This is a genomic window from Amycolatopsis thailandensis, from assembly GCF_042723255.1.
Classification (GTDB): Bacteria; Actinomycetota; Actinomycetes; order Mycobacteriales; family Pseudonocardiaceae; genus Amycolatopsis; species Amycolatopsis thailandensis.
This window is the reverse complement of record NZ_JBHXJK010000055.1, coordinates 1-56,001: the sequence shown is the minus strand read 5'-3', so window position 1 is coordinate 56,001 and position 56,001 is coordinate 1. Positions and strand designations below refer to the sequence as shown.

General features: G+C 68.5%; 47 protein-coding genes, 1 tRNA gene and 1 pseudogene. 24 read left to right on the top strand and 25 right to left on the bottom strand.

Going from position 1 to position 56,001, the window contains the following annotated elements; all coding sequences use genetic code 11:
* Positions 1-167: 167 nt before the first annotated feature.
* The 5 genes from ACFWMR_RS22605 to ACFWMR_RS22585 are packed head-to-tail and all read right to left on the bottom strand — an operon-like array spanning position 168 to position 4,564.
* Positions 168-812, bottom strand: coding sequence for a response regulator transcription factor (locus ACFWMR_RS22605; RefSeq protein ID WP_378379761.1), 645 nt, complete (start codon positions 810-812; stop codon positions 168-170).
* 8 nt (positions 813-820) lie between these two features.
* Positions 821-2,086 (bottom strand): sensor histidine kinase, encoded by a 1,266-nt coding sequence (locus ACFWMR_RS22600; protein WP_378379760.1) that lies wholly within the window; start codon positions 2,084-2,086, stop codon positions 821-823.
* A gap of 47 nt (positions 2,087-2,133) precedes the next feature.
* Positions 2,134-2,334: a hypothetical protein gene (locus ACFWMR_RS22595; protein ID WP_093934750.1), complete on the bottom strand. Its 201-nt coding sequence runs from the start codon at positions 2,332-2,334 to the stop codon at positions 2,134-2,136.
* A gap of 10 nt (positions 2,335-2,344) precedes the next feature.
* The gene (locus tag ACFWMR_RS22590) at positions 2,345-3,460 is read right to left on the bottom strand and encodes a fatty acid desaturase family protein (protein ID WP_093934749.1); all 1,116 of its coding nucleotides are present in this window, start codon (positions 3,458-3,460) and stop codon (positions 2,345-2,347) included.
* Positions 3,461-3,472: 12 nt separating this feature from the next.
* The gene (locus ACFWMR_RS22585) at positions 3,473-4,564 is read right to left on the bottom strand and encodes a ferredoxin reductase (RefSeq protein WP_093934748.1); all 1,092 of its coding nucleotides are present in this window, start codon (positions 4,562-4,564) and stop codon (positions 3,473-3,475) included.
* Positions 4,565-4,654: 90 nt separating this feature from the next.
* Here ACFWMR_RS22585 and ACFWMR_RS22580 point away from each other — a divergent pair, with 90 nt between their 5' ends.
* From ACFWMR_RS22580 to ACFWMR_RS22560, 5 genes are all read left to right on the top strand, one after another.
* Positions 4,655-5,311, top strand: coding sequence for a TetR family transcriptional regulator (locus ACFWMR_RS22580; RefSeq protein ID WP_378379759.1), 657 nt, complete (start codon positions 4,655-4,657; stop codon positions 5,309-5,311).
* 471 nt (positions 5,312-5,782) lie between these two features.
* Positions 5,783-6,901: a Re/Si-specific NAD(P)(+) transhydrogenase subunit alpha gene (locus ACFWMR_RS22575; protein ID WP_378379758.1), complete on the top strand. Its 1,119-nt coding sequence runs from the start codon at positions 5,783-5,785 to the stop codon at positions 6,899-6,901.
* Positions 6,901-7,200 (top strand): NAD(P) transhydrogenase subunit alpha, encoded by a 300-nt coding sequence (locus ACFWMR_RS22570; protein ID WP_007032801.1) that lies wholly within the window; start codon positions 6,901-6,903, stop codon positions 7,198-7,200. The genes ACFWMR_RS22575 and ACFWMR_RS22570 overlap by 1 nt, the downstream gene beginning before the upstream one ends.
* Entirely contained in the window at positions 7,197-8,582 is a 1,386-nt protein-coding gene (locus ACFWMR_RS22565; protein WP_093934745.1) for an NAD(P)(+) transhydrogenase (Re/Si-specific) subunit beta, read from the top strand. Before ACFWMR_RS22570 ends, ACFWMR_RS22565 begins: the two co-directional genes overlap by 4 nt.
* Positions 8,579-9,322 carry a lipoate--protein ligase family protein gene (locus ACFWMR_RS22560; RefSeq protein WP_378278139.1) on the top strand — a complete coding sequence of 248 codons (744 nt, stop codon included), beginning with the start codon at positions 8,579-8,581 and terminating at the stop codon, positions 9,320-9,322. Before ACFWMR_RS22565 ends, ACFWMR_RS22560 begins: the two co-directional genes overlap by 4 nt.
* A 55-nt stretch (positions 9,323-9,377) precedes the next feature.
* Here the strand turns inward: ACFWMR_RS22560 and ACFWMR_RS22555 are convergent, their stop codons facing one another.
* Complete coding sequence (locus ACFWMR_RS22555; RefSeq protein WP_378379757.1) at positions 9,378-10,082, bottom strand: Lsr2 dimerization domain-containing protein; 705 nt, start codon at positions 10,080-10,082, stop codon at positions 9,378-9,380.
* Between the two features lie 157 nt (positions 10,083-10,239).
* On the opposite strand from ACFWMR_RS22555, the gene ACFWMR_RS22550 reads away from it, so the two are divergent.
* Positions 10,240-11,613 (top strand): dihydrolipoyl dehydrogenase family protein, encoded by a 1,374-nt coding sequence (locus tag ACFWMR_RS22550; RefSeq protein ID WP_378379756.1) that lies wholly within the window; start codon positions 10,240-10,242, stop codon positions 11,611-11,613.
* Here ACFWMR_RS22550 and ACFWMR_RS22545 read toward each other — a convergent pair.
* On the bottom strand, positions 11,610-13,094 hold the full coding sequence (locus ACFWMR_RS22545; RefSeq protein ID WP_449224335.1) for a hypothetical protein: 1,485 nt from the start codon (positions 13,092-13,094) through the stop codon (positions 11,610-11,612). The two genes, ACFWMR_RS22550 and ACFWMR_RS22545, sit on opposite strands and share 4 nt — an antisense overlap.
* Positions 13,095-13,273: 179 nt before the next feature.
* Between ACFWMR_RS22545 and ACFWMR_RS22540 the strand changes: the two are divergent.
* From ACFWMR_RS22540 to ACFWMR_RS22525, 4 genes and pseudogenes are all read left to right on the top strand, one after another.
* Positions 13,274-14,745, top strand: a pseudogene (locus ACFWMR_RS22540) (S8 family peptidase).
* Between the two features lie 472 nt (positions 14,746-15,217).
* Complete coding sequence (locus tag ACFWMR_RS22535) at positions 15,218-15,721, top strand: DUF3145 domain-containing protein (protein WP_091599164.1); 504 nt, start codon at positions 15,218-15,220, stop codon at positions 15,719-15,721.
* Between the two features lie 42 nt (positions 15,722-15,763).
* Positions 15,764-16,357, top strand: coding sequence for a hypothetical protein (locus ACFWMR_RS22530; RefSeq protein ID WP_378379754.1), 594 nt, complete (start codon positions 15,764-15,766; stop codon positions 16,355-16,357).
* A gap of 66 nt (positions 16,358-16,423) precedes the next feature.
* On the top strand, positions 16,424-18,784 hold the full coding sequence (locus ACFWMR_RS22525) for a cation-translocating P-type ATPase (RefSeq protein WP_378379753.1): 2,361 nt from the start codon (positions 16,424-16,426) through the stop codon (positions 18,782-18,784).
* A 108-nt stretch (positions 18,785-18,892) separates the two neighbouring features.
* Here ACFWMR_RS22525 and ACFWMR_RS22520 read toward each other — a convergent pair whose 3' ends face one another.
* The 5 genes from ACFWMR_RS22520 to ACFWMR_RS22500 all read right to left on the bottom strand — a co-directional run bounded on the left by ACFWMR_RS22520 (position 18,893) and on the right by ACFWMR_RS22500 (position 24,102).
* Positions 18,893-20,143 (bottom strand): beta-ketoacyl-[acyl-carrier-protein] synthase family protein, encoded by a 1,251-nt coding sequence (locus ACFWMR_RS22520; protein ID WP_093934738.1) that lies wholly within the window; start codon positions 20,141-20,143, stop codon positions 18,893-18,895.
* Between the two features lie 40 nt (positions 20,144-20,183).
* A complete protein-coding gene (locus tag ACFWMR_RS22515) occupies positions 20,184-20,429 on the bottom strand; it encodes an acyl carrier protein (RefSeq protein WP_004559006.1) in 246 nt (81 codons plus the stop codon).
* A gap of 68 nt (positions 20,430-20,497) precedes the next feature.
* Positions 20,498-21,481, bottom strand: a complete 984-nt coding sequence (locus ACFWMR_RS22510; protein WP_093934737.1) for a beta-ketoacyl-ACP synthase III — start codon at positions 21,479-21,481, stop codon at positions 20,498-20,500.
* The gene (locus ACFWMR_RS22505; RefSeq protein ID WP_378379752.1) at positions 21,478-22,404 is read right to left on the bottom strand and encodes an ACP S-malonyltransferase; all 927 of its coding nucleotides are present in this window, start codon (positions 22,402-22,404) and stop codon (positions 21,478-21,480) included. Before ACFWMR_RS22505 ends, ACFWMR_RS22510 begins: the two co-directional genes overlap by 4 nt.
* A gap of 483 nt (positions 22,405-22,887) precedes the next feature.
* Entirely contained in the window at positions 22,888-24,102 is a 1,215-nt protein-coding gene (locus ACFWMR_RS22500) for a PucR family transcriptional regulator (protein WP_005164946.1), read from the bottom strand.
* A gap of 330 nt (positions 24,103-24,432) precedes the next feature.
* On the opposite strand from ACFWMR_RS22500, the gene ACFWMR_RS22495 reads away from it, so the two are divergent.
* Positions 24,433-25,170 carry a mechanosensitive ion channel family protein gene (locus tag ACFWMR_RS22495; protein WP_378379751.1) on the top strand — a complete coding sequence of 246 codons (738 nt, stop codon included), beginning with the start codon at positions 24,433-24,435 and terminating at the stop codon, positions 25,168-25,170.
* A gap of 213 nt (positions 25,171-25,383) precedes the next feature.
* Positions 25,384-26,025: a nicotinamide mononucleotide transporter family protein gene (locus tag ACFWMR_RS22490; protein WP_093934734.1), complete on the top strand. Its 642-nt coding sequence runs from the start codon at positions 25,384-25,386 to the stop codon at positions 26,023-26,025.
* 72 nt (positions 26,026-26,097) lie between these two features.
* Here ACFWMR_RS22490 and ACFWMR_RS22485 read toward each other — a convergent pair whose 3' ends face one another.
* Together ACFWMR_RS22485 and aceE are read right to left on the bottom strand one after the other, a co-directional pair.
* The gene (locus tag ACFWMR_RS22485; protein ID WP_378379750.1) at positions 26,098-27,309 is read right to left on the bottom strand and encodes an alpha-hydroxy acid oxidase; all 1,212 of its coding nucleotides are present in this window, start codon (positions 27,307-27,309) and stop codon (positions 26,098-26,100) included.
* 116 nt (positions 27,310-27,425) lie between these two features.
* The gene (gene aceE, locus ACFWMR_RS22480; RefSeq protein ID WP_378379749.1) at positions 27,426-30,221 is read right to left on the bottom strand and encodes a pyruvate dehydrogenase (acetyl-transferring), homodimeric type; all 2,796 of its coding nucleotides are present in this window, start codon (positions 30,219-30,221) and stop codon (positions 27,426-27,428) included.
* Positions 30,222-30,623: 402 nt separating this feature from the next.
* Between aceE and ACFWMR_RS22475 the strand changes: the two genes are divergently transcribed.
* The 4 genes from ACFWMR_RS22475 to ACFWMR_RS22460 all read left to right on the top strand — a co-directional run bounded on the left by ACFWMR_RS22475 (position 30,624) and on the right by ACFWMR_RS22460 (position 32,709).
* Positions 30,624-31,052: a DUF3052 domain-containing protein gene (locus ACFWMR_RS22475; RefSeq protein WP_005164955.1), complete on the top strand. Its 429-nt coding sequence runs from the start codon at positions 30,624-30,626 to the stop codon at positions 31,050-31,052.
* A gap of 76 nt (positions 31,053-31,128) precedes the next feature.
* A complete protein-coding gene (locus tag ACFWMR_RS22470; protein WP_093934731.1) occupies positions 31,129-31,590 on the top strand; it encodes a peroxiredoxin in 462 nt (153 codons plus the stop codon).
* A gap of 39 nt (positions 31,591-31,629) precedes the next feature.
* Positions 31,630-31,701, top strand: a tRNA-Val gene (locus ACFWMR_RS22465).
* A 48-nt stretch (positions 31,702-31,749) separates the two neighbouring features.
* Positions 31,750-32,709 (top strand): GNAT family N-acetyltransferase, encoded by a 960-nt coding sequence (locus tag ACFWMR_RS22460; RefSeq protein WP_378379748.1) that lies wholly within the window; start codon positions 31,750-31,752, stop codon positions 32,707-32,709.
* A gap of 585 nt (positions 32,710-33,294) precedes the next feature.
* Here the strand turns inward: ACFWMR_RS22460 and ACFWMR_RS22455 are convergent.
* Positions 33,295-33,798, bottom strand: coding sequence for a carboxymuconolactone decarboxylase family protein (locus tag ACFWMR_RS22455; protein ID WP_378379747.1), 504 nt, complete (start codon positions 33,796-33,798; stop codon positions 33,295-33,297).
* A gap of 15 nt (positions 33,799-33,813) precedes the next feature.
* Between ACFWMR_RS22455 and ACFWMR_RS22450 the strand changes: the two genes are divergently transcribed.
* On the top strand, positions 33,814-34,332 hold the full coding sequence (locus ACFWMR_RS22450) for a MarR family winged helix-turn-helix transcriptional regulator (RefSeq protein WP_378379746.1): 519 nt from the start codon (positions 33,814-33,816) through the stop codon (positions 34,330-34,332).
* On the opposite strand, the gene ACFWMR_RS22445 is transcribed toward ACFWMR_RS22450, so the two are convergent.
* From ACFWMR_RS22445 to ACFWMR_RS22435, 3 genes are read right to left on the bottom strand one after another with little or no spacing between them, the layout of a single operon-like run.
* The gene (locus ACFWMR_RS22445; RefSeq protein ID WP_378379745.1) at positions 34,329-34,748 is read right to left on the bottom strand and encodes a cupin domain-containing protein; all 420 of its coding nucleotides are present in this window, start codon (positions 34,746-34,748) and stop codon (positions 34,329-34,331) included. The genes ACFWMR_RS22450 and ACFWMR_RS22445 overlap by 4 nt on opposite strands.
* Before the next feature lie 19 nt (positions 34,749-34,767).
* Positions 34,768-36,264 (bottom strand): AMP-binding protein, encoded by a 1,497-nt coding sequence (locus ACFWMR_RS22440; RefSeq protein ID WP_378379744.1) that lies wholly within the window; start codon positions 36,262-36,264, stop codon positions 34,768-34,770.
* Positions 36,261-36,881: a TetR/AcrR family transcriptional regulator gene (locus ACFWMR_RS22435; protein ID WP_378379743.1), complete on the bottom strand. Its 621-nt coding sequence runs from the start codon at positions 36,879-36,881 to the stop codon at positions 36,261-36,263. The genes ACFWMR_RS22440 and ACFWMR_RS22435 overlap by 4 nt, the downstream gene beginning before the upstream one ends.
* A gap of 63 nt (positions 36,882-36,944) precedes the next feature.
* Here ACFWMR_RS22435 and ACFWMR_RS22430 point away from each other — a divergent pair, with 63 nt between their 5' ends.
* Positions 36,945-37,436: a DUF1453 domain-containing protein gene (locus tag ACFWMR_RS22430; protein ID WP_093934724.1), complete on the top strand. Its 492-nt coding sequence runs from the start codon at positions 36,945-36,947 to the stop codon at positions 37,434-37,436.
* Here the strand turns inward: ACFWMR_RS22430 and ACFWMR_RS22425 are convergent.
* Complete coding sequence (locus ACFWMR_RS22425; RefSeq protein ID WP_378379742.1) at positions 37,433-38,611, bottom strand: aminotransferase class V-fold PLP-dependent enzyme; 1,179 nt, start codon at positions 38,609-38,611, stop codon at positions 37,433-37,435. The genes ACFWMR_RS22430 and ACFWMR_RS22425 overlap by 4 nt on opposite strands.
* Positions 38,612-38,657: 46 nt before the next feature.
* On the opposite strand from ACFWMR_RS22425, the gene ACFWMR_RS22420 reads away from it, so the two are divergent.
* On the top strand, positions 38,658-39,287 hold the full coding sequence (locus ACFWMR_RS22420; protein ID WP_093934722.1) for a GntR family transcriptional regulator: 630 nt from the start codon (positions 38,658-38,660) through the stop codon (positions 39,285-39,287).
* A gap of 4 nt (positions 39,288-39,291) precedes the next feature.
* Entirely contained in the window at positions 39,292-40,053 is a 762-nt protein-coding gene (locus tag ACFWMR_RS22415; protein ID WP_378379741.1) for a metallophosphoesterase, read from the top strand.
* On the opposite strand, the gene ACFWMR_RS22410 is transcribed toward ACFWMR_RS22415, so the two are convergent.
* From ACFWMR_RS22410 to ACFWMR_RS22385, 6 genes are all read right to left on the bottom strand, one after another.
* On the bottom strand, positions 40,050-41,672 hold the full coding sequence (locus ACFWMR_RS22410) for a CocE/NonD family hydrolase (protein ID WP_378379740.1): 1,623 nt from the start codon (positions 41,670-41,672) through the stop codon (positions 40,050-40,052). The two genes, ACFWMR_RS22415 and ACFWMR_RS22410, sit on opposite strands and share 4 nt — an antisense overlap.
* 175 nt (positions 41,673-41,847) lie before the next feature.
* Positions 41,848-43,236 (bottom strand): aspartate ammonia-lyase, encoded by a 1,389-nt coding sequence (gene aspA, locus ACFWMR_RS22405; RefSeq protein ID WP_378379739.1) that lies wholly within the window; start codon positions 43,234-43,236, stop codon positions 41,848-41,850.
* A gap of 10 nt (positions 43,237-43,246) precedes the next feature.
* Positions 43,247-44,200: an asparaginase gene (locus ACFWMR_RS22400; protein ID WP_378379738.1), complete on the bottom strand. Its 954-nt coding sequence runs from the start codon at positions 44,198-44,200 to the stop codon at positions 43,247-43,249.
* Entirely contained in the window at positions 44,197-45,636 is a 1,440-nt protein-coding gene (locus tag ACFWMR_RS22395; protein ID WP_378379737.1) for an amino acid permease, read from the bottom strand. The genes ACFWMR_RS22400 and ACFWMR_RS22395 overlap by 4 nt, the downstream gene beginning before the upstream one ends.
* Before the next feature lie 4 nt (positions 45,637-45,640).
* Complete coding sequence (locus ACFWMR_RS22390; RefSeq protein ID WP_093934717.1) at positions 45,641-46,312, bottom strand: FadR/GntR family transcriptional regulator; 672 nt, start codon at positions 46,310-46,312, stop codon at positions 45,641-45,643.
* 783 nt (positions 46,313-47,095) lie between these two features.
* Positions 47,096-47,497: a nitroreductase/quinone reductase family protein gene (locus tag ACFWMR_RS22385; RefSeq protein WP_093934715.1), complete on the bottom strand. Its 402-nt coding sequence runs from the start codon at positions 47,495-47,497 to the stop codon at positions 47,096-47,098.
* Between the two features lie 131 nt (positions 47,498-47,628).
* Between ACFWMR_RS22385 and ACFWMR_RS22380 the strand changes: the two genes are divergently transcribed.
* The 4 genes from ACFWMR_RS22380 (at position 47,629) to ACFWMR_RS22365 (ending at position 55,640) form a co-directional block, all read left to right on the top strand.
* Positions 47,629-48,714, top strand: a complete 1,086-nt coding sequence (locus tag ACFWMR_RS22380) for a plasmid pRiA4b ORF-3 family protein (protein ID WP_378379736.1) — start codon at positions 47,629-47,631, stop codon at positions 48,712-48,714.
* A 207-nt stretch (positions 48,715-48,921) separates the two neighbouring features.
* Positions 48,922-52,506 (top strand): DNA polymerase III subunit alpha, encoded by a 3,585-nt coding sequence (gene dnaE / locus ACFWMR_RS22375; protein ID WP_378379735.1) that lies wholly within the window; start codon positions 48,922-48,924, stop codon positions 52,504-52,506.
* Entirely contained in the window at positions 52,506-53,978 is a 1,473-nt protein-coding gene (locus ACFWMR_RS22370) for an MFS transporter (RefSeq protein WP_378379734.1), read from the top strand. The genes dnaE and ACFWMR_RS22370 overlap by 1 nt, the downstream gene beginning before the upstream one ends.
* A 456-nt stretch (positions 53,979-54,434) precedes the next feature.
* Entirely contained in the window at positions 54,435-55,640 is a 1,206-nt protein-coding gene (locus tag ACFWMR_RS22365) for a low temperature requirement protein A (RefSeq protein WP_378379733.1), read from the top strand.
* The last annotated feature ends 361 nt before the right edge of the window (positions 55,641-56,001 follow it).

The following is a 56,001-nucleotide window of genomic DNA, read 5'->3' as shown; positions in this document are numbered from 1 at the left end:
CCGCGACACCAACCGACCCCCGTTGAGGCGTTGCGGACCCCCCCCGAGAACAGGACGCCCCCCATCCTTGCGCCTGGCGCAAGGAAGGGGGCCTTCATGTACTTGGGTCGGGTGAGGAGCGACCGGACTCGGTGGGCACAACACCCGCGCCACCACGACGAACAGTCCTAGGACTCCAAGTACCGAAGCACCGCGAGAACCCGCCGGTTGTCCCCCTCGGACTGAGGCAGCGCCAGCTTCCCGAAGATGCTCGACACGTACTTCTCCACCGAGCCTGCCGAGAGGAACAGCGCCGCCGCGATGGCCGAGTTCGACCGGCCCTCGGCCATCAGGCCCAGCACCTCCCGCTCCCGCGGCGTGAGCCCGGCGAGCGCGTCCGTCTTCCGGGTGGCGGTGAACAGCTGGCTCACCACTTCCGGGTCGAGCACGGTCTCACCTTCGGCGACCCGCCGGAGCGCGTCGAGGAAGTCCGAAACCTCCGCGACGCGGTCCTTCAGCAGGTAGCCGACGCCGCCCGCGCGGTCGGCCAGCAGTTCCGTCGCGTACTGCGTCTCGACGTACTGCGAGAACAGCAGGATCGCGCACCCCGGCACTTCGGCGCGCAGCGCGATCGACGCGCGCAGTCCTTCGTCGGTGTGCGTCGGCGGCATCCGAATGTCCACAATGGACACATCCGGCCGATGCTCGCGCACCGCCGCGCACAGGCTTTCGCCGTCGGCGACGGCCGCGACGACCTTGTGCCCCCGAAGGTTCAGCAGCTCGACGAGCCCCGCCCGGAGGATGGCCGAATCCTCCGCGATCACGACGCGCACGCCGCCCCCTATTTCCGTAAAGGTATTTCCGCGCTGATCACCGTAGGTCCTCCCGGAGGACTGTCGATGTCGAGCCTGCCGTCCACCGTCGCGAGCCGTTCGGCGATCCCGGCGAGCCCGCCACCGCGTTCCGGCCTGGCCCCGCCTTCGCCACCGTCGCGCACCACGAGCCGCAAGGCGTCACCGACGATACCGACGTCGACCTCGATCGCGGCGGAAGTGTGTTTCGCGGCATTGGTCAGCAGCTCGGCGACGGTGAAGTAGGCGATGGTCTCCAGCGACGGCGACGGCCTGCTCGGCAGGCCCACGCTGATCCGCGCGTCGATGCCCGAGCCCGCGGCCAAAGTGGACAGCGCGACGTCGAGGCCGGCGTCGAGCGCGGCGGGGTGGATGCCGCGGGCGAGGTCACGCAGTTCGACCAGCGCCTGTTTCGCGTTGGCGTGCGCGGCGGTGACCAGGGCGGTGACCTGCTCGATGTCGCCGTCGCCGCCGGACAGCTCGTCCTTCGCGATGCCGAGCTTCATCGCCAGCGCGACCAGCTGGGCCTGCGCGCCGTCGTGCAGGTCGCGTTCGATCCGGCGTAACCGCCACGTCGCGTCGTCGACCGCGCTCGCCCGGCTGCGTTCGAGGTCACGCACGCGTTTGGAGAGGTCTTCGGCGCCGAGGATCCCGCGCACCAGCAGCCGGTCGAACTCGGTCAGCCCGTGGACCACCCACGGCATCGCCAGCAGCACGGCCAGCCCGGTGAGGGCGAGCGGCAGGGTGAGGGGCCAGGCACCGACGTGAAGGTCGAACGTCGGCATGGCTTCACCGTTCAGGGTGAACCAGAAGAACGGGTACGTCAGCGTGCTCACGGCGTACACGAACAGGACCGCGACCAGGAAGAACTCGATCAAGGCCACCGGGAGCCGGATCAGCAGGTAGGCGATCGACCGCCAGCCGCTCGGGTCCGCGATCTTGCTCTTGATCCCGTTCCACAGGCCCGGCCGCAACTCGGGCCGGTCGGGCGCGGTGACCGTCGTCCCGAGCAGCATCCGTGACAGGCCGATGTGCGCGGAGCCGATCAGCCGCGCGCCCGCTACGACGCCGATGAGCACCGGCAGCCCGACGGTGAGCAGGCTCAGGGCCGTCCCGAAGAGGAGCCCGAAGACGACGAGAACGGCGAGCACCAGCGTCAAGGGCGCGCCGACGATCACCCACGCCAGCTCTCCCCAGTACGCGCGGTTCAGCTGCGAGCCGAGGACGCGCCCGGGAAGGGCGAAACGGGTGATCACGGCTTCAGCTTGCCGTGACCACCCGCCCCACGCCCATCCAGGTTTCCCTAGTCTTCGCGGGTTTCGTCCGCCTGCGCGCGCTGGGACGCCTCGCGCATCTCGATGACGTCCGTGAGCCAATCGCCGGTCTCGCGGGCGATGTCCCGGATCGCGCCGGTGATGATCGTCGCGATGTTGCCGATATGGGTGGCCGCGGACTCGGTGACCTCTTGGACCACGTCCTTGGTGCTTTCGAACTGACCGACCATGTCAGACACCTTAAGCCGCTCGGAGGGTCTTGTCGCTCTCCACGGTAGCCGGAGTGCGGGGCTCGCCGTTCCACGGAAGGGCCAGTTTCACGATCTTCTTGGCCACCGAGAACAGCTGCTTGTGCAGGGGACCGGTGTTGTACGGGAGGCCGTACTTCTCGCAGATCGCCCGCACCTCGCCCGCGATCTCCGGGTAGCGGCGCGCCGGGATGTCCGGGAACAGGTGGTGCTCGATCTGGTGCGAGAGGTTCCCGGTCATGACGTGGAAGAGCTTGCCGCCGGTGATGTTCGCCGACCCGAGGATCTGCCGCAGGTACCACTGGCCTCGCGACTCGTTCTCGGTCTCCTCTTCGGTGAAGCTCTCGACGTCGGCGGGGAAGTGCCCGCAGAAGATGATCGAGAACGCCCACAGGTTGCGGGTCAGGTTCGCGGTCGCGTTGCCGAGGAAGGTCAGCGGCGCGAGCGGACCGGTCAGCAGCGGGAAGAGCACGTAGTCCTTGCCGACCTGGCGGCCCGCCTTGCGCACGATCTTCTTCAGCACCGGAACGTTCTCGGCCCAGGTCCGCTCGCCCTTCGCGACCCTGTCGACCTCCAGATCGTGCAGCATGACGCCCCACTGGAAGAACAGCGCGAGCAGCGTCGCGTACACCGGGTTGCCCAGGTAGTAGGGGTTCCACTTCTGCGCCGGATCCATCCGCAGGATGCCGTAACCGATGTCCCGGTCCTTGTCGAGGATGTTCGTGTACGTGTGGTGGATGTAGTTGTGGGAATGGCGCCAGTTCTCCGACGGCGCGACGGTGTCCCATTCGAACTTCTGCGAGCTCAGCGCCGGGTCACGCGTCCAGTCGTACTGACCGTGCATGACGTTGTGGCCGATCTCCATGTTGTCGAGGATCTTCGCCACCGAAAGCGCGGCGACGCCGGCGACCCACGCGGGCGGGAAGAACCCGGCGAACAGCAGTCCGCGGCCGGCGACCTCGAGCGCGCGCTGCGTCTTGATGACGTTGTGGATGTAGTCGACGTCGACCTGGCCGAGGTCGGCGACGATCCGCTGCCGGATCTCGTCCAGTTCGCGGCCGAAGTCCTCGACCTGTTGCGGGGTCAGTTTGTCCTGCAAGCCCGTCATGACCGGTCCTTTCTAAGCGTTGATCTCGACGTCCCCGACCGGGACGGAGATGCAGAGCTGGATCTCTTCGTTCTCTTCGCTGGAGGTCTCGCCCGTCTTGGCGTTGCGCACGCAGCCGGAGGTCTTGATCTGGGTGCAGGAGAAGCAGATGCCCATCCGGCAGCCGTGTTCCGGGCTGAGTCCCGCGTCTTCGGCCTGCTCCAGCAGCGGTTTCCCGGAGTTTTCGAACTCGCGGCCGCTGCGCGCGAACCGGACCTGCCCTTCGGCGTTCTCGGTGTCGAAGGTGAGCGCCGGTGGCGTGAACTCCTCGGTGTGCAGTTGTGCACCGAGGCCGTCGGCCTCGAACGCCTCACGGACCGAATCCATCAGCGGCTTCGGGCCGCACAGGAAGGTCTCGGCGTCGGGGTACCACGGCGCGGCCTCCGCGAGGTGCTCCTTCGAGAAGAAGCCGTGCAGGTCGCCGCCGGTTTTCGCGTGAGTGAACGCGTGTACCACGCGCAGGCCGGGCAGGCGGCGGGCGAGGTCGGCGAGCTCGGCGCGGTAGAGCGCGTCGTCGGCGCCGTTGGAGTAGTGCAGGAAGGCGACGTCGCCCTCGTGCTTCTCGTCCGCCAGCGTGCGCAGCATCGACAGGACGGGCGTGATCCCGCTCCCGCCGCTGAGCAACAGGATCCGCCGGGGCCTCGGCGACGGCAGGGTGAACTCACCGTCCGCAGTGGACAGTCCGAGGACGGAGCCCGTGGTGATCGTGCGGTTCAGATGCCGCGAAACAAGCCCCTGCGGGTCGGCCTTGATGGTCAGTTCCAGTGAGCCGTCGTGCTCCGAACCAGCGGGTGAGTAGCAACGGGTCCGGCGGACGCCGTCGATCTCGACGGTCACCCGCACGTACTGGCCCGCGACGTGACCCCGCCAGGCCCGGCTCGGCCGGATGGTCAGCGTGACCGTGTCGGGTGTCTGCCTCCGGACGCCGGTGACCAGGCCGCGGATCTCGCGGCGGACCAGCATCGGATCGACGAGTTCGAGGTAGCGGTCCATTCCGTGGGGCGTGAGCAGGGCCTCGGCCAGCGAGGCCAGCCGCCTGGCCCTGCGCGGTACCAGTGCCGTCATCACTTTCTCCCAATTTCAGTGAACGCTTGTACACTCAACAGTGAAGTGGCGAAGATCCCGCTTGTCAACGTGAGAGGACGGCGATGTGACGTGGGTGATACCGCGGAGGCGATTACGCTGTCGGTCGTGACAACTGAGCCCGTTTCCCGGCAGGAGCGCAAACAGCGCACGCGTCAAGCGCTGCTGGACGCGGCGCTCGACCTGGTCGCGGAACGCGGGTTCTCCGGACTCAGCCTGCGCGAGGTCGCGAAACAGGCCGGGATCGTGCCGACGGCGTTCTACCGCCATTTCGCGTCGATGGACGAACTCGGTGTGGCGCTCGTCGAGGAGTCCATGCGCACCCTGCGCACGATGATCCGCTCCGCGCGCACGAGGCCGTCGGCGTACAACGACATGATCCGCTCGTCCGTACGCGTGCTGCGCGAGCACGTGCGGGCGCACGAGGACCATTTCCACTTCCTGACCAGGGAGCGGTACGGCGGCACCGGCCCGGTCCGGCAGGCGATCGGCTTCGAGCTCAAGCTCTTCGTCAGCGAGCTCGCCGTCGACCTCGCGCGGTTCGACTTCCTCCGTGACTGGAGCACCGAGGATCTGCACCTGCTCGCCGACCTGATCGTGACGACCATGCTCACGACGGTGCTGGAGCTGCTCGAAACACCTTCACGTGACGACGAGATCGTGCGCACGGCCGAACGGCGGCTGCGGTTGATCTTTCTGGGCGTGCCGAGCTGGCGGAGTGTTCCGTAACCGGCGAAACCCTTGCTCCGTAAGTGGGGCTGAAAGCGTCCTTCACCGCATGACACGGGGTGAAGGACGCTTTCGTCACATCGGACGAGGGGAAAGCCCCCTTCGCCACGCCGTGCTTGAGCCCGGATCTCGCGTGCTTGAGCCCGGATCTCGCGTGACTGGAGGCCGCACTCGGTGTTCCGCCCCCCGATCACGCGAGTTCCGCTCCCGATCACGCGAGTTCCGCCCCCGATCACGCGAGATCCGTCTTCGATCACGCGAGATACGGCTCTGATCACGCGAGTGCGGCGCAGCGTCACGGCCGCTCCGACCCGCCTTATGACGTCGCCCACCTGGATCGATGGCTGGATCGATCGTGATGAGCGATGTCACGGAAAGATGCCGTCCGGATACGTTCAGCCAGGAAAGTTGTCGGTCGGACGTGGTAAACAGTGCGGGTTCGTGTGGTCCTCTCCAGCGAGGAGGTCGCCTGTGGCGGCAGAAAACGAGCAGCTCACGGTCGGTGTTGTCCGGGAAACCGGACAAGGTGAACGCCGCATCGCGCTGGTACCGAAACTCATCGAGCGCGTCTCCGGACGCGGACTGCGGGTGGTGGTCGAGCCCGGCGCGGGCGCCGGCGCGCTGCTCGCCGACGAGACCTTCGAGCAGGCGGGTGCGGTGATCGGCGACCCGTGGGATGCCGACATCGTGGTGAAGGTGGCGCCTCCGAGCGCGGCCGAAGTCGCGAAGCTCAAGCAGGGCACCATTCTCATCGGCTTCCTGAATCCACGGGGTGATCCCGAGGGGATCGCGGCGCTGGAATCGGCGGGCGTCCGCGCTTTCGCCGTCGAGGCGATCCCGCGGATCTCCCGTGCGCAGGCGATGGACGCGTTGTCGTCGCAGAGCAGTGTCGCGGGTTATCGCGCCGTATTGCTGGCCGCGGAGAAACTCACGCGCTTCTTCCCGATGCTCACCACCGCGGCGGGAACCGTGCCGCCGGCGAAGGTGCTCGTGCTCGGCGCGGGCGTCGCCGGGCTCCAGGCGCTGGCGACGGCGAAACGGCTCGGCGCGCAGACCACCGGGTACGACGTCCGGCCCGAGGTCGGCGAGCAGGTGAAGTCACTCGGCGCGAAATTCCTCGAACTCGGCATCGAGGCGGTCGGCGAAGGCGGGTACGCCCGCGAGCTGACCGAGGAGGAAAAGGCCGAGCAGCAACGCAGGCTCACCGAGGCGATCACGAAATTCGACGTCGTGATCACCACCGCGCTCGTCCCCGGCCGCAAGGCGCCGACCCTCGTCACCGCCGACGCGGTGAAGGGGATGCCCGCCGGTGGTGTCGTGGTCGACCTCGCCGGCGAGTCCGGCGGCAACTGCGAACTGACGAAACCGGGCGAGGAGGTCGTCGAGTACGACGTCACCATCTGCTCGCCGCTCAACCTCGCCGCGGAGATGCCCGCGCATTCCAGCGAGCTCTACGCGCGCAACGTCACCGAGTTGCTGGAACTGCTCGTCGACTCCGAAGGCAAGCTCGCGCTCGACTTCTCCGACGAGATCGTCGCCGGGGCCTGCGTGGCCGGCGCCGTCGCAGCCGAAGAAGAAGGAGGCGAGTGATGCTCGTAGGCAGCTTGGCGATCCTCGTACTCGCCGGATTCGTGGGATTCACCGTCATCTCGAAGGTGCCCAACACCCTCCACACCCCGCTCATGTCGGGGACCAACGCCATCCACGGCATCGTCCTGCTCGGCGGGCTGATCGTGCTCGGCCTCGGGGTCGACGGCGTACTGAACAAGATCCTGCTGGTGATCGCGATCGCCTTCGGCACGATCAACGTCGTCGGCGGTTTCCTCGTCACCGACAGGATGCTCTCGATGTTCAAGGCGAAGAAGCCGGAAGACGGTGGTGACAAGTGACGACCTTCATCGCCGTCCTCTACATCATTTCCTTCGCACTGTTCATCTACGGCCTGATGGGCCTGACCGGTCCGCGCACCGCGGTCCGCGGCAACTGGATCGCGGCGGTCGGCATGGGCATCGCGGTGATCGCGACGCTGCTGACTCCGGGCATGAGCAACTGGCTGCTGATCGCGCTCGGCGTCGCGATCGGTGTCGTCGTCGGCGTGCCGTCCGCGCGCAAGGTCAAGATGACCGCGATGCCGCAGATGGTGGCGCTGTTCAACGGCGTCGGCGGCGGGGCGGTGGCCTTGATCGCCTGGGTCGAGTTCCGCACCACCGAGGGCTACGCGCACGAGCCGGCGTATGTCGCGATCGCGTCGTTGTTCGCCGCGATCGTCGGTTCGGTCTCCTTCTGGGGCTCGAACATCGCGTTCGGGAAACTGCAGGAACTCATCTCCGGCCGCCCGATCACCCTCGGCAAATTGCAGCAGCCGGTGAACGCGCTGGTCCTGATCGCCGCGATCGTCTTCGCGGTCGTCATCGCCACCGGTGGCAGCGCCGAACTGCTGATGATCGGCCTGCTCGTCGCGGCGGGCATCCTCGGTGTGGTGGTCGTGCTGCCGATCGGCGGCGCGGACATGCCGGTCGTGATCTCGTTGCTGAACGCGCTCACCGGTTTGTCGGCCGCGGCCATGGGGCTCGCGCTCGACAACACCGCGCTGATCGTGGCGGGCATGATCGTCGGCGCCTCGGGTTCGATCCTGACGAACCTGATGGCGAAGGCGATGAACCGGTCGATCCCGGCCATCGTCGCCGGCGGGTTCGGCGGCGGCACGACGGTCGCGAGCGGCGGGTCCGGCGAGGTCCGGCCGGTCCGCAGCACCAGCGCGTCCGACACCGCGATCCAGATGGCGTACGCCAACAAGGTCGTGGTCGTGCCCGGTTACGGCATGGCCGTCGCGCAGGCGCAGCACGTGGTCCGCGAGATGGCGAAGCTGCTGGAGGCCAAGGGGATCACGGTCGCGTACGCCATCCATCCGGTCGCGGGCCGGATGCCGGGGCACATGAACGTGCTCCTCGCCGAGGCCGACGTCCCGTACGAACAGCTCAAAGAGATGGACGAGATCAACTCCGAGTTCGCCCAGACCGACGTCGCGCTGGTGATCGGCGCGAACGACGTCACGAACCCGGCCGCGGAGACCGATCCGGGCTCGCCCATCTACGGGATGCCGATCCTCAAGGTGAACCACAGCCGGTCGGTGATCGTGCTCAAACGCTCGATGAGCTCGGGCTTCGCCGGCATCGACAACGAGCTCTTCTACGATGCGAAGACAAGCATGCTCTTCGGCGACGCCAAATCGTCGGTGGGCGAGATCGTGGAGGAACTCAAAGCACTGTGACCGGCCCCTCGGAAGTCGTCGCCGCGTTCGACGACCCGGCCGACAACCTCGCGTTCGACGAAGCCCTCCTGCGCGCCGCACCGGAGGCGCCGGTCCTGTGGATCTGGCGCAACACCGACAGTGTGGTCGTGGGGCGGGGGCAGAAGATCGAACGCGAGGTCAAGGCCGACGTCTGTGCGAGCGACGGGGTCCCGGTGCTGCGCCGGGCCAGCGGCGGTGGCACGGTTTTCCATGATCCCGGCAACCTCAACATCACCCTCGTCCTGCCAGGACTCGGGCTGTCCGGGGAAGCCGTCAAACCGCTCGAAGCGCTCGGGGAACTGATGACCGCGACGGTGGCCGAACTCGGGCTGCCGTCGCGGCTCGGTGATCGGGGACTGTTCGTCGGTGACTCGAAGCTGTGCGGTTTCGCCGTGTTCCGGACGAGAACGGGCTTGCTCGCGCATTCCACCCTGCTCGTTTCGACCGCGGCCGAACGAGTCGGCCGGTACCTCACTTCGGCGCCTTCCGACCCCCGGCCACTCGACTCCCACCGGAGCCCGGTCGCGTCGCTCGCCGAACACGGCCTGCGCAAGGGTGTTGCCGAAGTCACGGACGCGGTCCGGGTGGCGGCGGCCGCGCAACTGGGTGAACTCACCACCCGGAAGCCCTCGCCCGGGGAGCTGGAGTGGCACAGCTCGCTCCAGCGCACGAGGTACCACTACCCGGAATGGCATTCCGAGGGCGCTCAGCGCAAATGACCGAAAACGAAAAAGGCCCTTTCGCGGAAATCGCGAAAGGGCCTTTTTCGGTGAGCTATTTTTCGGTGGCCGAGAAAGTGACGGCGGGCACCTTGCGGGCGGCGCGCGTGGTCTTCTTCGGCTCGGCGGCCTTCTTCACCGGCGTCTTGGCGGCGGCTTTCGGCGCAGCCTTGGCGGCGGTCGTCTTCGCGGCCGCGGCCTTCGGGGCGGCCTTCGTGGACGCGGTCCTCGCGGTGGTCTTCGGCGCTGCCTTGGCCGGGGTCTTCGCCGCGGCGGCGGCCTTGGCGCGACCGGCCGGAGCCTTCGCGGTGGTGGCCTTCGCCGCCGTGCCACGGGTCGATTTCGCCTTGGCCGCGGTGGCCTTCGCCGTGGTCTTGGCGGGAGTCTTGGCCTCCGCCTTGGGAGCGGCGGGCTTCTTGGCGGCGGCGGGCTTGCGGCCGGCGACACCCTTCGCGGCGGGCTTGCGACCCGGCTTCGCGGCCGTCTTCGCCTCGGCCTTCGCGGCGGTGGCGGCGGTCTTCGGGGTCGACTTCGACACCCGCGCGCCCTTGGGGCGCTGCACGACCCGGGGCCGCAGTTTGCGCCCACCGATCCGGCGGCCGTTCTCCACATAGGCACTCAGGATCTCCCGGAGTGCGGTGGCGTTGTCGGCCGAAAGGTCGATGTCGTAAGCGATTCCGTCCAAACCGAAAGCGACCGTTTCTTCGGCCGCCTCGCCGGTCAGATCGTCCAGCAAATGAACAGCAGTGTTCCTGGCCATGAAAAAACCTCCCGCGCTCGATCGTTCCACTGCGTAACCGGCACGGTGAACCCTGAACCCGCGGCTGATGACTCACGCAGCGACACGAGGATAGCGGCAGGTTGCGCGAAGCTGCGCGGTGGTGTGCGCTGAATGCATGTCAGCACAGACTTTTGACGTGATCGTGATCGGAGGCGGCCCGGTCGGCGAGGTCGCCGCCGAACGGGCCGCGCGTGGCGGGCTTCGGGTCGCCCTCGTCGAACACGAACGTTTCGGCGGCGAATGTTCTTACTGGGCCTGCATTCCGAGCAAGGCGCTGCTTCGGCCGGGGAACCTCCTCGCCGCCGCGAAGCGCGTCCCGGGTGTCCCGGTGGGTGACGCGGTCGACCCCGCGAAGGTGTTCGCGCGCCGTGACTGGTTCACCGGCAAGGGAGACGACACCGGACAGGTCGAGTGGGCCGAAGGCGTCGGGATCGCCCCGATCCGCGGGCACGGCCGGATCACCGGTGAGCGGGAGGTCACGGTCGACGGCGGTGACGTGCTGACCGCACGGCACGCCGTGATCGTCGCCACCGGCAGTGTGCCGCGGACGCCGTCGATCCCCGGACTGGACACGATTTCCGTGTGGGGCTCCCGGGAGGCGACGTCGGCGGAAGCCGTCCCGCGCCGTCTCGGTGTGCTCGGTGGCGGAGTCGTCGGCGTCGAAATGGCGCAGGCTTTCGCGACACTCGGCGCCGAAGTCCACCTGATCATCTCGGGCGAACGCCCTTTGCCGCGGCTGCCGGACTTCGCGGGCGACGCCGTCATCGCGGGACTTCGCGAAGCCGGGGTGACAGTGCACACCGGATCGGGTCTCGACTCGGTGTCCGCTGTGGACGGTGGTAAGGAATTGTCCTTGAAGGGTGGTGACCGGTTGCTTGTCGACGAACTGCTCGTCGCCACCGGCCGCCGTCCCGCGACCGACGGGCTCGGCGTGGACACGCTCGGGCTCGAAGCGGGCGCGCCGCTCACGACGGACGACAACGGTCGAGTGTCCGCTGTGGACGGTGACTGGCTGTTCGCCGTCGGGGACGTCACCGGCCGGGCGCCGCTGACCCATCAGGGCAAGTACGCCGCCCGCGCCACCGGCGACGCGGTGGCCGCACAGGCGGCGGGCGAGCCGGTCGACTCCGCCGCGTGGAGCGCGCACAGCGCCACGGCCGACCATCACGCCATCCCGCAGGTCGTCTTCACCGACCCGGAGGTCGCTTCGGTCGGGCTCGCCGGACCCGAGGAGGGCAAACCGCACCGCGTCGTCGACATCGACATCGCGGTCGCCGGTTCGTCACTGCACGCGGACGGCTACGCGGGCAAGGCGCGGATCGTCGTCGACACCGAACGCGGCGTGCTCCTCGGCGCGACCTTCGTCGGGCAGGACGTCTCCGAACTGCTGCACTCGGCGACGATCGCGATCGTGGGGGAGGTCCCGCTGTCGAGGCTGTGGCACGCGGTCCCGTCGTTCCCCACGATCAGCGAGGTGTGGCTGCGCCTCCTGGAGGCGTACGGTCTTTAGCCGTTGACGGGAAGTTCGAGGGCGGCCTTCGCGCCCCGGACGAGGCCGGGATCGTCCGGAGTGGACGGTCCCGGCACCCAGACGACCTGGATCAGCCGGACCGATTTCCCGTCCAGGCTGCTCTGGTAGGCGGCGCCTTCGAACACCGGGACGTCGCCCTGCCACTGGTTGGTCTCGGTGGCGAGGTCGAGGATGCCGCCACCGCCGGGATTGTCGGCGGCGGCCTTGAACGCGGTCGCCTGTTCGGCGTCCGGGAACTCCACGACGGCGATCGTGACCGCGGCGGCCCGGCCGTCGATCGAACTGGCGAAGCTGGCCCGTTTCACTCCCGCGCAGCTCGTCCGCTGAAGACTTGCCTGGACGTCGCCGTACGCGTGCGACGCGCATTTCTGGTCCGCGGCCGACGCCCGCGAGGTGAACTGGATGTTCTCCACCGCGCTGCTGCTCGGCGGCGGCGAACTGGTCGCCGGGGTCGGCGGCGGGGGAGTCTGGGTGGACGCGGTGTCGTCACCGCCGGAGGCCACGCTGATGGCCGCGACCAGCAGCACGATGAGCAGGCCGATCGCGGCGAGCGGGAGCCACTTCACCGTCTTGGACTGATGGGGCGGCTTCGGGGCGGGCTCAGTGGGAGCGGAAGCGGCGGCCGCGGGCGGAACGGGCTTCGCGGCGACGGCCTGCCGAGCGGGCTGGACCGGCGGAGCGGGCCGGACGGGCGGCGGCGCGGCGGGCAGGGGTTTGGCGGCTTTGACCGGAGGAGCGGCCGGTTTCGCCGGTCTTTTCACCTTCCCCGGATGCTGCACCGGAACCGTCGGGGCGATCGCGACGAGCGGGTTCTCGCGGATCACGGTCGGCTCGTCGTCGGAGTAGGCGCTGAACCCTTCCCCGAGCAACATCTCTTCGGGCATCGGCGGCGCGTCCGGGGCGAGCGCTGCGATCAGGTCCCGCGCCTGCTGGACCGACCGGGGGCGGGCGGCGGTGGCCAGCGAGACCGTCGCGGCCAGCATCGTCGTCGCCGTCGGGTAGAGGACGCGGACGGAGCCGGCGAGGTCCGCGGCCGGCTGGTCGACCGTCTCCACGTACGGACCGACGGCGATGATCGTGCCGATCGGCCCGGCGCCGGGGGCGACGTCCGCGATCTTGTGCGTGCACGCCGCCGACAGCGAGAGCGCGTCGGTGGCCGGGTTGATCGAGGTGTCGCCGTGGACCAGCGGCCAGCCGTCGGCCTTCCACGGCCCGCCGAGCGGGGCTTCGAGTTTCAGCGCCGGGTCCGGCAGGTCGACACCGATGATGATGAGGACGCCCTTCGGCATGACGACGACGGCTTCGACGGGGCGCCCGTCGACCGGGCTGGCGCCGACCAGGGCGACCCCGCCCACGACGTTGCTGCCCCGGCCGAGTGAAGCCAGCGCGGCGCGGACGTCCTCGGCCACCCGGGACGGCTGTTGAGCGAGGCGAACGAGTCGCACCGAACCCCTCCCCATCTCGTCGGTCTCGATGCACAAAGTAGCGCCTCCATCCGGACCAACGGGCCGACACGTCGCAGGTAGGCGCGGTGACCTTGCTCCGAGAAGTTGTCATCCACGTGAGCGCCGTCACTCACCCGGGTGTTACTCGTTGGTAGGTGGCAGCTCCTTTGTCCCCTGTCACCAGGAGAAACGTCATGGCCGTATCTCGCCCCTGGCGTCGACGCGCCGCGCTCGTCGCCGCCCTGCTCGCCGTCCCGGTCGCGGGGATGGTCCCCGCGCAGGCCGCGGGACCGCTCGCACCCGTCGCCCCCGAGCTCTCCCGCCTGCTCTCGGCCGTCACCGGAGCGACGGGGGTGACCGCGCTCGTGCACGCCGACGACATCGCCACCGCCGAACGCGCCGCCCGCGGAGCCGGGCTGACGAAGATCACTTCGTTCGGCAAGATCGGCGTCGTCGCCGTCCGGGGAACCGCCGACCAGGTGCGCGCCGTCCGCGAGGCCGACGGCGTCAGCTACGTCGAAGGCAACGAGAAGCTGAAGGCGCACGGCAGCGCGGGCACCACGGCGACCAGGAGCCTGCAGACGCAGGCACAGCTCAAGGACGCCGGTGGCGCTCCGGTGGACGGCAGGGGCGTCTCCGTCGCGATCATCGACACCGGCGTCGACCCGACGCATCCGGCGTTCAAAGGCGCCGACGGCAAGACGCGGGTGGTGCGCAGCCTCAAGAGCCTCTGCCTCGACGGGACCGCCACCAACTGCATCGTCGACGTCCCGACCGTCGTCGACACCGACACCCTTCCCTCGGCGGCCACGGCACGCACGTCACCGGTATCGCCGCCGGGAACCAGCTGACGCTGACCGACGGCACCAAGGTCGGCGGCTCGGCGCCCGGCTCGAAGATCGTCTCGGTCTCGACCGGGGCGGCGCTGCTCGTGCTCGGCACGGACGCGGCGCTGAACTGGGTGCTGGAGAACCACAAGGCGCCCTGCGGCGCGGGTGTCGCGGCGTCGGTGTGCCCGCCGATCAAGGTGACCAACAACTCCTACGGCCCCAGCGGTGGTGGCACCTTCGACCCGAACTCGGCGACGGTGAAGCTCCAGCGCGCGCTCGCCGCGGAAGGCGTCGTCACGGTGTGGGCGAACGGGAACGACGGCGGCGACGGTTCGGCGAACCTCTCCAACCCGCCGGGACAGGACCAGACGCCGGGCGTGCTCTCGGTGGCCTCGTCCAACGACCAGGGGACCGGCACCCGCGACGGCACGGTTTCCGACTTCTCCTCGCGCGGCCTCGCGACCAGCCAGTCGAGCTGGCCCGACGTCTCCGCGCCGGGGGAGAACATCCTCTCGTCCTGCCGCCCCACGCAGCCGATCTGCACACAGGGCCTCCAGCCCAAGAATGGCCCCGGACTGCTGGACCTCGCCACCTACAACGTGATCAGCGGGACCTCGATGGCGGCACCGCAGATCACCGGGATCGTCGCGCAGCTGTTCCAGGTCGCGCCGAACGCGAGCCCGGGCGACATCGAGGCCGCGATCAAGGGGACGGCGTACAAGTTCACCAACGGCTCGCCGTACGTGGCCGCCGGGCCGTACACGTCGAGCTTCGACAAGGGCACGGGCCTGGTGGACACCTTCGCCGCGGCGAAGTCCCTCGGCGCCCAAGGCTGACCGGCTCGCCTTCCGTCCCGGCTCGATCGCCGGGACGGGAGGCGGGACTCGGGTGATCAGAGACGTGACTCGCATGCTTGGGCGCGTGACTCGCGTGATCAGAGCCGGAACTCGCGTGTGCGGTGTCCAGTCACGCGAGTTCCGGCCCTGATCACGTGAGTTCCGCTTCTGAGCACGCGAGTGCGGTGCGCGGTCACCCAGCCCACCCGTTTCCTCGGCAGGGCGGCACAATTGCCGTCCCCGGGGTAACCCGGGTGAAGGGATCTTTTCCCCGGCCCCACCGAAAGAAGGGGGCTTTCGCAGGAGTTCCGCGTCCCAATCAGGTGCGACTTGTGGTGTTCATGTGGCCAAACAGCACAGTTGGGGTGCACAATGTGCTCACGCGTACCGGGAGGCGGCACGAGCCACCTGACCAGCACAACTCGCGAGGTCGTAGGGGAAGACGCCCCTCGTCGAGTAGCGGAGGTCAGCAGTGAGCACCCGTGGCAACACCCGTGGCGTGGTGTACGTCCACTCGTCGCCGTCTGCGGTCTGTCCGCACGTCGAGTGGGCTATTTCGGGCACCCTCGGTGCCCGAGTCGAGTTGAAGTGGACGGCGCAGCCCGCCAGTCCAGGACAGCTCCGCGCCGAATGTGGATGGCGTGCGCCTTCGGGCACCGGCGGAAAGCTGGCGTCCGCGCTCAAGGCGTGGCCGATGATCCGGTTCGAAGTCACCGAAGAGCCCAGTGCGGGGGTCGACGGTGAGAGGTTCTGCTTCGCCCCCGGCCTCGGCCTGTGGCACGGCAGGACCAGCGCCAACGGCGACATCGTCGTGGGCGAAGACCAGTTGCGGGCACTCGTGAGCAAGGTGCGCACCGGGGAGTCCCTGGCGCACAAGCTCGACGAGCTCTTGGCCGCCAACTGGGACGAAGCGCTCGAACCGTACCGGCACGCCGGTGACGGCGCACCGGTCACCTGGCTGCACCAAGTCGGGTAGACGCCGGTGAGGACGGAAGAGGCGGGCGGCTAACCTTTCAGGGTGACCGCCCAGCCTCGCCCCCTCTCCCGCCAGCGGTGGCTGATCCCCGTCCTCGTGGTCGTGATCTCGCTGACCGTCGGCGTCGGGTTGCTGGCACGCGACCTCTATCTCCGCCCCGAGGCGGCACCCACCGAGCCACTCGTCAGTGATTCGCCGACGTCGGTTCCCCCGGGGGCGCAACCCGGCTCGCGCGCCGTGGAGGTGACTCCGGACGTCTTCGCGCATCCGCACTACCAGAGTGTCCGGCAAGTGCTGCAAGGGTATTTCGACTCCATCAACGATCGCGACTATCTGAAGTGGACTTCGGTGGTCAGCCGCGAGCGTGCCAAGACCAAGACCTCGTCCGAGTGGAAGAAGGACTATCAGTCCACTCAGGACGGCAGCATCCTCGTTTACCGCATCGAGCCGGGCGCGCCGAGCACGCTCCGGGTGCTCGTCGCCTTCACCAGCACCCAGGACGTCGACGACGCGCCGGTATATCTGCCGGAAGGCTGCATCCGCTGGCGGCTGGTGCTGCCGCTGCGGCTGGAGAGCGGCTCCTGGCGCGTCGACACCACCGACGGCGGGACGAACCCCGAACACGAAAGATGCTGAAGTAAGGGGCGACATGGTCCCCCAGGCTGACGCGGGCGCGAACCGGGGCCGAATAGAGTCGCGGGCATGGCAATTGACCAGCCGGCCGTGCTGACCGGCGCCTCGAGGGGGCTCACCAGCGAAGAGGTCGCCCAACGGGTGGCCGCGGGACAGACCAACACTGTCTCGACGAAGACCAGCCGGACCACCGGCGAGATCATCCGCGCGAACGTCTTCACCCGGATCAACGCGATCTACGGGGTGCTGTTCGTCCTCATCCTGTCGACGGGGTACTTCATCGACGGGTTGTTCGGCGGGCTGATCATCGTCAACAGCGCGGTCGGCATCATCCAGGAACTCCGGGCGAAACGGACCTTGGAACGGCTCGCCATCGTCGGACAGGCGAAGCCGACCGTCCGCCGCGACGGGCAGAGCGCCGAGATCGCCCCGGAAGACGTCGTGCTCGGGGATCTCGTCGAACTGGGGCCCGGCGACAAGATCGTCGTCGACGGCCCGGCGCTGACGGCCGACGCGCTGGAGGTCGACGAGTCGCTGCTGACCGGGGAATCCGATCCCGTGGTCAAGCAGCCCGGCGACAAGGTACTGTCCGGCAGCTTCGTCGTCGCGGGCAGCGGCACCTACCGCGCGGACGTCATCGGTGACGAGTCCTACGCGGCGAAACTGGCCGCGGAGGCCAGCAAGTTCACCCTGGTGAAGTCGGAACTGCGCCAGGGCATCGACAAGATCCTCAAGTTCATCACCTACCTGCTCGTCCCGGCCGGCGCGCTGACCATCTACAACCAGCTCGCGGGCGACCAGGCGTGGCCGGACGCGCTGCGCGGCATGGTCGCGGCGCTCGTGCCGATGGTGCCCGAAGGCCTGGTGCTGATGACCAGTGTCGCGCTCGCGGTCGGCGTCATCCGGCTGGGCAAGCGTCAGTGCCTGGTGCAGGAACTCCCGGCGATCGAAGGACTCGCCCGGGTCGACGTGGTGTGCGCGGACAAGACCGGCACGCTCACCGAGAACGCGATGCGGCTTTCCGAGGTCCGCGAGATCACGCGGGGCCACCCGGTGGACGACGTGCTGGCCGCGCTCGCCGCCGCGGATCCCCGCCCGAACGCGAGCCTGCAGGCGATCGCCGAGGCGTATCCGGCCGATCCCGGCTGGCGGGTCTCCACGACCATGCCGTTCTCCTCGGCGCGCAAGTGGAGCGGCGCGTCGTTCGGCACCGACGGCGACTGGGTCCTCGGCGCGGCCGACGTCCTGCTGCCGGAAGGGGAACACCGGGCGGAGGCCGAGAAGATCGGCTCGCGCGGTCTGCGTGTCCTGCTGCTGGGCCGTGCCGAGCGTGCCGTCGACGCGGCCGAGGGCCCCGGCGACATCCAGCCGGTCGCGCTCGTGGTGCTGGAGCAGAAGGTCCGTCCCGACGCGAAGGACACTTTGGACTTCTTCGCGCACCAGGACGTCGCGGTCAAGGTCATCTCCGGCGACAACGCCATCTCGGTGGGCGCGGTCGCGGGCACCCTCGACCTGCCGGGCGCGGACAAGCCCGTCGACGCGCGGAAGCTGCCGGAGGACGCCGAAAAGCTGGCCGACACCGTGGAGGAGCGCGCCGTCTTCGGCCGCGTGACGCCGCTGCAGAAACGCGCGATGGTCGGCGCGCTCCAGTCGAAGGGCCACACCGTCGCGATGACCGGGGACGGCGTGAACGACGTCCTCGCGCTGAAGGACGCGGACATCGGTGTCGCCATGGGCGCCGGCAGCCCGGCCACCCGCGCGGTCGCGCAGATCGTGCTGCTGGACGACAAGTTCGCCACCCTGCCGCACGTGGTCGCCGAGGGGCGGCGGGTGATCGGCAACATCGAGCGCGTCTCGAACCTGTTCCTCACCAAGACGGTCTACTCGGTGCTGCTGGCGCTGATGGTCGGCATCGCGCAGGTGCCGTTCCCGTTCCTGCCGCGGCACATCACGATCACCGCGTGGTTCACGATCGGCCTGCCCGCCTTCGTGCTTTCGCTGGCGCCGAACAACGAACGCGCCCGCACCGGCTTCGTCGGCAGGGTGATGCGGATGGCCGTCCCGGCCGGGCTGGTCATCGCCACGGCGACCTTCGTGAGCTATCTGCTGGTGTACAAGGGTTCCGGACAGTCCGAACTGGACAAGATCCAGGCCGGGACGACCGCGCTGATCACGCTCATCACGATCGCGCTGTGGGTGCTCGGGATCGTCGCGCGGCCGTACCGGTGGTGGAAGATCCTGCTGATCGGCGGGATGGTCGTGCTGACGCTCGCGCTGTTCCTGATCCCGTTCACGCAGAAGTTCTTCGCGCTGGACCCGAGCGTGAGCGCGTACACGCTTTCGGCGTTCGCCTGCGCCGGAGTCGGGATCGTGCTGGTGGAGGCCGCCTGGTGGATCGGGCGGCATCTGGTCAAGCGCTCGGAAGCCTGACCGCTCCCGCCTCGAGTGCCGCAAACGTCATGAGGGGTCCCCATAGGACATAAAACGTCCTATGGGGACCCCTCATGACATGTCAGGCGAGCCGGAACTCCGCGACCGTCAGGCCGCCGGGGTGAACAGCAGAGCCGTGTTGTGCCCGCCGAAACCGAACGAGTTGCTGATCGCCGCGCCCAGCTCGACCTTGCGCGCCTCACCGGAGACGACGTCGAGCTGCACCTTCGGGTCCAGGTCTTCGAGGTTCAGCGTCGCCGGGATGAGGCCGTGGTAGATCGCCAGGATCGTGGCGATGCCCTCGACCGCGCCCGCACCGCCGACCAGGTGGCCGAGCGCGCCCTTGGGCGCGGTCACCACGACGTGCTCGCCGACGGCGTTGCGGATCGCCGCGGCCTCGCCGACGTCACCGACGACCGTCGAGGTCGCGTGCGCGTTGACGTGGCCGACGTCGGCAGGGGAGACCCCGGCCATCGTCATCGCCTGCCGCATGGCGGTGATCTGGCCGATGCCCTCCGGGTGGTTACCCGTGATGTGGTAGGCGTCCGAGGTGATCCCGTACCCGCTCAGCTGCGCGTAGATCCGCGCGTTGCGGGCCCTGGCACGGTCGGCCCGCTCCAGGATCACGACGCCGGAGCCCTCGCCGAGGACGAAACCGTCACGGTTCACGTCGAACGGCCTGGACGCCTTCGTCGGGTCGTCGTTGCGGGTGGAGACCGTCCGCGCCTGGGCGAAACCGGCGAGGGTGATCGGGTGGATGCACGATTCGGCACCACCGGCGACCACGACGTCGGCGCGGCCCGAGCGGATCATCTCGTAGCCGGCGGCGATGCCTTCCGCGCCCGACGCGCAGGCCGACGCGGGCGAGTGCACACCGGCACGCGCCTTCAGATCGATCCCGACGTGCGCGGCGGGGCCGTTCGGCATCAGCATCGGCACGGTCAGCGGGGAGACCTTGCGGAGTCCCTGCTTGTGCAGAAGGTCGTTCTGGGAGATCAGGGTGACCGGACCGCCGACACCGGTACCGATGGTCACCCCGAGGCGCTCGGGTTCCACATCCTGATGCTCATCGGTCGGTTGCTCGAAACCCGCGTCCGCCCAAGCCTGGCGGGCGGCGATGATCGCCACCTGCTCACAGCGGTCCAGCCGCCGGGCCTGGACCCGCGGCAGGACTTCGGACGGGTCGACGGCGAGCATGGCGCCGATCTTCACCGGCAGCTCGAGTTCGTCGACCCAGTCGGCTTCGATGCGGCGGATCCCGCTCGCCCCGGCGAGCAGGCCGTCCCACGTGGACGCGACGTCCCCGCCGAGCGGCGTGGTCGCGCCCATCCCGGTGATCACGACGTCGATGTTGCTCATTGGAGTCTCCCCAAGGTCGGCGCCAATCAAGAAGTCGGACTTACTTGGAGTTGGCCGACACGTAGTTCACCGCGTCGCCAACGGTCTTCAGGTTCGCCAGCTCGTCGTCCGGGATCTTGACGCCGAACTTGTCCTCGGCCTGAACAGCGATCTCCACCATGGACAGCGAGTCGATGTCGAGGTCGTCCACGAAGGACTTCTCGGCGGTCACGTCGTCCTGCGCCACACCGGCGACCTCTTCGACGATCTCGGCGAGGCCGGCGAGGATCTCTGCGTTGTCTGCCACTGGTTGTTCCCTTCTCGGTGATGCTTTCGGCTGCCCCGCGGACACGGTGCCCGCGGGGGAAGTATTCATCACGGGCAGATGAAGGCCTGGCCCGCGTAGGAGAGTCCCGCCCCGAAGCCGACGGCGAGCACGACGTCGCCCTGCTTCACGGTGCCCGCCTTGCGCATGTGGTCCAGCGCGAGGGGGATGGACGCGGACGAGGTGTTGCCCGAGTACTTGATGTCGTCGGCGACGACCATGTCCTCGCGCGCGCCCTTGGCCCGCAGCTTCTTGGCGATGGCCTCGACGATGCGCAGATTGGCCTGGTGCGGGATCAGGACGTCCACATCGGACGGTTCGAGCCCGGACAGTTCCAGCGCCCGCAAGGCGATCGGCGCGATCTGCGTGGTCGCCCACCGGAAGACCGACTGGCCCTCCTGGTAGATCCACTTGTCGTCGCGCATGTAGATGAGGTCGACGTGCTCGCCCGCGCTGCCCCAGGCGACCGGGCCGATCTGCGCCGAGTCGGCCGCGCCGACCACCGCCGCGCCCGCGCCGTCGGCGAAGATGATCGCGTTCGCGCGGTCGACCGGGTCGACGTGGTCGGTGAGCTTCTCGGCGCCGATGACGAGCGCCTTCTTCGCGCTGCCCGCCCGGATGAGGTCCGACGCGACACCGAGGCCGTAGCAGAAGCCGGCGCAGGCGGCGTTGAGGTCGAACGCGGCGGGATGCGTGATGCCGATCCGGTCCGCGACCTGGGCGGCGGCGTTCGGGATCTGCGTGGGCATCGTGCAGTTCGGCAGGATGACCGTGTCCACTTCGGACGGATCCACGCCGGCGTCGGCCAGCGCGGCGGTGCCCGCCTTGACCGCCATGTCGACCAGCGACTCGTCCTTCTCGGCGAACCGGCGCTCGACGATGCCGACCCGCTCGCGGATCCACTGGTCGTTGGTGTCCATGATCTTCGAGAGATCGTCGTTGGTCACGATCTTCTCGGGCTGGAAGCTCCCGACACCGAGGATGCGGGTCCCGGCGGCGCCCTGCGCCTGCCGCAAGGTGGATCGGTCGGTCACGAAGCGTCCTCCTGCCCCTGAAGCTTCGCCAGCTCGGCGGGGGTCTTCAGTGCGATGGTGGTGGTCACGGTTCCCTTGAGCTGCCGCTTGACCAGCCCGGTCAGCGTGCCCGCCGGCGGCAGTTCGAGCGTCGAGGTGACGCCCGCGGAGACCAGACCGTCCATGGTCAGGTCCCAGCGCACCGGGCTCGTGACCTGCTTGACCAGCCGGTCGAGGTACTCGGCCCCGCTGGTGACGACCTGGCCGTCGGCGTTCGACAGCAGCGGACGCGTCGGGTCCGCCGGGGTGATCTTCGCAGCCTGCGAAGCCAGCGCTTCCCGCGCGGGTGCCATGTACGAGGTGTGGAACGCGCCCGCGACCTTGAGCGCGCGGACCTTGGTGCCCTCCAGCGGCTCGGCCACGATCTTCTCGATCGCGGCGGCGGCGCCGGAGGCGACGATCTGACCGGCGCCGTTACGGTTCGCCGCGGCGAGGCCGTGGCCGTCGAGCCAGGCGACGACCTGATCCGGGTCGCCGAGCATGACCGCGGCCATGCTCGTGGGCTCCAGTGCACACGCCTTGGCCATCTCCGCGCCGCGGATTGCGGCCAGCGCGACGGCGTCCTCGGGGCTCAGCACCCCGGCGATGGCGGCGGCGGCCAGTTCGCCGACGGAGTGACCGGCGACCGGCGAGTCCGCGGCGACCGGGGCCTCGCGCTGGAGGTGTTCGAACGCCAGCAGGGACAGCGCCACGATCAGCGGCTGCGTGATCGCGGTGTCCTGGATCTCTTCGGCGTCCGCCTCGGTGCCGAGACGGATCAGGTCGAGACCGGCCCGCTCGGACCAGGCTTCGACGCGCGCGCGGGCGCCTTCGAGCTCGAGCCAAGGAGTGAGCATGCCTGGGGCTTGGGAACCCTGACCGGGGGCGAGGACTGCAGCTGTCACCCCACTAGGGAACACTCTCGGCCACCATGGTCGTGATGCCGACGCTCACCAAGTCCGGCCTGGGTAATTGTGGGAAACCTCCAAAAGCACGTTCCTGATCTCCGCGCTTAACCCAAAAGCCTTGTCGGGTTCAACCAGCTTTCCCTATGAAGTCTGTCACTGCGCAGCGTTACCAACGGGTTTACCAGAGCCGTGCGGGGTCGGCCAAGTCTTCCATGTCGCTTCGTGTGCCTGAGTGGGGTATTTGCCCGTTTCGGCGCGAGGTGTTTCGCGTGATCGGATGGACGGCATGCTCGCCGCGAGTCGTCCGTCTGGTCACGCGAACCGGACAGAAGTACCTAGGACCCCTTGGCCCTGACCCGAATCGTCACTCACGACCACCGGACCGACTCGGTACCGGCGCTTGCCGTCCCGAAGTACATGAAGGCCCCCTTCCTTGCGCCAGGCGTAAGCAAGGGGGCCTTCATGTACTTCGCGATCCGGTCACCAGAGGCCGCGGGCCCGGGCCAGCCGCCCCACCGTCAGCGCCACCTTCAGCACCCAGGCGTCGCGCGATTCCGCGGCGTGGCGGCCGGTGAGCTCCGCAGCCTTCCGCAGCCGGTACCGGACGGTGTTCGGATGCACGAACAGTGTCCGCGCGCAGGTTTCCAGGACGCCGCCGCTGTCCAGGTAGGTCTCCACCGTCCGCAGCAGCGCCGGGCCCGCCTCCTCCAGCGGCCGGGCGATCTGTTCGACGAGCAGCCGTTCCGCCTCGGGATCGCCGGACAGCGCGCGTTCCGGCAGCAGGTCGATCGATCTCGCCGGCCGCGGCGCACCGGGCCAGCCGACGACCGCGCGCAGGCCGGAGAGCGCTTCGGTCGCGCTGTGGTGCGCTTCGGCGAGGGTCGGCACCGTCGGCCCGGCGACGACCGGGCCCTCGGCGAACGCGACGGACAGTTTCGTGAGGATCTCGCGGTCCTTGACGCTGCCGTCGGTGGGCCCGGCGACGACCACGACCAGCCGCGATCCCTGCACCGAGAGCAGCACGGGGCGCCCGACGCGGGCGGCGCGGCTGCGCACCTCGAACACGACGGCGGGCGGGTCGTCCGACGTCGGGGTGCCGACCAGGGCGGTGGCGGGCGCGGCCGGGTCCCAGCCGAGCGCGGCGGCGCGGGAGAGCACCGCTTCCTCGGCGTCTCCTCGGACGATGCCGTCGACGACCAGCGCTTCCAGCCGCGCGTCCCAGGCGCCCCGGGCCTCGGCGGCGGCCGCGTAGGAGTTCGCAGCGGCGAACGCGATCTCCCTGCCGTAGCGCAGGATCCCTTCGATCAGCGCGGCGCGTTCTGCCTCGTTCGCGGCGAACTCGGGTAGCTGCTCCTCGAACACCTCGATCGCCAGCCGCACCATGCCGACCGCCTGTCGCAGGCTCACCCAGCGGGAAAGTTCCGCGGGCGCCTCGCGGAACGCCTCGGTGGTGAGGGAGAGCGCCTCCTTCGCGTCGCGGAGCCAGTCGACGAAACCGGCGGCACCCGCCTGGGTGATCAGCAGGACACTCGCGCGCTGGTCGGCGGGAAGGCGGGCGAACCAGCTCAGCCGCTCCTCCATCACCGCGACGCTCGCGCTCGCGAGCCGGCCGGAGGCGTGCTCCAGTCTTCGGAGGGTCTTGGCGGACAGCCCGTGGTGCTTGGGCACACGTCGCCCGGAAGTCGCATCAGCCATGGTCAGCCGATCCTAGTCCGGCGGGCAAAGGTGGCCGTCGTCCTGCGGCTCCTCGCCGCCTAGGTCCGAAGTGGACAGTTATGGCCGGTGAATTGTGAAAAGTCTTTGCATAAAACTCGAGGCCGCCCGGCGCTAGCGTTTTTCGCTGCGCCGGACGGCCTCGTCTCCCCGGTCCCCACCGGTAGAACAAGTATGGGACTTGTCGATCTTTTCCCGCTAGTTCACTCACTCGATCGTGGGTCGCCGAGTTGCCGGTGCGGTGCCGGTGATCAACGATCCCTCGCAAGCCGCACCGGGTAGGTCGCGGATGCGCAGAGGAGGGAGTTCGCCGTGGGCGAGCAGCTGAAAGACGGTCTGGGACAAGCATGGAACCTTGTCGCCACCTTCGTGCCGAAACTGGTCGGATTCCTGATCATCCTGCTCATCGGCTGGTTGATCGCGAAAGCCGTGTCAAAGGCATTGGGACTGGTTCTGTCGAAGATCGGTTTCGGCAAGCTCATCGAGAAGACCGGACTCACCGGAACGCTCAAACAAGCGAATGTCGACGCGGGCGGGATCCTCGTCAAACTCGTGTACTACTTCATTCTCCTGATCGCGCTGCAACTCGCGTTCGGCGTATTCGGTGAGAGCAATCCGGTCAGCGCCCTGCTCAACGACATCATCGCGTTCCTGCCGCGGATCCTGGTGGCGCTGGTACTGGTGATCGTCGCGGCGGCCGTCGCGAAGGTCGTCCGCGACCTGGTGACCGGAGCGCTCTCCACCCGCCCCGCCGGACGGCTGCTCGGCACCATCGCCTACTGGCTGATCATGGCGTTCGGCATCATCGCCGCGCTCGGTCAGGTGAACATCGCGACGGCGGTGACGGGGCCGGTCCTGATCACCGTGCTCGCCACCATCGGCGGCGTGATCGTCGTCGGCTTCGGCGGCGGCCTGATCAAGCCGGCGCAGGACCGCTGGCAGGGCTGGCTGTCCAACTTGCAGGGCCAGCTGGAGCCCGGCGGCGGCAAGCAGGAGGTCCGTTCGGAGCCGCCGACTTCGCCCGTGGGCATCGGTCGCGTAGATTCCTGAGCATCCCGCGGGCCCGGTGATCGAGGAAGGCACCGGGCCCGCGTGGAGTCGAAGGGCCCGTTCGCCGCGGAGCACGCGGTGGAGGGCCCTTTTCTCGTCCTGTGAGAGTCCTTAGCGACTCTTGAGCCGTCTCCCTGTTCCGCACCTCACACTCCCTAGGGAATGACGTCGGAACGGAGCATGTTGGAGCGGTAGACGGAGAGGGGTGCGGACGTGGACTTCCTGCTGCACAACGGTGTCACGGTGCTCGGACAGTGGATCTCCTTCGCCGAGCTGGCGGGGCAGGTCTTCGCGCTGGCCGTGGTCTTCCTGGCGCAACGCCGCACGTTGTGGACCTGGCCGGTCCAGGTCGGCGCCACCGTGCTGTTGTTCTCGGTCTACATCTCCGCCCACCTCGGCGGGCTCGCGACCAGGCAGGTCGCGATCCTCGCCATCTCGATCTACGGCTGGTGGGCGTGGTCCCGCCGCAGCGACCCGGTCTACGGCGTCGTCGTCCGCAAGGGAAGGCTCGGCGAGCGCCTGGCGATGCTCGGCGCGTTCGCGATCGGCACCACCGCGATGGCGCTGGTCCTCGAGGCGCTGAACGCCTCGTGGGCGCCCTGGCCGGACGCCGCGATCTTCGTCGGCACGCTGGTCGCCTTCGCCGCGCAGGGTGCGGGCCTCGTCGAGTTCTGGCTGGTGTGGCTGGTCGTCGACGCGATCGGCGTGCCGTTGCAGCTTTCCTCGGGCCTGTACTTCTCCGCGGCGGTCTACATCGTGTTCGCCGGGCTGGTCGTGCACGGCTGGTGGAGCTGGAACCGGACGGCGAAGCAGGTCCGCACCGCGCCGTCCGGCGTCTCCGCCGCGGCCCGCTGACCCCGCGTTTCGTCCTCTGAATGCGGTATTTGCGCGACGCAAGTACCGCATTCAGAGGACGAATTGCGTCGGTCAGCGCATGGTGGCGTGCGAGGGCTTGAGGTCCGCGAGGGTGCGCACGCCCAGCAGCTGCATGGTCCGGGTCATTTCGGCGCGCAGGATGTCCACGCACCGCTGGACACCGCGCTCGCCCCCGGCCATCAGGCCGTAGAGGAACGCGCGCCCGATCAGCACCGCGTCGGCGCCGCGCGCGATCGCGGCCACGATGTCGCCGCCGGAGAGGATGCCGGTGTCGACCCACACCTCCGCGTCACCCTGGATCTCGTCGAGCACCGCGGGCAGCAGTTCGATCGGCGTCGGCGCGCGGTCGAGCTGGCGGCCGCCGTGGTTGGACAGCAGCACCGCGTCGGCGCCGTGCTTGACCACATCACGCGCGTCGTCGACGTTCTGGATCCCCTTGACCACGAGCTTGCCCGGCCAGGTCTGGCGGACCCAGTCGAGGTCGTCGAAGTTCAGCGTCGGGTCGAAGAGCTGGTTGAGCAGTTCGGCGACCGTGCCGTCGAACTGGCTCAGCGAGGCGAAGGTCAGCGGCTCGGTGGTCAGCAGGTTGAACCACCACGACGGATGCATCGCGCCGTCGACGAACGTCTTGAGGGTGAGCGCGGGCGGGATGGTCAACCCGTTGCGGACGTCGCGCAGCCGCGCGCCGGCGACCGGGGTGTCCACCGTGAGCATGAGGGTGTCGAACCCGGCGGCCCACGCGCGATTCATCAGATCTTCGCCCGCTTTGTGGTCGCGCCAGACGTACAGCTGAAACCACTTGCGGGCCTCGGGCGCGGCCTTCGCGAGGTCTTCGATCGACGTCGTCGCCATCGTCGACAGCCCCATCGGGATACCGTTGCGCTGGGCGACGCGGGCCACCGCGGACTCGCCCTCGTGGTTCATCATGCGGGTGAACCCGGTCGGCGCGAACGCGAACGGCAGCGCCGAACGCTTGCCGAGGATCTCCTTGCTGGTGTCCACATCGGACACGCCGCGCAGGACGTTCGGGTGGAATTCCACGCTGCGGAAGGCCTGCCGTGCGCGGCGGAGGCTGTCTTCCAGCTCGGCGGCGCCGTCGGTGTAGTCGAACGCCGCCCGCGGCGTCCGCTTGCGGGCGAGCATCCGCAGGTCGGCGATCGTGTGCGCGCCCGCCAGCCGCCGTTCGGTCGGGTTGAGCACGATCGGCTTCGGCCGCAGGATCTGCTTCAGCTCACTCGGCTTCGGCAGTCGACGCTTGGTCACTCTCGCTCACCCTTTCCGCAAACATCCGATGTCTCACCCTAGTCCGCTGCTCCCCGGATGCAATGAAGGGGCCTTTCATCGCAAAATTCGCAATGAAAGGCCCCTTCATCTCAACGCTAGGCGCTACCGGAGTCCGACAACTGCGGACCCGCGGCGGCGACGTCGTCGAGGCGGTACTTGCGCGCCGCCTCCGCCGCCTTCGAGCGGTCGACCTCGCCGCGCTTGGCCAGCGCGCTCAGTGTGCCGACCACGATCGACTGCGCGTCGACCAGGAACTTCCGCCGGGCGGCGGGGCGGGTGTCGGAGAACCCGAACCCGTCGGTGCCCAGCGTCAGCATGTCGGTCGGCACCCACGGACGGATGAGGTCCGGCACGGCCCGCATCCAGTCCGAAACCGCGACGACCGGCCCGTTCACGCCGGACAGCTTCTGCGTGATGTACGGCACACGCGGGGAGTCGCCGGGGTGGAGGAGGTTGTCGTGGTCGATCTCGACAGCCTCGCGCCGCAGCTCGGTCCACGACGTCGCCGACCACACGGCCGCGCGCACGCCCCACTCCTCGGCGAGCATCTTCTGCGCCCGCAGCGCGTCCGGCATCGTGACGCCGGACACCAGGATCTGGGCCTCCGGACCGTCGCCCGACGGGGCGTCCGCGTACTTGTAGAGACCCTTCAGCAGGCCGTCGACGTCGAGGTTCTCCGGCTCGGCGGGCTGCTGGTAGGGCTCGTTGTAGATCGTCATGTAGTAGAAGATGTTCTCGCCGTTGCCGTCCGGCCCGGTGTCGCCGTACATGCGGCGGAGACCGTCCCGCACGATGTGGGCGATCTCGAACGACCACGCCGCGTCGTAGGCCACGACGGCCGGGTTGGTCGCCGCCAGCAGCAGCGAGTGCCCGTCCGCGTGCTGGAGGCCCTCACCGGTCAGCGTGGTGCGGCCGGCGGTGGCGCCGAGCACGAACCCGCGGGCCATCTGGTCCGCGGCGGCGTAGAGGCCGTCACCGGTCCGCTGGAACCCGAACATCGAGTAGAAGATGTAGATCGGGATCATCGGCTCGCCGTGCGTGGCGTACGAGGTGCCGACGGCGGTGAACGACGCGGTGGACCCCGCCTCGTTGATGCCCTCGTGCAGGATGACGCCCTTTTCGGACTCCTTGTAGGCCAGCATCAGGCTCGCGTCGACCGACGTGTACGTCTGGCCGTGCGGGTTGTAGATCTTGGCCGTCGGGAACATCGAGTCGAGACCGAAGGTGCGCGCCTCGTCCGGGATGATCGGGACGATCCGCTTGCCGATTTCGGAGTCCTTCGCCAGCTCGCGGACGAGCCGGACGAACGCCATCGTGGTGGCGACCTCTTGCTTGCCCGAGCCCTTGCGGATGCCTTCGTAGACCTTGTCGCCCGGCAGCACGAGCGCCTTCGAGGCCTTCGGGCGGCGCTCCGGCAGGAAACCGCCCAGCGCCTTGCGGCGGCCGAGCATGTACTCGATCTCCGCCGAGTCCTTGCCCGGGTGGTAGTACGGCGGGAGCTTCGGGTCGCGCTCGAGCTCCTCGTCGCTGATCGGGATGCGCTGGGCGTCCCGGAACAGCTTCAGGTCGTCGAGGGTGAGCTTCTTCATCTGGTGCGTGGCGTTGCGGCCCTCGAAGGACGGGCCGAGGCCGTAACCCTTGATGGTGTGGGCCAGGATCACCGTCGGCTGACCGTGGTGCTCCAGCGAAGACTTGTAGGCCGCGTAGACCTTGCGGTAGTCGTGCCCGCCGCGCTTGAGGTTCCAGACGTCGGCGTCGGTGAGGTCCTTGACGAGCTCCTTGGTCCGCGGGTCGCGGCCGAAGAAGTGCTCGCGGACGAAGGCGCCGTCGTTGGCCTTGTACGTCTGGAAGTCGCCGTCCGGCGTGGTGTTCATGAGGTTGACCAGGGCGCCGTCACGGTCCGCGTGCAGCAGCGAGTCCCACTCGCGGCCCCAGATGACCTTGATGACGTTCCAGCCGGCGCCGCGGAAGTACGACTCCAGCTCCTGGATGATCTTGCCGTTGCCGCGTACCGGGCCGTCGAGCCGCTGCAGGTTGCAGTTGATCACGAAGGTCAGGTTGTCGAGGCCCTCGCCCGCGGCGACGTGGATGAGGCCGCGCGATTCCGCCTCGTCCATCTCGCCGTCGCCGAGGAACGCCCAGACGTGCTGGTCGCTGGTGTCCTTGATGCCGCGATCGCGCAGGTAGCGGTTGAACCGGGCCTGGTAGATCGCGTTCATCGGGCCGAGGCCCATGGACACGGTCGGGTTCTCCCAGAACTCCGGCATCAGCCGCGGGTGCGGGTACGACGGCAGGCCGCCGCCCTCGCCCGCGTGCGAGAACTCCTGGCGGAACCCGTCCATCTGGCTCTCGCTCAGCCTGCCTTCGAGGAAGGCGCGAGCGTAGATGCCGGGGGAGGCGTGACCCTGGATGAAGATCTGGTCGCCGCCGCCGGAGTGGTCCTTGCCGCGGAAGAAGTGGTTGAAGCCCACTTCGTACAGCGCCGCCGACGAGCCGTAGGTCGAAATGTGCCCGCCGACACCGACCCCGGGGCGCTGCGCGCGGTGCACCATGATCGCGGCGTTCCACCGGATGTAGGCGCGATAGCGGCGCTCGATCTCCTCGTCACCGGGGAACCAGGGTTCGTTCTCGGTGGGGATGGTGTTGACGTAGTCCGTCGACGTCAGCGCCGGGACGCCGACGTGGCGTTCCCTGGCCCGCTCGAGGATGCGCAGCATCAGGTACCGGGCGCGCTGCTGACCACCCCTGGCCAGCGCCTCGTCGAAGGAGTCCAGCCATTCGGCGGTCTCCTCCGGGTCGATGTCGGGCAGGTGCGCCGCCAATCCGTCACGGATGACGCGGACGCGTGCCGGGGTCTCCTTGCCGGAGGCGCCGTCGTTCTGCGGGGCCAAGGGGTCTCCTTGCGAAAGGTGGTAGCTGGTTGTGCTCGTACGCGGGCGTGTTCGCGGTCCATCGTCGTCCTCCGGTTCCGCTCGCGTCACCGCTACTGATCGGTAACGTTCGCGGACCCGATTGCGACACGCCTCGCACGCGCCTGTACTCGCGCGCGCGTTTTCTCTCCCACCCTAAAGCAGGGCGTTCGGGGGTGCCCAAGCGCGCCCGAATTGACCCCCCGGGAGTGGGCTGAATGTCCGTACGCCGCGACACGAGTTGTTCAAGATCCGGTGTGGACGGTTGCGCGGAACGCTTCACCAGTGTTCGCTAACGGGCATCGTGTACCCGAGTGCGGTGCCCGCCCGGTCGAATCCGGCCGAGCGACACCACGCTCCGTCGTAGTTGGAGGAGTGACAGCAGTGGTCGCCGCGGGAGACGCTGATCAGAGCAGCGTCGCCGAAAGGCTCGGGATCAAGCCGGACATGGTGGTCCAGGAGATCGGCTGGGACGAGGACGTCGACGACGACCTTCGTGCGGCGATCGAGGAACAGATCGGCGGCGACATCCTCGACGAGGACGCCGACGAGGTCATCGACGTGGTGCTGCTGTGGTGGCGCGAGGACGACGGTGATCTCGGTGACACGCTGATCGAGGTCCGGACCCCCCTGAACGAGAACGGCGTGATCTGGGTGCTGACCCCGAAGACGGGACAGCCCGGGCACGTCGAGCCGAGCGAGATCGCCGAAGCGGTGCCGCAGGTCGGGTTGGCCCAGACGGCCAACATCAGCGCCGGCCCGAAGTGGGCGGGCACCCGGCTGGTGTCGCCGAAGTCGAAGACCAAGCGGTGACCCGGGGAGCCGCGCGATCGACACGATAGGGTTGTCGTCGCAGGCCCCTGTTCGCTCTTGAGAGGAAACCGCCGGTATGGCCGTCGAGGTCGGATCGCAAGCCCCGGACTTCACGCTCAACGACTACAACAAGCAGGCCGTGAAGCTGTCGTCCTTCCAGGGCGAGAAGCCGGTCTTGCTGGTGTTCTACCCGTTCGCGTTCAGCGGTATCTGCACCGGCGAGCTGTGCCAGCTCCGCGACGAGTTCGCGGACTACGACGGCAACGGCGTGCAGGTCATCGGTGTGTCCGTGGACACCCCGTTCTCGCTCAAGGCGTGGGCCGAGCAGGAGGGCTACCAGTTCCCGCTGCTTTCGGACTTCTGGCCGCACGGTGAGGTCGCGAAGGCCTACGGCGTCTTCAACGAGGCGGCCGGTCTGGCCACCCGCGGCACCTTCCTGATCGACAAGGACGGCGTCGTGCGGTTCGCCGAGGTCAACCAGCCCGGCGAGGCGCGCGACCAGCAGGCGTGGAAGAAGGCCGTGGCCTCCCTGGCCTGAGTCTTCACCGGTGGCACCCGTGCGCGGGTGCCACCTCCCGGGCGCATAGCTCAGCGGGAGAGCACTCGGTTTACACCCGAGCGGTCGTAGGTTCGATCCCTACTGCGCCCACCGAAAACCCGGCGACAACCCCGCCCGAACGCGGCTACTTTCAGCCGCATGCACGACCTCACGTGGCGGCCGCTCACCCGCGAAGACGCGCAGGCGTCCGCGGACCTCCTCAACGCCATGGAGACCGTCGACGGGATCGGCGAGAACTACACGGCGGAGGACACCCTCCAGGAGCTGATCGACCCGTACGCGGATCTGGAGCGCGCGAGTCTCGCGGCCTTCGACGGCGACGTGATGGCCGGCTACATGAAGATCCGCTTCAAGCCGTCCGCGGAAGAGGTTCATCGGGTCTTCCTCGACGGCGGAGTCCACCCCGCGTATCGCCGCCGGGGCATCGGCGGCGCGCTCGTCGACGCGGGGGTGGCGGCGGCCGAGGTGGTGCACGCGCTGCATCACCCGGACTCGAAGCTCGTGGTGGACGTCAACCGGCCCGACCGGATCGCCGGGCTGGCCGAACTCGTCCGGTCCCGGGGGTTCGTGCCGGTGCGCTACTTCCAGCGGATGGAGCACTCGCTCGGCACCTCGGACGGTTCGGCGATCCCTGACGGATTCCGGGTCGAGCCGTGGTCGGAGCGGAACGACGAGGACTTCCGCGCTGTCCGGAACGAGGCGTACCGGGACTACTGGGGCGCGGTGCCGATGCCCGCCGATCTCTGGCGGAACAAGATCACCAACCAGACTTTCCGGCCCGAGGTCAGCTTCTTGCTCCGTGAGGAGGCGACGGGCGCCGCGGTGGGGATGCTGGTGACCATGTGGTGGGAGGCTGACACGGAGGCCACTGGAGTCCGTGACGCGCATTTCATGGTGATCGGGACGCTCCGGGAGTATCGGCGGCGGGGTGTCGCGGGCGGGCTGATGGGGCACGCGCTGCGGGCCGCCGTCGATCAGGGCTACGACCGCGCCAGCTTGAACGTGGACTCGGCGGACCCGTCCGGGGCGTACGGGGTCTTCGAGAAGGCCGGCTTCACGCCGACGACGCGGTTCGTGCGGTGGGCCCTGGAGGCCTGACGCGCTCCGCGTTCGCTCTGTCCCGTCGGTGCTTTCGCGTGACTGGGCGGACGACACGCGTGATCAGGCGGACGACACTTGTGATCAGACGGACGACACGTGTGACTGCAGGGACGACACTCAGAGAAGGCCGAGTCCCACCGTGTCGTCCGTCCAGTCACGCGTGTCGTCCGCTCAATCACGCGTGTCGTCCCACAGGTCACGCGAAACCGCCCGACCGCGGGTACCTGAGAGGCTCCTGGCCCTGACCCGAAGCGCCACTCACGACCCACCTGACCCACGACGACCCGCAAGCCGTCAAGCCCGTCGCAAGTAGTCGGCTGAACGCGGCCGAGACACGTGAAGGCCCCATTCCCGTGACTCGCGGGAATGGGGCCTTCACGTACCCCCAACACCTGTGGAACGTCTTCGTTTTGGCGGTCTGGTCTGCCCCCTCGGCAGGCCAGACCGCCGGTCGCGCGCCTCGCCGCGGGTGGCGAACTTTTCGGCTGCACAAGACAGGAGACGGCAGGGACTGCCCAGATACATCAAGATCGGCGGCCATTGGAGTGATACCGGGCCGCGAGGGGCGATCACGGAAAGCGATTACGCGCGGGTAAGCCTGTTCGCCAGGGTCGACATCGTGTAGGCCCCGATGCCCATGACGACTTCGAGAGCGTTCCGCTCGGTGAATCCGTGCCCGAAGAACGTTCGCAGCGTCTCGTCGTCCACGCCTCCGGCGGTTTCGAGCACCGCCAGGGTGAATTGCCGGACGGCTTCCAGTCGCTCGTCGGGAACTGCTCCCTGCGAGCGGAGGGCCGCGATGACGTCGTCGGTCGCGTGATGTCCCTTCAGCCTGCCGGTGTGGATCTCGACGCATACCTCGCAGCCGTTGCGCGTCGCCACGGTCATCACGACCGTCTCCCGCGCGAGCGGGTCGAGCGTGGTCTTCTCGAAGCTCGCGCTGAGCCTCAGGAACCCGTCGAGCAGTTCCGGTGACGACGCCTGCCGGGCGACGGCGGTGGGGAGGTGCCCGAACTTCCGGACGGTCGCCTCCATCAAGCGACGCGAGGCTTCGGGCGCGGTTTCGAGGGTGTGATCGGTGAACAAGGCGTGCCCCTTAAGATGGTCAACGTGGTTGACGAAAAGGTAAACCAGGTTGTCGAATCTGGCAAGCGGGTTCCGGACCCTCCCGGGTTCGAGTTGCCGCTGCTGCTGTTCGCGGGCTTCCGCTCGATCATCGACCGGCTGCACGCGGAGCTGGCTGAGCAGGGGCATCCCGACGTCCGCCCCGCGTACGGCTTCGCCATGCAGGCGATCGGCCTCGGCGGCGCGACGGCGAGCGAGATCGGGCGGCGGCTCGGGGTCAGCAAGCAGGCGGCGGGCAAGACCGTCGACAAGCTGGAGCAGCTCGGTTACGTCGAGCGCGCCGACGACCCGGCCGACGCGCGGCGCAAGGTCGTCCGGCTCACCGGCCGCGGGATCGACTCACTCCGCCGGTCCGCGGTGATCTTCGAGGAGCTGCGGAAGGACTGGGTCGGCGCGCTGGGCGCCGACAGGGTTCGCGCGCTCGAAACCGACCTTCGGGTGATGGCGCCGGCGGACGGCTTCCGCCTCGACGTCGCGGGCTGGTTCGGAGCCTAGAACGGGCAACCCGGGTTCGGCGCGTCTTGCGAGAGCGGTTTTCCGTGCGGCAGCACGTAAAGCACCTCCAGCACCACCGGCGTCGTCCCGAGGTTCCGTCCGATGTGGACGGTGTCGCTCGGCTCGGTGAAGACGGCGCCCTTCCGGTACAGGCCGTCGAGCCCGCAGTCGGCCGAGTTGTGCGTCAGCGTGCCGTTCTTGACGAACGCGTACAGCTTCCCGTCGTGGTAGTGCCAGCCGGTGTAGCCGCCGGGCTGGATGACGACCTCGCGCCGCACGTAGTCGGTGTCCCCGACGGTCTTCTGCCCGAAGATCGTCCCGGTCACCCCGGACCCGGGGGTCGCCTCCGCTGTCGCGGGGACGGCGAACGCGAGAGCGAGCGTGGCGAGCAGTGTGGTCACAGACCGCGGGCGCATCAGGAAACGGTACCGCGAATCAGGGGGCCCGAAGCGTCCGCCGCAGCATCTTTCCGCTCTCCGTCCGCGGCAGCCGCTCCCGGAAGTCGAAGCGGCGCGGTGTCTTGAACCCGGCGAGCTCCGCCCGGCAATGCTCTTCGAGCCGCTTCGCCAGGTCGGTGTCCCCGGCGACATCCTCGACCGGTTGAACGACGGCGACGACCCGTTGCCCCCATTCGGGATCCGGTTCGCCGATCACCGCGACGTCGGCGACGTCGGGATGGCTCAGCAGCCGCGCCTCGATCTCGGCCGGGTAGATGTTCACCCCGCCGGAGAGGATGAGATCCGTCCGCCGGTCGCACAGGAACACCCGGCCCTCGGTGTCGAGATAGCCGACGTCGCCCACGGTGACGAACTCCCCGGAACGCGCGGCCGCCGTCTTGCCCGGATCGTCGTGGTAGTCGAATTTCGTGTGCGCGGAACTGAAGTAGAGCGTCCCGGTCTCGCCCGCGGGGAGCTCCCGGCCGTCGTCGTCGAGGACCTTGACCCGCACGCCGTCGAGCGGCTCGCCGACGGTGCCCGGCTCGGCGAGCCAATCACGGGCGTGCACCGCCGAGATCAGGCCCTCGGACGCGCCGTAGTACTCGTGGACCACCGGTCCGAGCCAGGCGAGCATCCGCTCCTTCACCTCCCGGGGGCACGGCGCGGCGCCGTGGATCACCGAGATCAGGCTCGACAGGTTGTGGCGCGCGCGGACGTCCTCGGGCAGCCGCAGCATGCGGTGGAACATCGTCGGCACCAGATGCGTACTCGTCACGCGGTGCTTTTCCGTGAGCCGCAACGTTTCCCCGGCGTCGAACCGGTCCATCAGCACGAGCGTGTGCCCGAGATGCAGGATCGCGGTCGAGAACATGCCGGGCGCCGCGTGGTAGAGCGGGCAGGCGACGAGGTGCACGCCGTGCCCCGCCACGACGTCCAGGCGTTCGAGGACGTGCGCGTGGATGGGGTGCAGTGCGGGCGGCCGCCCGGACAGCGCGCGCCGGACACCTTTGGGGCGGCCGGTGGTCCCGGACGTGTAGAGCATCGTCTGACCGGCGGTCCGGTGCTCCGGCGTGGTGGTGGGCAGGTCCGTGCCCCAGGACGCGTAATCCGCCCAGCCCGGCGTCTCGCCGCGGGAAAACCGGTGCAGGCCTTCCAGTTCCGCGGTGCACGTGGCCGCGATGTCCGAGTCCGCGACGGCCACCTTGGCGCCGCTGTTGGCCGCGATGTACGCGATTTCGCCCGGCGAGGACCGGTGGTTGACCGGGGTGAAGTACATGCCCGCCTGCAGGGTCGCCAGCAGCAGCTCGTAATAGGCGAGTCCATTGTGGATGATCGCGACGACGCCGTCGCCCTCGCCGAGGCCGAGCGCCCGCAAGGCGTGGGTCAGCTGGTTCGCGCGCGCCGACAGTTCGCCGAAGGTGGTTTCCCGCCCGTCGACGTCGATCACCGCGACACGGCCGGGGTCCTGGGCCGCGACTTCGTAGAACGTACTCATTTCATCACCGATTCGGGCCGTCGCAGGGTTTCCAGATGCCGCCGGAGGACCGTTCGCATCAGCTCCGGCGGGGTCCGGCCCGTCGAGAGGGCGAGGCCGTCCAGCAGTGCGGCCAGCCGTTCGGTCTCGACGGCCAGGTCGAGGTCGTCGAGCAGGCCGCCCGCTTCGTTCGCGCCGTCGAGCACCCGCCGGACGAGCGCGCGGACCCCCTCGTACATGCGGGCGGCCTCCTCCGCGAGGTCCGGGCGGTTCCTCGCGGCGGCCGAGAACGCCAGCCAGACGTCGGTTTCGGCCCGCGTCTGCTCGGTGAGCGGAAGCAGTTCGCCGAGCAGGGCTTCGGTGATTTCCTGCCGTCGTGAACGTGGCGTCTTCGGATCGAGCAGATCGGGGAGGTGGCCGAGCAGTCTCGCTTCGAGCCGGTCGCCGAGCGCGCGCATGGCGAACACGATCAGTTCGTCGTGGCCGCGGAAGTAGTGCCGCACCGAACCGATCGCGAGACCGGCCTCTTCGGCCACGCTCCTGAGCGACGCCTGCGCGAGCCCGTCCCGCTGGATCACGCGGAAGACGGCCTCGGCTATCTCCAGGCGGCGGACGCCGGGGTCGACGATCTTGGGCATGTTGTCTTTATAGCACGGGCTTGCTATTTTATTTGGCACAGTCATGCTACAAAGGGGGAGTTCATGAGGACCTGGTTGCTGATCGCGCTGGTGGTCGCCGCGGTGGTCGTGATCGTCGTGCGCCGGCTGCGCGGGGAGCCGCTGGTCGCCCGCGATGTGTTCGGGGCGCCGGTGATCCTGCTCGCGATCGGGGTCTACGGCCTGGCCAAGCTGGAGATCTTCACCTTCACGGACGGCCTCTGGCTCGTGCTGGGCTCCGCGGTCGGCTGCGGGCTCGGCGCGGTGCGTGCCACCACCACGAAGCTGTTCGAGCGCGAAGGTGTGCTCTGGCTGCGCTACACCGGCTGGACGTTCGGCGTGTGGGTGCTCTCGCTGCTGGTGAACTTCGGGATCGGATTCCTGGCCACCACGGCCGGGGTACATCCCGACGCGCGGCCGGTGACGTTGTCGATCGGCGTCAGCCTGCTGGGGGAGGCACTGGTGATCGGCAAACGCGCGAAGACGACGGGGCTGCCGTTCGCCCCGCCGTCCGAGTCGCTGCTTTCGCGCCGTTAAGCCAGTTTCCCGACTTCGCCGACGAGGAGGTCGATGTCGTCCTCGGTGTTGAAGTAGTGCACCGAGGACCGGACCAGCGACGGCAGTCCGCGGTCGGAGAAGTCGAACTGGGCGGACGTCGCCTCCGTGACGCTGACGTTGATCTTCGCCGCCGCCAGGCGCTGTTTCACCTCCTGCGAGGGCGTTTTCGTCACGCTGAACGTGACGATCCCGCACTGCCGGGTGCCCTGGTCGTGCACCTGGACGCCGGGGATCTCGCGGAGCGCGTCGCGCAGCTTCGCCGCGAGCGCGGCGACACGGGCCTCGATGGCGGGCATGCCCCATTCGAGGGCGTAGTCGATCGCCGCGCCGAGACCGTGCAAGGCGGCGTGATCGCGTTCCCAGACCTCGAACATCTTCGCCGTCGAGTCGACTTCGTAGGTTTCGGGCGCGGTCCACACCGCCGAGTGGAGGTCGAGCATCGCGGGCTCGACGCGCTCGCGTAGCCGCGGGTGCGCGTACAGGAACCCGGTGCCGCGCGGCCCGCGCAGGTACTTGCGGCCGGTCACGCTGAGCGCGTCGCAGTTCAGGCGCGCGACGTCGAGGTCGAGCTGGCCGGCGCTCTGGCACGCGTCCAGCAGGAACGGGATCCCGGCCGCCCGCGCGACCGCGCCGATCTCCTCGGCGGGGTTCACCAGCCCGCCCTGGGTCGGCACGTGGGAGACGGCGATCAGCTTGACGTCGCCGTCGACGCGGCGCTTGAGGTCCTCGACGTCCAGCTGCCCGGACTCGTCGTTGTCGACCACCTCGACGACGGCGCCGGTGCGCTTCGCGATCTGGAGAAAGGAGATGACATTGCTTGCGTACTCGGACTTCGCCGTCAGGATCCGGTCTCCCGCGGCGAACGGAAGCGCGTAGAAGACCGCCTGCCAGGACCTGGTCGCGTTGTCGGTCAGCGCGATGTCGCCGGGTTCGGCTCCGACGAGCCGGGCGGCCGAGGCGTAGACGCCGTTCATCCGCTCCGCGGTCGCCGCGGCCTGCTCGTATCCGCCGATCAAGGCCTCCTCGCGAAGGTAGTCCACGACGGTGTCGGTGACCCGCGAGGGCGGCAGGGACGATCCGGCGTTGTTGAGGTGGACCACTTCCGCGCAGCCCGGCGTCTCGACCCGAGCGCGGTTCACATCGAAGTCCGTCATGCCTAACTGAATACAGTACGTCCGAAGTGCATGCAATACTGTCCGCATGACGAGGAACCTGCTCCGGCGCGACCTCGCGGAGGAGATCACCGCCCGCGTGCTCGACGGCCGGATCGCCGCGGACAGCCGGATCAACGAGGTGCACCTCGCCCGCGAACTGGGCGTCAGCCGGACACCGTTGCGCGAGGCGCTGATCGGGTTGGCCGATCGCGGCCTGCTCGTCTCGGCGCCGAACCGGGGTTTCCTCGTGCCGCCGTTCGATCCGGAGGAGGCGCGGCAGCTGTACCCGCTCGTCGCGGAGCTGGAATCGCTCGCGTTGCGCTGGAGCTCGCCGCAGGACCTCGCCGGCCTCACCGGCGGCCTGGACCGGATCACCGCCGAGATGACCGCGGAACTCGATCGGCAGGGTGATCTGTCCACTTTGGACGACCGCTGGCACGCGCTGCTGGTCTCGCGCTGCACGAATCCGCATCTGCTGCGCCTGATCGAGCAGACGAAACCGCTGCTGAAGCGCTATGACGCCCGCTATTTCGGTGGCATCGAACGCTCACGGGAGAGTATCGATGAACACCTCCGGATCGCCGAGGCGATCCGCGTCTCCGACCTCGCGGCGGCCGTGGAGCTGCTCGCGCGGAACTGGGTGAAAACGTTGGCATATCTGGACGACATGGGGTGACACGATGTTCGTGACTGCACATCTGAGCGACAACCATCTCGACGGCGGGGAACGCGCCGACGAACGCACCGAACGGGTCATGCGGTACCTGGGCAGTCTGGCGACACCGGTCGACGCGATCCTGGTGACGGGCGACATCGCCGACCACGGCACGCTCGAGGAGTACCGGCGCGCGGCCGAACTGTTCAAGACCGACGTCCCGCTCTTCACCTGCCCCGGCAACCACGACAAACGCGGCCCGTTCCGTGAAGGGCTGCTCGGCCAGGCACCGGACGACGGGCCGGTCAACGTGGCGCACACCGTCGGCGACGTCACCTTCGTCATGGCCGACTCCAGCATTCCCGGCAAGCCGGACGGGCAGTTCGACGACGAGACCATGGCCTGGCTGGACGGCGTGCTGGCCGACGGCGACGGCCCCGCCTTCATCGCCTTCCACCACCCGCCGGTCGCGCTCGGCCTGCCGTTGGTGGACGCGATGCGCCAGTACGGCGAAGACAGGCTTGCCGAGGTGCTCGCCCGCCACCCGCGAGTGGTGGCCCTGCTCTGCGGGCATGTGCACGCCTCGGCGTCGACGACGTTCGCGGGTGTGCCGCTGCGGTCGGCGCCCTCGGTGGGATCGAGCATCCTGCTTCCGTGGGAGGAGAACGGTCTCCGGCCGTGGGGTGAAGGCGGGCCGATCGACTACGACCTGCCGCCGTCGCTGCTGTTCCACGTGCTGCACGACGACGGCAGGCTGACCACTCACCAGCGAGTGGTCCCGGCTTAGCCCGCGAACACCGGCAGCGTGATCCGGGACGGGTGCGCGGGGTCGTGGAAGATCTCGAACCGCGCGGGTTTCCCGTCCACCGCGCTGAAAACCGGTTCGCCGGTGCCGTGGTTGCGGGCGAAGCGCGGGAACGCTCCGCCCGCGACCTGCAGCCGCAGGCGATGCCCGCGCCGGAACCGGTAGGCGGTCGGGTCGAGCCGGACCTCGGCCGCGACCACACCGTCCACATCGGACCCGGGACTGCCGGGGCGCAGGCGGAGGATGCCGTCGGTGACGTTGCGGGAGACCCCGCGGCCGTCGACGTCGCACAGCCGGACGTAGACGTCGCCGTGCCCGAGGTCGGTCCGGACGTGCACCAGCGCGGAGATCTCGCCGATGACGTCGAGGTCGCGCTTCAGCCTGTCGCCGGTGAAGAGCAGCACGTCGCGGCGCACTTCGACGTCCTTGTTGTCCTGCTGTTTCTGCACACCCGAAAGCAGGGGACCGCCGACGGCAGGCGTCGGGTCGGCCGGGTCGAAGGTGAACGTGCCCGGCTTCGACTCGACGGGCTCGGCGGTGGAAAGCCCGCCGGGACGCAGGAAGTACGGGGTCGTGTCGGACTTCGGCGGCCAGCTTTCGAAGTCCAGCCACCGCCCTGATCCTTGGAGGTACAGGCGTACGGGCGCTTGCCTCAGCGGCGCGCGATCGCCGAGCAGATGCGCGGAGAGAAAGCCGATCTGGTCGGTGATCAGGGTTTTCAGGCTGGCGGGCTCGCCGTGCGCCCACGGGCCGATGGTGATCCGCGGCTCGCGACCGGCGGCCGCGAGCTCCTTGAAATCACGCAGCTGGGCGGCGATGAACAGGTCGTACCAGCCGGTCACCATGCTCACCGGCGTGGTCAGCCCGGCGACTTCGACGCTGTGATCCGCCGGCGCCCAGAAGTCGTCGCCCGGTTCGGCGTGCTCGGAGACGTCCTGCAGGAACCGTACCTGCTTGCCGATGGCCTCGACGTCGGCGCCGGAAACCGGCAGATGTGCCATGGCCCGCCGGGTCTTCTTCGTCTGCCAGGGATTCGGCAGGCCCGCGAACCGGCCCTCCTGGCGGCCGATCAACGACGACCACGAAACCATGTTGTCGACCGCGAGGATCCCGCCGGGATAGAAGGCCGAGGTGAACTCCGACGCGGTGACGCCGAGACAGATCGCTTCGAGCGGCTCGTCGAGGTACGGCGCGACGGCCCATTGCGTGTGGCCGAGGTAGCTCGCGCCCGCCATCGCGACCCGCCCGTCGCACCACGGCTGCTCGCGCAGCCAGGCGACGGTCGCGAGGCCGTCTTCCTTCTCCAGATGGAACGGCCGGAACTCGCCACCGGAGCCGAAGGTCCCGCGCGTGCTTTGGAGGACCACCTGGAGCCCGTGCCGGGCGAACGTCTCGCCGAAGATCTTGCCCATCACGCCCTTGCGGCCGTACGGCGTGCGGATCAGCACCACCGGCCGCGGCTCGTCGCCGGGGACGGCGTAGCGGTCCGCGAGCAGCCGGACGCCGTCGGGCATCGGGACGGGGATCGCCTTGGTCACCGAGGGGGCGGGCCCTTCGGCCGCGGGAAGGCCGAGGTACCGGTCGAGAAGTCGGTCGAGCACGCTGGGGCCGCCTTTCGTGCGGAGGATCACCTTCCGCTTACGACCGTACCCGCGTCGGCGGCCTGAGGGAGTCCCGTACGTGTCATGAGGGGTCCCCTTCGGACGAAAATTGTCCCAAGGGGACCCCTCATGACACCGGGCGCGGGGCAGACCGCCCGGTACCGCCCCGCTGGTCTCAGGAAAGCCGCGCGAGCGTCTCCGGCTTCAGCAGCTTCGCCAGCTCTTCGGCGGGAAGAAGGCCCTTCTCGACGACGAGCTCCGCCACACCGCGCCCGGTCTCCAGCGCCTCCTTGGCGATCTCGGTCGCCGCCGCGTAGCCGATGCTCGGATTGAGCGCGGTCACCAACCCGATCGAGTTCTCGACGTAGCCCCGCATCACGTCGGCGTTCGCGGTGATCCCGGAGACGCACCGTTCCGCCAGCACGAGGCAGGCCGACCGCAGATGCGTGATGCTCTCCGAAAGCGAGTGCAGGATCAGCGGCTCGAACGCGTTGAGCTGCAGCTGGCCCGCTTCGGCCGCCATCGTCACCGCGACGTCGTTGCCGATGACCTCGAACGCGACCTGGTTGACCACCTCGGGGATCACCGGGTTGATCTTGCCGGGCATGATCGACGACCCCGCCTGCACCGGCGGCAGGTTGATCTCGTTGAGCCCCGCCCGGGGGCCGGACGAAAGCAGCCGCAGATCGTTGCAGCTCTTCGAGAGTTTCACCGCGATCCGCTTGAGCACACCGGAAAGGTGCACGAAAGCGCCGCAGTCCTGCGTCGCCTCGACGAGGTCGGCGGCGGTCACGACGGGCAGCCCGGTGATCTCGCGCAGGTGCGCGACGGCGGCTTCGGCGTATCCGGGCGCGGCGTTGAGGCCGGTACCGATCGCGGTCGCGCCGAGGTTGATCTCGTGCAGCAGCGTCACCGCCTCGGTGAGCCGTAGCCGGTCTTCGCCGAGCATGACCGCGTAGGTGCCGAACTCCTGTCCCAGCGTCATCGGGACGGCGTCCTGCAACTGCGTGCGGCCCATCTTCAGCAGGTCGTGGAACTCGACGGCCTTGGCCGCGAACGCCTGCTCCAGCACGACCATCGCCTCGGCGAGTTCCCGGACGGCGATGATCGTGGCGACGTTGACCGCGGTCGGGTAGGCGTCGTTGGTCGACTGCCCGAGGTTCACGTGCTCGTTCGGGTGCACACGGGCGTAGTCGCCCTTCTCGTGCCCGAGCAGTTCGAGCGCGCGGTTCGCGATCACCTCGTTGGCGTTCATGTTCGTCGAGGTGCCCGCGCCGCCCTGGATGACGTCGACGACGAACTGGTCGTGCAGCGCGCCTTCCCGGATCTCGCGGCACGCCCGGCGGATCGCGCCGGCGACGTCCGGTTCCAGCAGGCCGAGGTCGGCGTTGGCGCTCGCGGCCGCCTCCTTGACCGACGCGAGCGCCTCGATCAGATGCGGGTACGCGGAGATCGCGGTGCCGGTGATGGGGAAGTTCTCCCTGGCGCGGGCGGTGTGCACACCCCAGTAGGCGTCGGCCGGGACTTCCTTGTCTCCCAGCAGATCGTGTTCCACGCGGTGCATCTGTCGCTCCTCAGGCGGCGAGGTGATGGTCGGCGAGCGCGCCGGTCACGCGCAGACCGGGGAACGGCTCCAGGACGTCTTGTTCGACGCCGCACAGCGCGAGCGCGGCGGCGAGCACCGGCTTCCGCGCGCGGTCACCGCCGTCGGCGATCTTGATCGCGATGGCCGTCCCGTCCGGCAAAGCGGCGACCTGGACGGCTTCGAAACCGTCCTTGGCGATCAGCCCGGGCACCGCGCGCATGAGCGCGGTGACGTCGCGACGGGTGCCGGCGACCAGTTCCGGATGCTTCCGGATCCCTTCGGCGACAAGGCTTTCCGGAGTGCCGGTGGAAGCCGCGGCGATCTTGCCGACGGCCCTGGCGAGTCCGCGCAGCGAGACCGCGAACAGGGGAGCGCCGCAGCCGTCGACGGCGACCTTCGGGATCCGCTGCCCGGTCAGCTCCTCGACGCACTCCGCGATCGCGCGCTGCAAGGGGTGCCCCGGATCCAGGTAGTCCTTTGTGGACCAGCCGTGCAGGCGGCAGGTCGCGAGCATCGCGGCGTGCTTGCCGGAACAGTTGTGCGCCAGTCTCGAAGCCGGCCGCCCCGCGACGATCCAGGCGTCGCGCTCGACGGGGTCGAACGGCAGGTCTTCCGGCGTTCGCAGGTCTTCCGCGGTGAGCCCGGCGCCGTCGAGCGTCCTGAGCGCCTCGGCGAGGTGGATCTCCTCGCCCGAGTGGCTGGCCGCGCCGACGGCGAATCCGGCGGGGCTCAGCTCGACGCCTAGTCGCGCCATCGCCGTGGCCTGCAAGGGTTTCGCCGCCGAACGCGGGTAGAACGCCGCCTCGATGTCACCGGCGGAGAACAGCACCCGGCCGTCCGGGGCGAGCACCACGGCCGAACCGTGGTGCACCCCCTCGACCATTCCGTCGCGAAGGAGGTGCACCAGCGGTTCGTGGGCGGGAACGCGGATCTCGGGGATCACAGCTTCGTCTTTTCGAAGACGTCCATGTTGATCCGCTTGCGGACCCCGAACCAGCCCGCCACCAGCGCGAGCCCGATGACGGGCAGGCAGTACAGGGTGATCCGGCCGACCTCGTCGAAGCCCATCAGCACCACGACGGCGACGAGGAAGACCAGCGTCGCGATCTCGGTGTAGGGAGAGAACGGCAGACGGTAGGACGGGCGCTCGACCTCGCCGAGTTTGGCCTTGCGCACGAACAGCAGATGCGAAAGGACGATGATCGCCCAGGTGCCGAGGATGCCGACGGCGGCGAAGTTCAGCACGATCTCGAAGGCCTGGCTCGGCACGACGGCGTTCAGGCCGACACCGACCACGCAGACCGCGGAGGTGAGCAGGATCCCGCCGTAGGGCACGTGGTTCTTGTTCATCACGCCGGTGAACTTCGGCGCGGACCCGGCCAGCGACATCGACCGCAGGATGCGGCCGGTGGAGTAGAGCCCCGAGTTCAGGCTGGACAGCGCCGCCGTCAGCACCACCAGGTTCATCACGTTGCCCGCCTGCGGCACACCGACATGCGAAAGCACGGTGACGAACGGGCTCTCGCTCTTCGAGTAGGAGCTCCACGGCATGAGCATCGCCAGCAGGACGACCGAACCGACGTAGAAGATCCCGATACGCCACATGATCGAGTTGATCGCCTTCGGCATGATCTTGCGCGGGTTCTCCGTCTCGCCGGCGGCGACGCCGACCAGTTCGACCGAGGCGTAGGCGAACACGACGCCCTGGATGATCAGCACCATCGGGAGCACACCCGCCGGGAAGATCCCGCCGTGGTCGGAGAGCAGCGAGAAGCCCGGGACCTGGCCGTCGATCGGCTGCTGGGTCACCAGCAGCCAGATTCCGATCCCCATGAAGGTCACCAGCGCGGCGACCTTGATGATGGCGAACCAGAACTCCATCTCGCCGAACAGTTTCACCGAGACCATGTTCAGCGCCAGCACCACGGCGAGCGCGATCAGCGCCAGCACCCACTGCGGGATCGGCGTGAAGAACGACCAGAAATGCGCGTACAGCGCGATCGCGGTGATGTCCGCGATACCGGTCGTCGACCAGTTCAGGAAGTGCATCCAGCCCGCGACGAACGCGCCCTTCTCTCCCATGAACTCCCGGGCGTAGGAAACGAAGGCGCCGGAGGAGGGGCGGTACAGGATGAGTTCGCCGAGCGAACGCACCACGAAGAACGCGAAAAGGCCGCAGACCGCGTAAACGATCGCCAGCGCCGGGCCGGCTTGCGCGAGCCGTCCGCCCGCGCCGAGGAACAGGCCGGTGCCGATGGCGCCGCCGATCGCGATCATGTTGACGTGGCGGGGCTTCAACGCCTTGTCGTAGCCGGCATCACCGGCGTCGGCCGGCACCGGCGCGGTTTTGCCGTCCGCGCTGAGGGTCTGTTCGGTCACGGTGTCAGTCGTCCTTGTTCTGGTGCGTCGTGTGGCTTGGCCGCACGATGGTGGTAAGCGCGTTCTCGACGTGCTCGAGATGGGAGGTCATCGCCGCGATGGCGTCCGCTTCGGACCCGGAGGCGATGGCGGTGACGATCTCACGGTGCTCGGTGTTCGAGCGGGTCCGACGGTCCCCCAATTGGTTGAGAAAGGAGGACTGTCTGGCCAGCGCGTCCCGGATCTCTTCGATGACCTTGCCGAACACCGGGTTGCCCGAGGCCTGGGCGATGGTGATGTGGAACAGCGAGTCCAGCGCCACCCACGCGGTGTTGTCGGTTTCGAGGTCCATCCGCTCGACGAGGTGACCGAGCAGATCGAGGTCGTCGGTGCTGCGGCGCACGGCGGCGTAGCCGGCGACGGGGATCTCGACGTGGCGCCGGACCTCGAAAAGGTCGCGGGCCGAGTAGGTCCCGAAGGTGGGGTTCTCGACCGGCCCGGTGGCGGTCACGAAGGTCCCTTTGCCCGTTTTGGACACGGTGAGCCCGAGCGCTTGCAATCCGCGCAGCGCTTCGCGGACGACCGAACGGCTGACCTCGAACTCCTTGCCGAGCGCGGACTCCGACGGCAGCTTCTGGCCGACGGGGTACTCGCCGCGCTCGATGGCACCGCGGAGGTGGGCCAGAACGGCCTCCATCGCGCTGACGCGTCGTGGACCACCGTGTCCGGCTGTCTGGCTGTCAGACAGGTTCATGAGACGAGATCGTGCGGTCGGGCCAACGCTTTGTCAAGCGATCGGCCGAGGGCGCCGATCCACGCTGCGAGGTCCGCGTCGACGCGGTAATCGGCTGAGAATTCGAACCCGTGCTGGGTGCTTTCGTGGACGGGGAGTTCCGTGCTGACACCGGATTCCCGTGCGGAGGTGGCCAGTGTCACAACGTCGGTCAGATGGTCGTGAGTGGCGATTCGGGGTTGGAGCGGACCGGTATTTGGCTACCGACTGGGTTCGTGTCGGTCTGTCCGCCGGGTAGGTGCGACGGGGGAGGATTTCGGACGTTGAACGTCCGGTTTCTTCCCCGCTCGGCGGTCGCTGAATCGGCACCTTCGGACCGGTATGCGCTGGCCCTCCACGCTCGGATCAGGCAACGACCTGGCTTGCCGGAGGATCCCGGCTCAGCTGCTGCCGGGCCCAGTAGGTAGGCAAATACCGGTCCGCCAGAACCCGAATCGCCACTCACGACCACCCCGGTCCACTCGGCGCCGTCTCGCTTCTCCAAGTACATGAAGGACCCCTTCACCGCGCCTAGCGCAATGAAGGACCCCTTCATGTACTTGGGGAGTGACCTTCACCCGAGTCCGCTGTGACGGCTGGTGCGTCTGGGGCGGACGTGGCGACACGGACCGGACCCGAGATCGACCGCGGCCAAACCCCAGTAGGTGCCGAAGACACCCTCGGCGCTAACTCGAAGCGCCGCCCACGTCAGACCCGCTTGAGCGCGATCACCGGGAACGGCCTGCTGGTCTTCGACTGGTGCTCGGCCAGCCGAGGGAACGCCTTCGCCTGCTTCGCGAACAGACGGTCCCTCGCCGCTCCAGAGACCTCGACAGCGTGGGCGGTGAAGGCCTCTCCGTCCGCTTCGACGTCGACAGACGGCTCCGCGACCAGGTTGCGGTACCAGTCCGGATGTCCCGGAGCGCCGCCGTTCGCGGCGAACACGATGTAGCGGTCGTCGTCGGCCAGGAACAGCATCGGCGTCACGTGCCGTCGTCCGGTGCGGGCGCCGGTGGTGGTGAGCAGCAACGTCGGGAGACCGTCGCCGTGGCGGCCGTTCGCGCGGAACTCCGCGATCACTCGTTCGTTCATGGCCTGCAGGTCGATCATCAACTCTCCGGGCGGTTCGGTGATCTTGGCGGCTGGTCAGTCTGCCCATCCGCGCCCAGGTCGGCAAGCATTTTTCGATCATGGCTGCTCACAGCGCCGAAACTGTCGGTGCCGCTGGCGATACTGATCCCGTGTCCCCCGTCAGCCGCGGCCGCAAGCCCGCCAAAAGACCGAAGAACCAGCGCTCCCACCGGCCGCGTCCGCCCTTGGACGTGACCAGGGTGGAGCGCTGGCCGAAGCTGCTCCACGGACCAGTCGAGCTGTCGGACTGTGTCGTCCAAGGCCAGGTGGATCAGGACCTGGTGGTCCTGGCCGCCACGCTGACCGCCGGCAAACGCTCGGTGGGAGTCGGGGTCGTGGTCAACGATCGCGAGGTCGACGTTATCGAGCTCCATCCCGATCCCGAGGACGCCCTGGCGGTTCTCCGCAACGGCTTCGAGGTCACCGAGGCGCCGCTGACCCCCGAAGAGTTCCGGAGCCAGGTCGAAACGGCGCTGATCGCCAGGGCGGATCATGACGCCTGGTTCCGGGAGAAGGTCCCCAAGCTCTCGGAGCTGGGGACCGATCCGAGGCCTGAGCTGCCCGAGCGCGCGGCCCAGCTGCGCCGATGGCTCGGCTTGCCCGGCTACGAACCGTTGCCCCGCTTGTCGTCGGCCGATCCGCTGCCGCTCGTCCTGCCCTCGCCCGCGCCGGTCACCGGACTCTGGCTGGCGGTCGCCCTGTCCGAGCCGGACGAGGCGATCTGGCGACGGCTCGAAGTCAGCTCCGACGTCACCCTCGCCGGACTGCACCGGATCCTCGCGGCCGCGTTCGACCGTGACGAACGGCAGGATCACCGGTTCGAGACCGCGTACGGAGGCTTCAGCGTCGATGCGTGGAGCGGTGAGGGCGACAGGCCGGACGACGAAGCGACCCTCGGCCAGGTCGTCACCTCGCCCGGCCACCGGCTCGTCTACGAGGCGGAGGGCTGGCGGCACTGGATCCGGGTGGAGAAGCTGGTCGGCCCGCCTCGCACGGCGAGTTGTCTCGACGGGGAGCGCGCCGCCCCGCCACCGGAATGTGACGACCTGAGCGGTTACGAGATGTTGCTGGAAGCCCTGCGTGATCCGGACGACGAAGAGAACGAGGAACTGATCGAAGAGCTCGGCGGCCACGGCTTCGATCCGGAGTGGTTCGACAAGGAGGTGGTCGACGGACGGCTGGCCCGGCTGAGCTGACCCGGCGAGCCCGGCCTCGCTGCCCCGTTCGGGTGGCGACGGTTCCGGCGAGCCAACTGGATTTGATCTTGCTCGGCTAGCAGACTCGGCACTGGCCGAGGACCGCGTCCCCCCGCGAGTTGCTGATGATCATGAGAAGCCTAGGGTGGGAGGACCGGCCCGCGTCAAGCAGCCAGGGATCCGTCTGCCTAGGGGAGGTTTTCGCTGGTGTCGAACGATTCCTTCGTCCACCTGCATGTGCACACCGAGTACTCGATGCTCGACGGTGCGGCGAAGATCGCCCCCTTGTTCAAGGAGGCGGCGCGCCTGGGCATGCCCGCGGTCGGCATGACCGACCACGGGAACATGTACGGCGCGGACGAGTTCTACCAGCAGGCGGTCAAGCACGAGCTCAAGCCGATCATCGGCATCGAGGCCTACATCGCGCCGGAGAGCCGCTTCCACAAGAAGCCGGTCTTCTGGGGGCAGGCCAACCAGCGTGGCTCGGACGAGTTCGGTGAGGGCGGTGACGTCTCCGGTAGCGGTTCGTACACCCACATGACGATGCTCGCCGAGAACTCCACCGGCCTGCGCAACCTGTTCAAGCTCTCCTCGCTCGCGAGCATGCAGGGGTACTACCGCAAGCCCCGGATGGACCGCGAGCTGATCGCGGAGAACCACCAGGGCATCATCGCGACCACCGGCTGCCCGTCCGGCGAGGTCCAGACCCGGCTGCGGCTGGGACAGCGCACCGAAGCGATCCAGGCCGCTTCGGACTACAAAGACATCTTCGGCGGCGACAACTTCTTCCTCGAACTGATGGACCACGGCCTGCCGATCGAGCGGTCGGTCCGCGAGGGCCTGCTCGAGATCGGCAAGCTGCTCGACCTCAGGCCGCTGGCCACCAACGACTCGCACTACGTCACCAAGGACCAGGCCGACACCCACTCCGCGCTGCTGTGCGTGCAGGCGGGCAAGACGCTGAACGACCCGAACCGGTTCAAGTTCGACGGTGACGGCTACTACCTGAAGTCGGCCGCCGACATGCGCGAGTACTGGGACAAGGAAGTCCCCGGCGCCGCCGACTCGACGCTGCTGATCGCCGAGCGCGTCGAGTCCTACAAGGACGTCTACACGCACAAGGACCGGCTGCCGTTCTTCGAGGTCCCCGACGGCTACGACCAGGGCACCTGGCTGCGGGAAGAGGTCGCGCGCGGTCTCAAGTGGCGGTATCCGGAGGGCGTCCCGGACGAGTACTACAACGAGCGCATCGAGATCGAGCTCGACGTCATCATCGGGAAGGGCTTCCCCGCCTACTTCCTCATCGTCGCCGACCTCATCAACTACGCCCGCAAGGTCGGCATCCGTGTCGGTCCCGGCCGTGGTTCCGCCGCCGGTTCGCTGGTCGCGTACGTCCTCGGTATCACCAACCTGGACCCGATCCCGCAGAAGCTGCTGTTCGAGCGGTTCCTGAACCCCGAGCGTGTCTCGATGCCCGATATCGACATCGACTTCGACGACCGCCGTCGCGGCGAGATGATCCGGTACGCCACCGACAAGTACGGCGTCGACAAGGTCGCGCAGGTCATCACCTTCGGCACCATTAAGACCAAGGCGGCCATCAAGGACTCCGCGCGGGTCCACTTCGGCCAGCCGGGGTACGCGATCGCGGACCGGATCTCCAAGGCCCTGCCGCCGCCGATCATGGCGAAGGACATCCCGCTTTCGGGCATCGTCGACTCGAAGCACGAGCGGTACGGCGAGGCCGCCGAGGTCCGCGCGCTCGTCGAGACCGACGAAGAGTGCAAGACGATCTTCGAGACCGCCCGCGGCCTCGAAGGGCTGATCCGCAACGCGGGCGTCCACGCCTGCGCGGTCATCATGTCCTGCGACCCGCTGACCGACGCCATCCCGCTGTGGCAGCGCGACGACGGCTCGATCATCACCGGCTGGGACTACCCGTCGTGCGAGAACATCGGCCTGCTGAAGATGGACTTCCTGGGCCTGCGGAACCTCACCGTCATCGGTGACGCGATCGACAACATCAAGAGCAACCGCGGGGTCGACATCGACCTCGACACCCTCGGCGTCGAAGACCCGGAGACGTACAAGCTGCTCTCCCGCGGTGACACGCTCGGCGTGTTCCAGCTGGACGGCGGCCCCATGCGTGACCTGCTCCGCCGGATGCAGCCGACGGTGTTCGACGACATCGTGGCGGTGGGCGCGCTGTACCGCCCCGGCCCGATGGGCATGAACGCGCACAACGACTACGCCGACCGCAAGAACAACCGGCAAAAAGTCAAACCGATCCACCCGGAACTCGAAGAGCCCCTGAAGGAGATCCTGGCCGACACCTACGGCCTGATCGTCTATCAGGAGCAGATCATGCACATCGGCCAGAAGGTGGCCGGGTACTCGATGGGCCGCGCGGACGTGCTCCGCCGCGCCATGGGCAAGAAGAAGGCGGAAGTCCTCGAGAAGGAGTTCGTCGGCTTCGAAGAGGGCATGAAGTCGAGCGACCTGCTCGAAGGCGGCTTCTCCTCCGAGTCGATCAAGGCGCTCTGGGACACGATCCTCCCGTTCGCCGGCTACGCGTTCAACAAGAGCCACGCGGCCGCGTACGGCCTGATCTCCTATTGGACCGCGTACCTCAAGGCGAACTTCACGCCGGAGTACATGGCCGCGCTGCTCACCTCGGTCGGTGACAACAAGGACAAGTCCGCGGTCTACCTCTCGGAATGCCGCCGTCTCGGGATCAAGGTGCTCCCGCCGGACGTCAACGAGTCGGCGCTGAGGTTCGCGGCCGTCGGGGAGGACATCCGCTTCGGCATGGGCGCCGTCCGCAACGTGGGCGCGAACGTCGTCGAGTCGATCATCAAGACCCGCGCGGAGAAGGGGAAGTACTCCTCCTTCACCGACTTCCTCGACAAGTCCGAACTGGTGGCCTGCAACAAGCGGGTCATCGAATCGCTGATCAAGGCGGGCGGATTCGACTCGCTCGGCAACTCCCGGCTTTCGATGATCCAGGTGCACGAGGACGCGGTCGAGGCCGTCGTCCCGCTCAAGCGCCAAGAGGCGATGGGCCAGTTCGACCTCTTCGGCTTCGGCGGGGACGACGACGCGGAGGCCGCCGTGTCCTCTTCGCCGCTCGCGCATCTGAAGTTCGGCGAAGAGGAGTACCCGCGCAAGCAGCTCCTCGCCTACGAGCGGGAGATGCTCGGCCTCTACGTCTCGGCGCACCCGCTGGACGGCGCCGAACGCATCCTGCGCAAACACGCGCCGAGGCCGATCGCGGCGATCATCGCCGACCCGCCCAAGGAAGGCGAGCTGATCATCTCCGGGTTGATCACCTCGCTGGAACGCCGGGTCAACAAGAAGGGCGAGCCCTGGGCGATCTGCACCGTCGAGGACATGGACGCCTCACTGGAGGTCCTGTACTTCCCGAAGTCCTACGCGATGTTCTCCGCGGACCTCATCGAGGACAACGCCGTCCTGGTCAAGGGCCGGGTGAACTGGCGCGAAGACAAGATGTCCATCTTCGGCGGCGGGCTCGTGCCGCTCGACCTGTCCGAGGTCGGCAACGGCGACGACGACCTGCCGCTGGTCCTGCTGGCCGCCGCGGAGAAGATCGACCAGTCGGTGGTCAGCGAACTGAAACAGACCCTGCTGGCGCACAAGGGTGAGACCCCGGTGCACCTCAAGCTGGTCGGCAAGAACCAGACGGTCTTCGCGCTGTACGACTATCCGGTCAAGGTGACGTCGATGCTGATCGGTGAGCTCAAGGGCATCCCCGGGATCGCCGCCAGCACCTGATGAGCACCTACGAACCCGACCCCCGGCGCTGGAAGGCGCTCGCCGTCTCCCTCGCCGCCGGGTTCATGGGCCTGCTCGACGTCAGCATCGTCAACACGGCGCTGCCCTCGATCCAGAAGGACCTCGGCGCGTCGAGCGGCGGGATCCAGTGGGTCGTTTCCGGCTACGCGCTGGCCTTCGGGCTGGTGCTGGTGACCGGTGGCAGACTCGGTGACGCGCTCGGCCGCCGCCGCATGTTCCTGTTCGCGCTCGCCGCGTTCGTGCTGACCAGCGCGTTCGCCGGCGCGGCGCCGGACGAGACGACACTGGTCGTCGCGCGGCTCCTGCAAGGTGTGGCGTCGGGGATGATGACGCCGCAGAACAGCGGGATGATCCAGGACCTGTTCCGCGGCGCGGAACGAGGCCGCGCGTTCGGCATGTTCGGCGCCACCGTCGGGATCTCGACCGCCGTCGGGCCGGTGCTCGGCGGCGTGATCCTCGCCGTCTTCGGTGACCCGGAAGGCTGGCGCTGGGTCTTCTACGTCAACGTGCCCATCGGGATCCTGGCGTTCACCCTGGCCTTGAGATGGCTCCCGAAAGCGGAGAAGCCGGCGAGGAGCCTGCGGGGCGAGATCGACTTCGTCGGCATCATGCTGCTGGGTGTCGCCGTGCTCGGCGTCCTGCTCCCGCTGATCGAATCCGAACAGGGCGGGCTGAGCGGCCTGTGGTGGCTCTTCATCGTCGCGGTGGTCTTCGGCTTCGCGTTCGTGCGCTGGGAACGCTCGATGGTCCGGCGCGGCCGTCCGCCGCTGCTGGACACCCGACTGTTCACCGGCACCCCCGGCTACGCCACGGGTGCCGCCGTCGGTGCCCTTTACTTCAGCGGATTCACCGGCATGTGGCTGGTCTTCGCCATCTTCTTCCAGCAGGGCCTCGGCTATACGCCACTGCAATCCGGGCTCGCCGTCACCTCCTTCGCCCTCGGCTCGGCCGTTTCGGCGGCGATCGCGGGACGGCTGGTGTCGAAGTGGGGCCGCAAGCTCACCGTCACCGGGCTGGTCATGGTGATCACCGGGATGGTCACGGTCGCCGTCCTCGCCGGTCAGGATCCCGGTGCCGCGGCGGGCTGGTGGTTCGCGCTGCCGTTGCTCGTCGCCGGCGTCGGTGGCGGAATGGTCATCTCACCCAACACCACACTGACCCTGGAATGCGTCCCGACCTCGATGGCGGGGGTGGCCGGGGGAGCGCTGCAGACCGGGCAGCGCATCGGCACCGCGATCGGCACGGTCGTGCTGGCCTCGGTCTTCCACGCGGTACTGGGCGCGAACGGTGGTTACTCGTCGGCGCTGACCGCGGCGATGCTGTGCGCCGCGGGCTTGACGTGCTCGGCGCTCTTACTCGCCGTGATCGAGCTCCGCGCGCGCCGGAAGCGGCGTTCGCTCACTGATCGGGAAGACGCCGCCAGGGCTGCCGCCGACAGTCAACGCGGCTGAGTCATCCGTGCGTACCGATGACTACGTTCGGCAAGACTCGATGCTCCATCCGAGTGACTGAGGCTGTCATCCCCTGGTGCTACTCAGAGCAACCGGGTAGACCTTACGGAGCCTTCACTGCTGTGTCATGGCTACCGACAGTGGTATTTCTGTCGATCGATCGGGGATGGATCGATCGGCGAAGCGATCGTGGCGAGTCCGGAGTTCTCAGGAATGGACACCCACGGTCACGAACCGGTGGACAGCCGTCGGCGTCCGCGGGGGACCGTTCGGCGGCAGCCGGCTCACCACCACTGACGAGCCGAGTCCCGGTGAGGCATTCGCGCGGGTGGGTCCGTGCGGGGTCGCCTGGGGAGGTGCACCCGGTCCGGACCCACCCGCCGCGCGTTTCTCCGAGTGTGTGAACCGCCTCCGGCTGCGAAGATCTTCGCGAGTCCGAGAGTGCGAGGAGCGGTGATGGCGGAGAGTTCTGGGCGGAATCGGCTGCGGGTCTGGTACCGGCCGATGACGATGCGCGATTCCGGTGAGGGACATCGGGTCGCGACCCCGTTGGAGCTGCTGTTCGACCTGTGTTTCGTGGTCGCCGTCGCGCAGGCCGCCGCCGGTCTGCACCACGCGATCGCCGAGAACCACATCGGGCACGGGGTGCTCAGCTTCGGGATGGTGTTCTTCGCGATCTGGTGGGGCTGGCTGAACTTCAGCTGGTTCGCGTCGTCGTTCGACACCGACGACGTCCTGTACCGGGTGGTCACCCTCGTGCAGATCGCCGGCGGGCTGACCGTCGCCGCCGGTGTCTCGTCCGCCTTCGAAGGCGACTTCAGGATCATGGTCGCCGGCTACGTCCTGATGCGCCTCGCGATGGTCGTCCAATGGCTGCGTGCCGCCAGGACCGATCCGCAGTGCCGCCCGGCCGCACTCCGGTACGCCGTCGGCATCACGATCGTCCAGATCCTGTGGATCGTGCGGCTCGGCCTGCCGGACTCGCTGGGACTGCCGTCGTTCTTCGTGCTCCTGGTGGCCGAACTCGCGGTCCCGGTGATCGCCGAACGCAAACGCTGGACCGGCTGGCACCCGCATCACATCGCCGAGCGATACGGCCTGTTCACCATCATCGTGCTGGGTGAATCGATCCTCGGCGCGACCACCGCGGTCAAGGAAGGGCTGGACGAGGGCGAGCACACCGGCAGCCTGATCTCGCTCGCCGCCGCGGGGCTCGTGCTGGTCTTCTCCCTGTGGTGGTTGTACTTCGACCAGCCGGGCCACGTCCGGCTGGAGAAGGCGAAAAGCCTGTTCACCGTCGCGAGCTGGGGCTACGGGCACTACCTGATCTTCGCGTCGGCGGCCGCGCTCGGCGCCGGCCTCGAAGTCGCGGTCGACTACGACACCCACACCGGTCACGTCGCTTCGCTGCCCGCCGCCATGGCGACGACCGTGCCCGTCGCGATCTACCTGCTGAGCGTCTGGCTGATGCACATCGGCCCCACCAACGAATGCCGTCCGATCGCGATCGGCTTCCCGGTGACCGCGGTGCTCGTGCTCGCCGCGTCGTTCACGCCCGCGCCCATCCACATCACCGCCGGACTCGCCGCGGCGCTCGTCGTGCTGACGGTGGTCGCCACGCACGGAGAGCCGGTTCTGGGGGAGACAGCGCCCGAGGGGTAGATCGACGCAGGTCAGAGCGTCGGCGCGAAAAAAGGGACCCCCCTGTAAACGCCGGTTTCGGGCCGTGTAATGTTCTCTTCGTCGCCAGGGAAACCGAGCGGCCGCCGGGAACACGAACCAAGCTCCCACCGGATGGTGGTAGAGTGGGTGGTCCCGAACCGGAGAGGTAACTCTACCCCCGCTGAAACGGCAGTTTCGAGCAGGTGCTAGGGTGTGCTCCGGACAAAAGCCAAGAAATAACTGCTTCAGATAAGGCCGTGTAGCTGCGGTGCGATCTGGGGTGTGTTGCTTGAGAACTCAACAGTGTGCTAGTGAACTAAGCCAGTAGAGCTTATGTATATGTAACCTCGTTTTGAGGTTC

What these genes read in the sequence shown, in the direction of transcription:
- ACFWMR_RS22385 (WP_093934715.1), bottom strand. Translation starts at nt 47,497, where the DNA reads ATGATCGACCTGCAGGCCATGAACGAACGAGTGATCGCGGAGTTCCGC.
- ACFWMR_RS22445 (WP_378379745.1), bottom strand. Translation starts at nt 34,748, where the DNA reads ATGCGCCCGCGGTCTGTGACCACACTGCTCGCCACGCTCGCTCTCGCG.
- ACFWMR_RS22430 (WP_093934724.1), top strand. Translation starts at nt 36,945, where the DNA reads ATGAGGACCTGGTTGCTGATCGCGCTGGTGGTCGCCGCGGTGGTCGTG.
- ACFWMR_RS22500 (WP_005164946.1), bottom strand. Translation starts at nt 24,102, where the DNA reads ATGGCTGATGCGACTTCCGGGCGACGTGTGCCCAAGCACCACGGGCTG.
- ACFWMR_RS22570 (WP_007032801.1), top strand. Translation starts at nt 6,901, where the DNA reads ATGCTCGTAGGCAGCTTGGCGATCCTCGTACTCGCCGGATTCGTGGGA.
- ACFWMR_RS22420 (WP_093934722.1), top strand. Translation starts at nt 38,658, where the DNA reads ATGACGAGGAACCTGCTCCGGCGCGACCTCGCGGAGGAGATCACCGCC.
- ACFWMR_RS22390 (WP_093934717.1), bottom strand. Translation starts at nt 46,312, where the DNA reads ATGGAGGCCGTTCTGGCCCACCTCCGCGGTGCCATCGAGCGCGGCGAG.
- ACFWMR_RS22545 (WP_449224335.1), bottom strand. Translation starts at nt 13,094, where the DNA reads ATGGGGAGGGGTTCGGTGCGACTCGTTCGCCTCGCTCAACAGCCGTCC.
- ACFWMR_RS22440 (WP_378379744.1), bottom strand. Translation starts at nt 36,264, where the DNA reads ATGAGTACGTTCTACGAAGTCGCGGCCCAGGACCCCGGCCGTGTCGCG.
- ACFWMR_RS22365 (WP_378379733.1), top strand. Translation starts at nt 54,435, where the DNA reads ATGGCGGAGAGTTCTGGGCGGAATCGGCTGCGGGTCTGGTACCGGCCG.
- ACFWMR_RS22370 (WP_378379734.1), top strand. Translation starts at nt 52,506, where the DNA reads ATGAGCACCTACGAACCCGACCCCCGGCGCTGGAAGGCGCTCGCCGTC.
- ACFWMR_RS22520 (WP_093934738.1), bottom strand. Translation starts at nt 20,143, where the DNA reads ATGAGCAACATCGACGTCGTGATCACCGGGATGGGCGCGACCACGCCG.
- ACFWMR_RS22525 (WP_378379753.1), top strand. Translation starts at nt 16,424, where the DNA reads ATGGCAATTGACCAGCCGGCCGTGCTGACCGGCGCCTCGAGGGGGCTC.
- ACFWMR_RS22585 (WP_093934748.1), bottom strand. Translation starts at nt 4,564, where the DNA reads ATGACGGCACTGGTACCGCGCAGGGCCAGGCGGCTGGCCTCGCTGGCC.
- ACFWMR_RS22460 (WP_378379748.1), top strand. Translation starts at nt 31,750, where the DNA reads ATGCACGACCTCACGTGGCGGCCGCTCACCCGCGAAGACGCGCAGGCG.
- ACFWMR_RS22555 (WP_378379757.1), bottom strand. Translation starts at nt 10,082, where the DNA reads ATGGCCAGGAACACTGCTGTTCATTTGCTGGACGATCTGACCGGCGAG.
- ACFWMR_RS22590 (WP_093934749.1), bottom strand. Translation starts at nt 3,460, where the DNA reads ATGACGGGCTTGCAGGACAAACTGACCCCGCAACAGGTCGAGGACTTC.
- aspA (WP_378379739.1), bottom strand. Translation starts at nt 43,236, where the DNA reads ATGCACCGCGTGGAACACGATCTGCTGGGAGACAAGGAAGTCCCGGCC.
- ACFWMR_RS22415 (WP_378379741.1), top strand. Translation starts at nt 39,292, where the DNA reads ATGTTCGTGACTGCACATCTGAGCGACAACCATCTCGACGGCGGGGAA.
- ACFWMR_RS22470 (WP_093934731.1), top strand. Translation starts at nt 31,129, where the DNA reads ATGGCCGTCGAGGTCGGATCGCAAGCCCCGGACTTCACGCTCAACGAC.
- ACFWMR_RS22425 (WP_378379742.1), bottom strand. Translation starts at nt 38,611, where the DNA reads ATGACGGACTTCGATGTGAACCGCGCTCGGGTCGAGACGCCGGGCTGC.
- ACFWMR_RS22450 (WP_378379746.1), top strand. Translation starts at nt 33,814, where the DNA reads ATGGTCAACGTGGTTGACGAAAAGGTAAACCAGGTTGTCGAATCTGGC.
- ACFWMR_RS22435 (WP_378379743.1), bottom strand. Translation starts at nt 36,881, where the DNA reads ATGCCCAAGATCGTCGACCCCGGCGTCCGCCGCCTGGAGATAGCCGAG.
- ACFWMR_RS22595 (WP_093934750.1), bottom strand. Translation starts at nt 2,334, where the DNA reads ATGGTCGGTCAGTTCGAAAGCACCAAGGACGTGGTCCAAGAGGTCACC.